Raw genomic sequence first — 57,671 nt, 5'->3', positions numbered from 1 at the left:
TTCCGCTTCCGGTCGATGCGCCGGCCGATGGGGAGATTCATCGCCATCGCCTTCCCGGCCCCGACGGTCAGCGACTGGTTGCAATCGAGCGCCGCGTCACCTTGCCCGGCTATCCGCAAGTTGTTCGAGCCGCCGTCGCCGCGGACGTTGTCAGTCTCGAAGACTCCATCGATTCGATTTCCTATATTTTGATCGCAACATTCGCCGTGTTGGCGATTGGCCTTTCCTTCATCGTCGCCGGCCAGGTCTGGATGGTGTTCCGCCCGCTCGCCAGACTCCGCGCCCAAGTGATGGCGATTCGCAGCGGCAAGAGCGGACGAATCGACGGCGCGTTCCCATCCGAAGTCACTCCACTGGTCGAGGATTTGAACGCAGTGCTCGCGCATAGTCGGGAAGTCGTCACGCGCGGACGCGTGCAGGCGGGCAACCTCGCGCATGGATTGAAAACGCCCTTGGCGATCCTCGCGAACGCCGTCGCTGCGCTTGACGCCGGCGAAGCCTCCGAAATGATCCGAGCGCAGGCTGTGGCGATCCGGCGCCAATTGGATCATGCCTTGTCGCGCACACGGGCCGCGGCCGCTGCGGGCGTTCCAGGCGTTCGATGCGACGTCGCGGACCGCGTCTCGAACGTGGTGCGCGCGATGGAAACCCTTTATCGCGAGCGCAATCTCGATTTCGATGTGACGCTCGTCACCCCTGTCGAGGTTGCGATCGAGATCCAGGATCTCGATGAAATGCTAGGTAATCTCCTCGACAACGCATGCCGCTTTGCCAATACGCGGGTCGCGGTCACGGCCACGCTGGATGAACCTGGCTGCAAAATCACGGTCGAGGATGATGGACGCGGCATTGCGCCGGCTATGGCGCAGGAGATTGTCGAGGGCGGCCTCCCCCTCGACCGAAGCAGCGGCGGAGCGGGTCTCGGCCTTGGCATCGTCCGTGACCTCGCACGAGCCTACAAAGGCGAGTTGCGCCTCGGCCACTCAGGATTGGGAGGATTGGCGGCGACGCTGGTTCTTCCCATTGCATCAAGGGCGGTCGGCGCCCCTGAGGACCTGGCCACGGTGATGCGATGCCTATAATCACGATGGCGAGACGCAGCTTCGCGCGGGAAGCCGCGGTACCGGCGCCGCGCGCAGATACGCGGCTGCGAATTCGTCCGAAGCGCCGTTGCTTGAATGGCTCGCCATCACGGCCGCCTGCGCCGCGAACGCCAAAGCCTTCAGCGCCGAATGGAATGCTGCCGGAGCCGTCACGCGCGTGTCAGTCGAAACAATGAATATGCTTGCTCGAACGCCAATCCCGGCCTTGCCTGACGAAGAGAAGCGGATGCGATTGGCGCAGCCGGCGCCAAACGAAGTTGAATTGAGGGCCTGCACAAGATGAGATATTTCAGATGAAGCGCATTTTCGCGATCGTGGCCGCCCTCGCCATAGAGGCGCCGCTTGGGGGCTTGGCGTCGCAAGCGTCCCCCGCGGCCCGGACTCTCTTTGCCTGGGTTCCCCTGTCTCGTTTGGAAACTTCAACACAGGCCGAGCCGGTAGTGGTGAAGGATGCGCCAACCCCTGCCGACAGCAAGGGTGTGGCTGACGCCCCGCCGGAAGGCGTGATCAACATTTCCTCCGAGCAGATTGAGGCGCAGGAGATCAAGCTTGCTCTTGTTGAGAAGGGCGTTATCGCGCGCCGGTTGAGCGTGCCGGGCACCATCGCTCTTGATATGGATCTGGTCGCCCGGGTGCCTGGCAGGGTGGTCGGCACGGTCACTCAGATGCGCAAACGGCTGGGAGATCCCGTCAGCCAGGGTGAAGTGGTGGCCGTTCTCGACAGCCGCGAAGTCGCCGACGCCAAAAGCGAATATCTGACCGCAGCGGTGGCCTTCGATCTGCGCAAGACAATGTTCGAACGCGCGGAGATTTTATGGGGCAAAAAGATCTCCGCCGAACAGCAATATCTCCAGGCGCGCGCGACATATCTGGAGGCGGAGCTGAGGCTCGACCTTGCTCGCCAGAAGCTCTCCGCGCTCAAACTGGACCCGGCCGAAGTGGAGAAGGCTGCAAAACAGGAAAGCAACCTCAAATCCGGCGTTTCAAGCCTGCGCGAATATGAAATCCGATCTCTGATCTCCGGGCGCGTCATTGAGCGCAAGGTGGACGTCGGAACCCTGATCGGAAGCCAGGGCGATCCTCCAGATCTCTATACCGTCGCTGATCTCTCTATGGTTTGGGTCGAGATTGCTTTGGCTACAACAGATCTCGATGTGATCGCGGAAGGCCAGACGGTCGTCATCACCAGTGGAAGAAATAGTGGCGCGCGAGGGGTCGGACAAATCATTTTCATTAGTCCGCTTGTCGATCCCGATACGCGCTCGGCCCGAGTGATCGCTCAAATCGACAATAAAGAGTCGATCTGGCGGCCAGGCTCGACCGTGACGGCCAGCATTGTGATCAAGGAAGAGCCTGTGGAAGTCCTCGTCCCGCGCGCCGCGCTCCAGACGATAGGCGGCGAACAGGTGGTGTTTGTGCGAACGCCCAACGGCTTTCAAAGACGCGTCGTCACGACCGGCAGGTCGGACGAGCAAAATGTCGAAATCACCTCGGGCCTTTCCGCAGGCGAACAGATCGCGGTCAAGAACACCTTTCTGCTCAAAGCCGAACTCGGCAAGGGCGAATAGAACCAGAAATCGATATCATGATCGCACGTATTCTTTCTTTTTCAGTTCATCAGCGCTGGCTCGTCGCGCTGCTGACCCTCGTGGCCGCGGCGTTCGGCGCCTGGTCGCTGACCAAATTGCCGATCGACGCTGTTCCAGACATCACGAACAACCAGGTGCAGATCAACACCATTGCGCCGGCGCTCTCACCGAACGACATCGAAAAGCAGGTCACCTATCCGATCGAGACCGCGCTCGCCGGCACTCCGGGGCTGCTATATACGCGATCGCTTTCGCGCAACGGCTTCTCGCAGATCACTGCTGTGTTCGGCGACGACGTCGACATCTATTTCGCCCGTCAACAGGTCAATGAGCGCATGAACGAGGCCAGGGCAATCCTGCCGCCTGGCGCCGAGCCGCGCATGGGACCTCTCGCCACCGGACTTGGCGAGATCTACATGTGGACGGTCCGTTATAAGCCTCGGGGCGACGGCGCGAGCGTCGAGGATGGCAAACCAGGCTGGCAGAGCGACGGGAGCTACCTCACCCCTGAGGGCAGGAAGCTCACCACCGATTTCGAGCGCGCGGCCTACCTGCGCACCGTTCAGGATTGGATCATTCGTCCGCAGCTGAAGACGGTGCCCGGGGTCGCCGGCGTCGACTCCATCGGCGGCTTCCAGAAGCAGTATCAGGTCCAGCCAGACCCAGCCAAACTCGTTGGCCTTGGCCTCTCCTTCGCCGACATGGCCATGGCGATCGAGAGCAATAATCTGAGCCGGGGAGCCGGTTACGTTGAAGATAATGGCGAAGCCTATGTTGTCCGCTCAGCCGGACGCTTGGAAAGCATGGAGGACATCGGCAACGTCGTCGTGACGACCCGGGGCGGCGTCCCCATTCGGGTGAAGGATATCGCGGAGGTGAAGATCGGCCGGGAGTTGCGGACCGGAAGCGCCAGCGTGGACGGCCAGGAGGCGGTTATCGGCACGGCGTTGATGCTGATCGGGGGCAACAGCCGCACCGTGTCCGCGTTGGTCGACGCCAGGATGAAGGAGATTAACGGGGCGCTTCCGGCGGGCATTGAAGCCAGGACGATCCTCAACCGCACGGTCCTCGTCGACGCCACCGTCAAGACAGTCAGCAAGAATCTGATGGAAGGCGCCTTCCTTGTCATCTTCGTGCTGTTTCTGTTGCTCGGCAATTTCCGTGCGGCGCTCATCACGGCGCTCGTCATCCCGATCGCTATGCTGCTTACCATGGCGGGCATGGTCCAGGGCAGAATCAGCGCGAACCTGATGAGCTTGGGCGCTCTCGATTTTGGCCTCATCGTCGACGGCGCCGTCATCATCGCGGAGAACAGCTTGAGACATCTGGCCGAGCGCCAGCACAAATTTGGGCGCCGCCTGACCCAGCCAGAGCGTCTCACGACGGTGATCGAGGCCGCCGAAGAGATGATCAAGCCCTCCGTCTACGGCCAGGCAATCATCATTCTGGTTTACGTGCCGCTGCTAACCTTCACCGGCATAGAAGGCAAGATGTTCCAGCCGATGGCGCTCACCGTCATCATCGCTCTCGCCGCCGCCTTTGTCCTGTCGTTGACTTTCGTGCCCGCAATGATCGCGATATTGATCACCGGGCGCGTCCAGGAAAAAGAAAATCACTTTGTTCGCGGCATAAAGGCGCTCTATGAGCCTGCGTTACGGCGCGCCATCCGAAGGCCCCTCATCTTTATCGCGAGCGCCGTGGTCCTGCTGGTCGGGGCGGGGCTTCTTTTCACCAAGCTTGGGCAGGAATTCATTCCGACGCTGGATGAAAAAAACATCGCTATGAGCGCCTTGCGCATTCCGAGCACGTCTTTGTCCCAGTCTCAAGCCATGCAGCTTTCGGTGGAGAAGGCGATCAAGAAATTTCCGCAGGTCGCAACGGTGTTTTCAAAGACAGGCACGGCGGAGGCGGCCACGGATCCGATGCCGCCCAACACGTCTGACACTTTCATCATGTTGAAGCCGACAGAGGAGTGGCCGTCTCCGGCTTTGACGAAAGAGGAGCTGCAGCAGCAGATCGAGGATGCCGTAGGCGCGCTGGTAGGCAATTCCTACGAATTCTCGCAGCCGATCCAGTGGCGCTTCAATGAATTGATCGCTGGCGTGCGCGGCGATCTCGCCATCAAAGTCTTCGGTGAAGAATTCGAACCGATGTTGCAGGTGGCAAACCAGATCGCCGCCATTTTGCGCGGGACCAAGGGCGCCGAGGACGTCAAGGTCGAGCAGGTGGGAGGCCTGCCCTTCCTTGAGATCAAGATCGACAAAGCCGAAATTGCCCGTCTCGGCCTCAGCGTCTCGGCGGTGCAGGACGTCATCGGCGCGGCGATCGGCGGGCGCGACGCAGGCGTTGTTTTTGAAGGCGATCGGCGTTTTGCGATCATCGTTCGCCTCAACGACGAACTGCGCGAGAATATGGAGGCGCTTAAGACTCTGCCTGTTCCGCTGCCTGTTGTGACAAAGACCGGCCGGCCGCCGACCGTCATGCTCAAGCAGGTTGCGTTGTTTGAACTGTCGGAGGGGCCCAATCAGATATCACGTGAAAATGGCAAGCGGCGTGTTGTCGTCACGGCGAATGCGCGTGGCCGCGACATCGCCTCGCTGGTGTCCGAGGTTCAACAGAAAGTCGCTCAGCAGGTGCAACTTCCAGGAGGATATTGGCTTACCTGGGGCGGCCAGTTCGAGAACCTCGCCGCCGCGAGGCAGCGCTTGATGGTCGTCGTGCCCGGCTGCTTTTTCCTTATGTTTTTGCTGCTCTATACTGCTCTGGGCAGCCCGCGCGATGCGCTCCTCGTGTTTAGCGCTGTTCCGCTCGCGCTGACCGGCGGCGTCGCTGCATTGTGGCTGCGTGGCATGCCATTTTCCGTTTCGGCCGCGGTCGGGTTTATCGCGCTGTCCGGCGTGGCCGTGCTGAACGGTCTGGTGATGCTGAGCTACATCAAGCAGCTTGTCGATAAGGGCTTCCCGTTCCAGGCGGCTATCTATGAAGGCGCCGTCACCCGTTTACGGCCCGTGGCGATGACGGCTCTCGTCGCCTCGCTCGGTTTCGTGCCGATGGCGTTGGCCACTGGAACCGGAGCCGAGGTCCAAAAGCCTCTCGCGACGGTTGTCATCGGCGGCCTGATCAGCGCGACGCTGCTGACGCTGCTGGTGTTGCCGGCGCTCTACGCCCGCTTCGGCAAGAGCAAGGTCGCAGCCGATATTATCGGACTGCCAGAGCAAAAGGCGCATGAGGGCGTCGTGATCAAATAGCGTTTGCTTGCCGCCACCCCGACTGGACCTCATAAGCGAAAAAGCCAGTTCGTAGTGATTGCGGCAGGTCGACGATGATCGGCGGCGGCGCGTCAGCGAGGCGCCGCCAATTTTTCTGGTATCCTTATCGCGGATCATGCGCCATCTGTTGCATGAACGGCGGACGGCGCGTTGGAGCCTCCCATCCGCTTCACGCCGTGGACGCCCAAGGAGCTCTCTGATTGTCCGGACAAAGCCACCAGATCGTCAACCCGGCGGGCGTCGCGCTCGCGCTTCTCTCCGCGGCTCTGTTCGGCGCCAGCACGCCGATCGCCAAGCTTTTGCTCGGAACGATTGATCCGTGGCTCCTCGCAGGCATTCTCTATCTCGCCTCGGGGATCGGTCTTGGCGCCGTCATTATGTTGCAACGCCTGCGCGGCGTGACTCGGACCGAGGCGCGCCTAACCGGCTCCGATCTGCCTTGGCTCGCGGGCGCCGTGCTTGCCGGCGGCGTGGTTGGTCCTGTGCTGTTGATGTTTGGGCTTGCCAGCACGCAAGCCTCGACGGCGGCTTTGCTGCTCAATCTCGAAGGCCTCGCCACGATGGTGATCGCCTGGACCGTTTTTCGCGAGAACGTCGACCGGCGTCTTCTGATCGGCGCGGCGGCGATTCTTGCCGGCGCCCTATTGGTCTCATGGCGAGGCGGGCCGGCCGGTGTTGGCCCGGGCGCGCTTGCGATCGCGGGGGCGTGTCTCGCATGGGGCGTCGACAACAACCTGACCCGCAAGCTGAGCGCCGCCGATCCCGTGCAGATCGCCGCCATCAAGGGCCTTGTCGCGGGACCAATCAATCTCGTGCTTGCGTTCTGGCAGGGCGCCGCGGCGCCGGGGGCGGCGCTGCTTGCGGGCGCAGCCGTGGTCGGATTTGTCGGCTACGGGATCAGCCTGGCGCTATTCGTTCTGGCCCTGCGCCACCTCGGCGCGGCGCGGACGGGGGCGTATTTCTCGATCGCGCCCTTCGTTGGAGCGGTCCTCGGCGTCGCCATTCTCCACGATCCGGTCACCTTGCAGCTTGCGGCGGCGGCCATCCTGATGGGAATCGGCGTCTGGCTCCACATCACGGAAGCGCACGAGCACGAGCACCTCCATGAGGTGATGGCGCACGATCACGCCCATGTGCATGACGAGCATCATCGACACCCACACGGCCAGAACGATCCGGCTGGCGAGCCGCATTCGCACTGGCACGGGCACGCGCGCATGGTTCACCGGCACCCCCATTATCCCGATCTGCATCACCGGCATTCCCACTGATTGGAACGCCGGGAATCGGGGGCGCGTGGCGTGACCGGTCTTATCCGCGACCTCGTATCGCGGCGCGCGGCCGAAGAAGCAGGCCTGCGCGGGTTCGCCACTTTCTGTCAGCGCATGATCGCCGATCCGAGATCCGCAGGTGACCGGCGCGCATCCGATTCGACTGCGCCCACGACCGGTCTTAAAAGCGATCGCGTCCGCGTAAGCGCGAGAATCGACCAACTCCAGCAGAGGCGCTCGCTCCGCGGCGTTGCGCCCTCTTTGCGCGAAGTTTTTTGCCCGCTGTCATGATATTGCAACAAATGATCCCCAACCCGTACAATATTGGACCCCTATAAGTGTTCTTCCGCGGATGCGAAGGGTCCGGTAAAATGAGGCGCAGCGACGTGCGAACCACAATCCCTTTTGCCCTGTTCGCAGGGCTGCTCGCGCTTTCTGGCAGCCCGGCTTACGCGCAAGAGGCGACTACAGTTGCGCAGTCAGAGAAATCCCAGAACGCGGCGCCCGCGACGTCAGCCCCGTCGGAAGGATCGCCGGCGGCGCCAGCGAGCGAACAGCCCTCGATTTCCTCAAGCGTTCCGGCATTAAGGGACTTCAAGCAGGCCCTGCTCGATCGTGGCTTCAATTTGCAGCTCAATTATACGGGCGAAGTCTTCGGCAACCCCACGGGCGGGGTGCGCCAGAGCGGAATTTACGAGAATCTTCTCGAATTCGCGATTGACGGCGATCTGCAGAGGATTGCCGGTCTCACGGGCGCCTCCTTCCACGTCAATTCCTATCAAGTCATTGGCTCAGGCCTGTCGACCTGCTGCGTATTCAATCAATTGACGATCAGCAGTATTGAGGCGCGCGCAAGCACCTGGCTGTTCGAAGCCTGGTTTGAGCAAAAGCTTTTTGCCGATATGGTATCCATCCGCATTGGCCAATTGGCTGCGGATTCTGAATTTCTCATCAGCGATCTCGATTCTTTTTTTCTCAACGCGACATTCGGCTGGCCGAATATATTGGCGGCGGACCTGCCGAGCAGCGGACCGAACTATCCTTTGGCGACGCCCGGCGTTCGCCTGAAAATAACCCCGAATGATCAGACCACTCTTCTCGCCGCCATTTTCAATGGCGACCCATCCGGGGCAGGTTTTACGGGCTTACAGGAAGTACTGGATCCATCGGGAGTGAATTTCCGCCTCCGGGATCCGCCGCTGCTAATTGGCGAGGTGCAGTATAAATATAATCAGGACAAGAACTCGGCTGGCCTCGCAGGCACGGCCAAGCTCGGCGCATGGTATCATTTTGGCAAGTTCAACGATCAATTCTATAGTACGAATGGCGTTTCTCTCGCCAATCCGTCGAGCAGCGGCGTTCCTCTGACCCATGCCGGCGATTACGGCGTCTACGGCATCATCAACCAGATGCTTTGGCGTCTGCCCGGAGACGATCCGAGAAAAGGGGTCGGCGTTTTTGCGTTCGTCTCGGCGGCCCCTTCTGATCGCAATGCCGCGGATTTTTATGCCCACGGGGCGATCAATTTCATGGGCCTCTGGGACAAGCGGCCGGATGACATGTTCGGGGTGGCGGCTGCCTATTCACCCGTTTCGCCCGCGGTCAGCGCTCTCGATGCGCAGAGCGCTTACTTTGCCGGGGCGGCTCTACCCATTCGCAACTATGAGATGGCGCTCGAAGTCAGCTATCAGGCTCCGATCCTTCCTGGATGGCTGATCCAGCCAGATTTTCAGTATATTTTCCATCCCCGTTATGGCGCGATTGACCCAATAAACCCCGCTGTGGGCCGCATCCGCGACGCGGCGGTGTTCGGGCTGCACACAGCGATCAAATTTTAGGGTTGGTTCCACGGCGCTCCGATCAGGCGGACGCTCCCGGCGCCGGAAGCGCCTGTGGATGCGTGCGCACGGGCGCGTAGGATGTCGAAATACAATATAACTGTCGCAAAATCTTCACAAACTCACGCGAAGTGTTGCTTCTATACAACTCAATTTAGCCTTGTAAGTTGTAACGAGGCGATTCTCTTTGACAGCTTTTTTTGCTGCTAATACAGACAACAATACGCAGACTTCGCGCTCTAGGGGGGCGTGATGTTTGCACTTGTTGGGGAAAGGCGCGAAATTCATGAAACGATACCGAAGCAAGCCAGCCCTTGTGGCTATGACACTGGGCGCTCTTGTGAGCTACCAGAGCGCTGCGCGCGCCGATGACACGGCCGACGAAATTCGCGCTCTGAGAGCGCAGCTGAAGCGCTTGGAATCCAAGGTCAATGATCAGGCGCGCAAGCAAAAGGAAACGCAGGTCCAGATCCACGATGTGGCGCGCCGGGCGCCCCCGGCGGCCGCAGGATCAATGCCGAGCGGCGTTGCTCTCGGTTCCCTCGGCGGCGTCGCCCCGACCGGCCTCACGGCCGTCGAATCCTCTATCCGCGGCCTGCCGGTAGCGGGGGCGCCGAGCCTCTACATCAACGGCGTCAGCATCACGCCCGGCGGCTTCCTCGCACTCGAAGGTGTTTTCCGCGACCGCTTCATCGGCGCCGACATCGGCACGCCATATCAAAACATTCCTTACGGAAACGTCCGCACGGGCTACGCCAACGAATTCCGTATGAGCGCGCGCCAGAGCCGCGCCTCGCTTCTGGCCCAGGGGGACGTCAATCCGACGACGCATCTTGCCGGCTATATGGAGCTCGACTTCCTCGGCGCCGCCCAGACCGCCAATTCGAACGAGAGCAACTCGTTCAACCCCCGCATCCGGCATCTTTACGCGACCGTAGACCAGGATGATTTCGGCGCGCATCTTCTCGCCGGTCAAACCTGGTCGCTCGTCACGATGAGCACGAAGGGCATCGTTCCCCGCCAGGAGAATATTCCGCTCTCGATCGACGCACAGTACGTGCCGGGCTTTGTCTGGACCCGGACTCCTGAGATCCGCGTCGTCAAGGATTTCGACAAGACTTTCTGGGCGGCCCTGTCGATCGAAAACCCGCAGACGACATTTGGCGGCTACACGACGGTGGGCACGACCGCGGCGACGCTTCCAAGCACGCTCGTCTTCAACCAGGCTCCTCCGGGCGGGTCCTTGTTCAACTCGCTGAACGCCGTCTCTCTCAACCACATGCCTGACATCGTCGGCAAGGTCGCCTGGGATCCGACCTTTGATGGCCACAATGTTCACATGGAAGCCTTCGGTCTCTTCCGCGACTTCTACAGCCAGGTGAACAACAGCAATCACGACGTCGCTGGCGGCGGCTTCGGCGGCTCTGTCCTTGTTTCTCTGCTTCCGAAACAACTTGAGGTGCAATTCTCCGGCATGACCGGACGCGGCATCGGACGTTACGGCTCCGCGCAGCTCCCCGATGTCGCTTTCAACTGGAATGGCACGATCTCGCCGCTTCAGGAGACCATGCTTCTAACCGGGCTGACCTGGCACGCGACGCCTGATCTCGACCTCTACGCCTACGCTGGCGAAGAATATCAGAATGCGAGTTACTCGGACATCGTGACCGGAGGCGCCGTCAACGCCTTCGGCCTCGGCAACCCCCAGTTCTCGAACGCCGGATGCTCAATCCCGGGCTCCACAATCTGTAACGGCAATATCCACTTGATTCGCCAGATTACCGGCGGAGTATGGGATAAGATCTACAAGGGTTCGTTCGGCCAGCTGCGCGCCGGCTTCCAATATTCCTTCACCCAGAAGTATTCCTTCCAGGGCATTGGCGGCGGAGCGAAAGCTCAGGAAAATATGGGCTTGTTCAGCCTTCGCTATTATCCTTTCTAGTCTGACGGCGATCGTCGATCGCCGATTTGGCTGAAAGGTTGCGGGAAAGGTTGCTGGAGATCAGATCAGCGCGCGGACAGAAGCCCGTAACGCTTGTCGAAAATGAGCCCGACATGGGCTCGGACGTCGGCGGCAGATTGGACAGACGCGGCCAAAGCGTGGCATCTTTCACGCCGCAGGCCGCGTCCTTCGGGTTCGCGCGTTCGGTCGATCCAAGCCTTCCAATCGTCGGCCGGGCGCTTGCGAGCGCCCGCCCGACGATCGGGGCGTTGCGATACGAAGGGATCAGGGCTAAGTGGACCCATCTCGTCGACGTTCGCGTCGGCCAGCCGCGTCCCGAGGCGGGCGCTGTGGTAGGGCCGTTACCTATCCGAAACGGTCGTCGAGGCGGCGGCGGCGCTCATGTGGATATTTGATCTTTTCAAGACCGCCACGTTTCGGCTGGCTGTCCTTTTCGCGCTCGCGGTCACAGCCTCCACCTCCGTCGTGTTCGTGTTTATCTATTGGCAGGTCGCGACTTTTGACGTCCGGCGCGTCGAGGCGAGATTGTCGGAGGAGGTCTTAAGAGCCGTCAACGAACCAGAGGACCAGCTCAGACGCCAGCTAGAGAGACGGCTCGCGAGCGATCTGCGCAGGCTCGACTACGTCGGTCTTTTCAATAAGGATGGAAAGCCGGTCTATGGCAATATCGCGGCGCTGCCGGGCTCGCTCGCCATTGACGGCCTCCCGCATACCGTCGAAGTGCTGCCGCTCAAGCGAATTGATTCCGGAACTGAACCGGCCATGATGGTCGCAAGGCGCCGCCCGAGCGGCGGCGTCGTGCTTCTCGGTCGCAGTCTTTATGAAGTTTACGCCTTGCGGCAGCTCGTCTTCGCGGCTCTGACTATCGGCATCGCGCCGGCTGTCGCGCTGGCGCTCATCGTCGGGCTAATCTTCAGTCTGCGCGGAGCCCGGCGTCTCAAGACCATCAACCAGACGATCGTGCGGATCATGCGGGGAGATCTCCACGAGCGGCTGCCGATCCGCGCAAGGCCGGATGACATCGATCATATCGCAAGCGCCGTCAATCTCATGCTCGACGAGATGGTCCGCCTCCTCGATCAGATCAAAAGCGTCGGCGACAATATCGCCCACGATCTGCGCACGCCGCTCGCGGTCATGCGCATCAGTCTCGAACGCGGTCTCGCCGCCCCATCGGAACAGGGTCTGCGCTCGGCCGCGCAGCGAGCGTTGACGGAACTCGACCATGCGCTCACCACGGTAACGGCGCTCCAGCGAATTTCCGAGATCGAGCTTGGACGCCGGCGTGGCGAATTCAGGCGGATCGATCTCGCCGAGGTTTGCGCCAACGCGTTCAACCTTTACGAGCCGCTGGCGGAAGCCAAGTCGATCACCTTCACTCTCGACGCGCCAGCGCCGGCGCCCTGCCTCGGCGACTTCGAGCTTATGACCGAGGCGGTCGCAAACCTTATCGACAACGCCATCAAGTTCACGCCCGAACAGGGGGCCGTTCAGGTCGTTGCAAAAATGAATTCAGGCCGCCCCGTCATTCGCGTGTCCGACACCGGACCCGGCGTAACGCCGGAAGAACGAGGCGAGATTTTCAAGCGGTTCTACCGCTCCGAATCGTCCCGCCATATTCCCGGCACGGGGCTCGGCTTGAACATGGCGGCGACGATTTGTAATCTGCACGGGTTCGATCTGCGCGTCGATGACAATCAACCGGGGGCTATCTTCGAGGTCACTCCTCACAATCTGGACTCCGAAGAGAGCGATAGCGTGACGTCACCCGTCTTGGCGACGGCTTCGCCACATTGAGCCGATCCAACAAGGGCTAGAAGCTCAGCTGGCGCGTCCCAGCCACGGGCGCCTTTTCTCTCCCGCGGCCGCCTAATCTGTTTCCGGCCGCAGAGTTTTGCGCGGCGGAGGCAAAGGTTCGACATGACTTTCACGCTCGTTGCCACTGTTCCCTTTCAGCTTGTATAAAGATATATTTATATTCTCGCGATGAGCCATATCAGCGCCTTGACGGTTGAACGGACTGACCAACAGTGCAAAGACATGAGCTAACCTTTAATGATGGGATTGTGCGATCGGGCCGGCCATCGAGCGCAACAGGGCTGAAGGGCGTCTGCTGGCTGAATGCTCGCTGGCTCGCCACGGTTTTTTTGCCGAGATCCGAACTCCAGGCTGGAGCACGGCTGAGCATTGCACGGGTCCAGGAAAGAGTTTCTAATGACCGTAAAATCGACGAGCGCGCGAAATCGAACGTTGCGATGGCCGTGCGGACCAACGTCGCCGGCTCGCGGTCAAAGGCGTCCTAGATGAAATTAGTCGCGTTTGTTCTCAAAAAGCCCTACACCGTCGCCGCAAGTCTAATGCTCATCTGTATCCTGGGCGCCGGCGCGGCGCTCCGCATGCCGATCGACATTTTCCCCGAAATCGATATTCCCGTGGTCAGCGTCGTCTGGTCCTATAATGGGATGAGCGCCGAGGATATCCAGAACCGCATTCTCACCCTGCACGAACGGCAGCTCGCCTCGCTCGTCGATGATATCAGCCGCATTGAAGCTACGAGCTATTATGGCGTCGGCGTCATCAAGGTCTTCCTCCATCAAGGAGCTGACGTAACGCGCGCCGTGTCGCAATTGGCGAGCAGCGCGCTTGTCGTGTTGAAATATATGCCTCCGAACATCACGCCGCCGCTGGTCTTGCGATATGGCGCGACGGACGTGCCGATCATTCAGCTCAGCCTATCGAGCGACTCCCTGCCCGACACCAAGCTGAATGATCTTGGCCAGAATACGATTCGTCCCGCTCTCGCGGTCGTCCATGGCGCGGAGGTCCCCTATCCCTATGGCGGCAAGCCGCGCGTCATCATGGTCGATCTCGACCAGCAGGCCTTGCAATCGCGCGGATTGACGCCTTCGGACGTCGCCCGCGCGATCCAACAGCAAAACGTCATATTGCCGTCCGGCGACGTCAAGATCGGCAGCAAGGACTATATGCTGGCGATGAACAATAGCCCGGACGCGATCGCCTCGATCAACCAGTTTCCTGTGGGCGAGGTGGACGGACGCACGATATTTATGCGCGATGTGGCGCATGTCCATGACGGCTACCAGGTTCAAACCAACTCCGTCGCCGTCGATGGAAAGCCAGGCGCGCTCATGATGGTGCGCAAGACGGGCGGCGTCTCGACTTTGGATGTCATCGAGGGCGTCAAAAACGCCTTGCCCTACATCAGGAAATTGCTGCCGGAAGGCGTTGAGGTCAAAGCGATCTTTGATCAATCCGTTTTCGTCAAGGCCGCGCTCAGCAGCGTGCTCATGGGCGGGTTGCTGGCGGCGGGGCTCACCGCGCTCATGATCCTGCTGTTCCTGGGCAATTGGCGTCTCACGCTCATTATTCTTGCGGCGATTCCGCTGTCGATCATCACGGCCGTTCTCGTGCTCTATATCTCCGGCCAGACCTTGAACACCATGACGCTTGGCGGCTTCGCCCTTGCCGTCGGCATTCTCGTCGATAATGGAACGGTCGTCATTGAAAACATCGAGCGCCATCTGCAGTCGGGCGAACCACTGACGGTGGCGATCGTGGACGGCTGCGGCGAGGTTGGCATTCCGACCATGCTTTCGACCCTCTCCATCTGCATTGTGTTCGTGCCCGTGTTCCTGCTTCAGGGGACAGCCAAATATCTCTTCTCGCCGATGTCTCTTTCGGTCATCGTGTCGCTGCTGGCGAGCCTCGCTCTTTCCTTCACGATGATTCCGGTATTGTTCGAATTCCTTATGCGTTCTTCAGTCGAAGCCCATGCGTCCGAACCGGACGCCGGTGCGTCCCGCCGCCGGGGTTTCAATATCTTCAGCGCCATTCATCATGGCTTTGAATCGGGCTTCAGCCGGTTCCGCGAAGCCTATCGCGACAGCGTCGCCTTCTCGGTCAAGCGCGCAGGCGTCACGAGCGCCTTCTTCATTCTTTTGATCGCATTTTCGCTGCCGCTTTTTCCGCAGCTTGGCAGGGATTTTTTTCCGCGCGTCGACGCCGGCCAGATGCGGCTTCATGTGCGCGCGCCTCCCGCCACGAGAATCGAGGAGACGCAGCGCTATTTTGCCGAAGTCGAAAGCGTCGTCCGCAAGATTGTCGGCGAGGATCAGATAGACATCATCCTCGACAATATCGGGCTGCCCTATAGCGGCATCAATATCGCCCTGAGCGATTCCGCGACGATCGGACCGATGGACGGCGAGATCCTCATATCTCTCAAGGAGAAACACACGCCGACGGCGGATCATGTCGCCAATTTGCGGCGTGAGTTGCCAAAGCGATTTCCTGAGTTGCAGTTTTTCTTCCAGCCGGCCGACATCGTTGATCAGGTCCTGAACTTCGGCCAGCCGGCGCCGATCGACGTCAGGGTGTCCGGGCCAAACAGCGACGAGTCTTACGCGGTCGCGGCAAAGATCGCGCGCAGTCTCGCCAACATTCCGGGCGTGGTGGACTCGCATGTGTCCCAGGTGCCGGACGCGCCCGCCCTCGCGATCGACGTCGATCGCACCCTCGCGCGGCAGCTTGGCATCAGCGAGGACGAGGTCATCAAAAATGTGCTCGTCAGCACGAATTCGAGCGCCCAGACCCTCCCCAATTTCTGGGTCGATCCCAAAAATAACGTGAGCTATCCGCTAGTGGTTCAAATGCCGACCTATCACATCAAGTCGGCGCAGGATCTGTGGACCATACCGGTGACGGCAAAAACCGGCTCGGATCAGCACGAGATGCTCATGAACATCGCGACGTTTGGGCGCGTCAAAGCTCCGATCGTCTCGTCGCAATACAACATCACGCCTGTTTTCGACGTCAATGCCGATGTCGAGGGGCGCGATCTCGCCTCCGTCGGCGCGGACATAGATAAGATTCTCGCCGCCAACAGATCCGACTCCGCCGTCAAAATAACCCTTAGCGGGCAAGTCGAAACCATGATCGAAAGCTATGGCGGCCTCTTCTCCGGAATGGCGCTCGCGGTGGTGCTCGTCTACCTTCTTCTCGTCATCAATTTCCAAAGCTGGGTCGACCCGCTGATCGTCCTTATGGCTCTGCCTTTCGCCCTGGCTGGCGTCATGTGGATGCTGTTTCTCACCGGGACCCACCTCAGCGTGCCGGCGCTGATGGGCGGTTTGATGTGCCTTGGGCTTGCGACCGCAAACAGCATTCTCGTCGTCTCCTTCGCCAATCAACGCGTCGCGGCCGGCGACGACAAAGCGACCGCGGCGGTTCTTGCGGGCTACACGCGGCTTCGACCGGTGTTGATGACGGCCGGAGCAATGATATTGGGCATGATCCCCATGGCTCTTGGCGTTGGCGAGGGCGGCGAGCAGAACGCGCCGCTCGCCCGCGCCGTGATTGGCGGACTTCTCTTCGCCACATTCGCAACCTTGATTTTCGTGCCGGTCATGTACCGGCTCCTTCGGCGCGAACCCAGGTTGGAACTCTTCCCGGCGTCTCATGATCACGCCTCATAAAACAGCAGAGATCGTTATGACACCCAGCGATGTTTCGGACCGCAATTCCAGCGAGCGCGAGGACGGCGCCGGCGGGCCGACGAATGTTTCGCCCGGCGCAGGGCGCAGAATGCTCAGTTTAGCCGCCGCGGTGGCGATTGCGCTCGCCGCCGGGTTCTGGTTCGTTCACCACAACCAAATTGAGTCGGAGGCGCGCCTCGCCGATCAAACCAAACGAGACGCCGCCGAGCCTCCTCTCGTCGACGTTGTGATCGCCGAAGCCGCCCCGGCGCAACAGACCCTTACGCTGCCAGGCAGCACGGCGGCCTGGAACGAAAGCATCATCTATGCGCGGGTCAGCGGTTATGTCGCCAATTGGCTCGTCGACATCGGAGATCGCGTGAAGAGCGGACAGACGCTCGCATTGATCGAAACGCCGGAACTCGACGCTGAGCTGGTCGCGGCGAAAGCGAAGCTTAACGCAAGCCAGGCCGGCGTAGAAGTCAAGCAAGCGCGAGCGGATTTCGCGAGGACCACCTATGAACGCTGGCGCAATTCCCCAAAAGGCGTCGTCTCGGACCAGGAGCGCGAGTCCAAGAAGGCGGGCAGCGCCGAAGCCATCGCGGAGCTTGACGCCGCGCGCGCCCAGGTCCTGCTCGATCAGGCTCAGGTCGACCGCCTCACGGCGCTCACGAATTTCAAGCGCGTCCAGGCGCCATTCGATGGCATCATCACGGAGCGCCAGATTGATTTGGGCAATCTGGTGACGGCCGGAAGCACCGCGAGTACGTCGCCGCTTTACAGGCTCGCCAAGGATGATCCGATCCGGGTCTTTGTCCATGCGCCCCAAAGCGCCGCGGCGCAGCTGATGAAAGTCGGCACGCCCGCCGTGATAAGGCGAAGCGATCAGCCAAATCAGCGTTTGGAGGGCGAGGTCACGCGCTCCGCGAAGGCGATCAATCCGAAGTCCCGAACGCTGCGTGTGGAGATCGATCTTCCGAACCCGGATCTCGCGCTTGTTCCCGGCTTATATGTCGAGGTGAGCTTCAAGCTCAAAAACGAAGGGCTGATCCAGGCGCCGGCGGCGGCGCTCCTTTTTCGAGCCAGCGGCCCGCAGGTCGCCGTCATCGACGAAAATGGCGTCGTTCAAATCAAAGATGTGACCATCGCCCGCGACGACGGTAATTTCGTGCAGATCGCATCTGGTCTTGCGATTGGCGACAAGGTCGCGCTCAATCTCAGCAGTCAGATCATGGCCGGCGAAAAGGTCAAAATCAGTCAAGCCAATAAAGGGAAGTCAAAGAACCTCGCGGAAACGACGCCGTAACCCGTGCTTCCCTCTTTTTGCGGGTCAGGCATTCGCAGTCTGAGTGTTTGTGCGTCAGGACGGCGGCGTCCGCGCCGAACGGTAATGTCCCGGCTGAAACGGCGTGATCTCGTCCCTGGCGCCATTGCGCTGCCGTGATCCCAATTTTGCAGCCCGCCCTCGGCCCGTTCAATGGTTCTCCGCGGGAGGCGTCAAAAGACGGCGCGCAGCCGCGATGACAGCGGGCTGCGGCTGGGCGATCGGCGGTATGAATTGATGAAGCTCCCATCCGCCGCCGAGGGCTTTGTACAGAGTGATGAGCTGCTGGGCCGCCGCCTGCTGAGCGGCGACATATTGCTCCTCGATATCGAATTGCTGGCGCTCGGCGTCGATGACGTTCAAAAAATCCGTCAGGCCGCGATCGTATCGATCCGTCGCAAGCTTTGTGGCGTCGCGAGCGGCGCTGAGAGCGCGATCGAGGTTCTTTAGGCGATCCTGCTGGGCCGCGTAGGAGGCGATCGCATCGTCGACCTGCTGCACGGCGATCAGTATCGTCTGCCTGTAATTGAGCAACAGTTCATGAGCGGCGAGATCGGCGATATCGACTCTCGCGTCGAGCGTGCCGAAATCGAGCACCGGCCAGTATATCGCCGGGCCAGCCGCTCCGATCAAAGTAATCGGCACGGCGGACGACGCATGTGATCCGCCCTGCGCGCCGAGTCCGCCGCTCAGCATCACGCGCGGAAAGAGATCGGCGGTCGCGACGCCGATGCGCGCGGTGGCGGCGGCCAGTTGATGTTCGGCCGCGCGGATATCCGGGCGCCGGCGCAATAACTCGACCGGCAGACCGGGCGGTATGCGCGCGGGAAGCGCCGGAAGCGCGCCCGGCTTCGCCAGCTCCTTGGCGAGATCCTCCGGAAACTGCCCGAGAAGAACCGCTATCACATGTTGATTTGCGGCGATCTGCGCCTCGTAGGGCGCCATGGACGCCTGTAAAGTCGCCAGCTGCCGCTGCGCCAGGGCGACGTCCATTTCATTGGTGAGCCCTTGTTTGAAGCGCGTCTGCGCAAGATTCAGCCCGCCTTTGGCTACCTCGATGTTCTTTTGCAGAACGACGAGCGCCCTCTGAAGCGCCCGCATATCGAGATAAGCGCGGGCGACATCTGCCGCGACCGTCACCATTGTCCAGTTGCGCGCGTCGGCGAGCGCTTCGGCGTCGTAAGTCACCGCTTCGAGCTCACGCTGGAACTTGCCGAACAGGTCCAATTCCCACGTTGCGTCGAAGCCGCCGGCTTCGCTAAGTTTCTTATAGTTCGTTCTGTTTTCGGCCGACCTAAAGGCGGACGAGGTCCGGCCGCGCGTGAGATCCGTTCCCGTGCCGATCCCGCCGCCGCCCGTCGCTCCCGCCGCGGGAAGGGATGCGCCGATGACCACGAACTCCGCCGTGCGCGCCGCCTGAAGCCGGGTCAGGGCGATTTGGAGATCGATATTGGATTCGATAGCGCGGCTGACCAGCGAATCGAGTTCCGCATCGCGCAGGGATCGCCACCATTCCGTAAGATCCGCGCCGGACTTTGGCGCGCGTTGTCGTGCAGCCTCCGTCGGCGGCCGCATGAAGGCTTCCGGCGCCGTTGTATCCGGCGGCCGAAAATCGGGACCGACGGCACAGCCGACCAGGCCGGCGGCAAGCCCCAGAACGCCTAGACGAGCGCCTCGATTCACGCCTGAAATCCCGATTCGCTTGAATACTGGCAGAGCCGGCCCAGGGGCTTGAGGCGCGACGTCCTGCGTCGTCCCATTATCGATCTCATAGACTTCGACCCTCCTCTCTGCGGACAGCGACGCGTCTTGAAGTAGCCGACGATCATCGCCGAACAGCCCCGGCGAAGGCGCACTTTCGAAAATCGGGCCAAAAGGCGCCGAGCCACTCTGTACGCGTCATGCGGCGAAAACAGGATTGCGAGTTCGATAGTCAGACAGATCTTTGCCCATCGATGAATGAGTTCGGCGCCGCCTATCATCTGTGCGGCCTCCATCCAATGCTCGGAGACGCGCATATAGTCAAGCCGGAGCCGATCCATCGGCGATCATGCTTGTGCAGACAAATTCTCGATAGCGGCGCGACTTGCCCGCCGCGCTCCCGGGCGATCCAGGCGAGAAATATGCTCGACCGCCCCGGTTCAATCGCCGCCGCGAACGAACCACCGCCTCAGAGGTTCACGTCACCACCCGGAGAGGCTGCTGTTTCCGGTCTTAGACTTCATCGCTTCGCCCGCTGCGCACGCGCCTTTCCACAGAAATCCGGCGGCGCGGCAATCCTTAGCGGCTCGTCGTGGTTGACTGAGCTGTCTCTTCCGGTCGCTCAAAGCGCTACGAAAATGACCATGACGCATCTCCTGCAATGGCGTCGGATGCGGCAAGAGCGCATCGCCGCTCTACTATATTATTTTGGATTATACTACGTCGTGCTTGCTCCACAGTTTCGCCCGTCATGACCACCTGAACCAATATAGTCGTGTTCCGTCGAGAACCATTTCATGGACTTTTTTTTATGAAATCTTTTTCAGATTTCCATATTGTGCGTCCGATCGATCGGGTAAGAGGCGCGGCGCTCCGACCTCAGCGGATAAATGCGCTTAGAGCGTTAAAGAGCGGTCGGGAGATCTTGGATGGCGGATCTGGAAAAAGTGCCCGAAGTCCGCGGGCGTGAACAGCGGCCTCTGCTTCTCGTCGAAGATGAACCCGCGATGGCGTTGGAAATCGAAAGCGAGCTGGCGAACCTCGGCTATTTCGTGATGGCCGTGGCGACGCAGGCGGAGGCCCTTGAGATTGTGCATTCAGCCGATCCCGCTCTTTTGATCGTCGACCGGCTGCTCTCTGGCGCCGACTGTCTGTCGATGATCAGAACGCTGCGCGCCGAAGGCAACAAGACGCCTGTTCTTTTTCTGAGCGCCCTCGCGAGCGTCGATGAGCGCATTCGTGGACTGAAGGCGGGCGGCGACGATTATCTGACAAAGCCTTTCGCGATGGAGGAACTCGTCGCCCGCGTCGAAGCCTTGTTGCGTCGATCGACCGAAGCGGCGGCGACAACTGTCCGGCTAGGCCCGTTGCAGATTGATCTTGTGACGCGTGCGGCGTGGCGGGGAGAGAGGCCGCTCGAACTCCTGCCGACCGAGTTCAAGCTGCTTGAATATTTCATGCGCCGCCCCCGCCAGACCGTCACCCGAGCCATGCTGCTCGAGGACATCTGGCGCTACCGCTTCATGCCTGAAACCAATGTTGTCGATGTCCATGTTGGCAAGCTGCGACGCAAAATGGACTGCGCGGGAGAGCCGCCGCTGATCCGCAGCGTTCGCGGGGCAGGGTTCATCCTCGATGTGCAATGCTGATTTTGCAGAAACCGCGACTTTCCGCGCCCTATATTGTCCGCCATCAAGTTTTCGGAAGAAAACTTCATAAAGAACCTTTTATGCGAGCCTGATGTACAACACGGCGGATTGCTCCTATGTAATAGTCTAGGTATTGATGCCATCAAGTAACAAATATTGGCTCGCCAGGTAAGGAACATGCGCATTTCCGCCAGCCAACGCCCGGCGCGCCACGGGACCCGCGCTACCCGCCCCGCCACGATGAAGGATCTGCGCGCTGTGAATCAACCGGTCGAGGCCGATCAATATAACAGCTTCCGTTAAGGAGGTCGGCAGTCGCGGCTGCATCACGCCCATTTCGATCATTCTGGCGCAAGGGGCCGCGAAAGTGTTGGGATGAGCCTTTCAATATCGAAGGTCGGGCAAGGTCGCCGACTGAGAGTTTAGGCCGGCGCGCGAAGGTTAGCAGCTAAAGACCGCGGCGAGCCTGATACAGAACGCTTGCATCGTAGGCCCCCCTTGCGAGCGTTCTTTGACGTCCCGGGCGCGCTCCCGTTCCCCCGATCGGGAAACGCCCGGGACCGATCTGCCGGATCTCGCGCTTGACGCCAGGAAAGGCGACGTCGAAGCAAGACCGCCTGCATTGCGCCCAAGCAACGCTCCGTCAGCGCCGGATTACCGCTGTCCCCGCTCCGGGCCGGCTTCCTCAGCCAACCTGGATAAACAGGGGTTTTTTACTGGGCGAGCGCGCGAAGGCTGAGGCCCAAAGCGACGATCGCGCCGCCTCTGAGGATCAGATCGATGCCGATGAAAAGGCCAATCGCCCAGAGGCCCGTGACGGGCCAGCCGGTCAGAAGAAGCGCTGCGAGCGCCACGCTGACCAGGCCGTCCAGCACGTAAAGCCATTCGCCCTGAATGTGGGACGATAAAGCGAAACCAATGGCGACGACGCCTGTAACGAGAAAATAGAACGCGATGACGAGGGTTATGGCTTCGGCGCTGATCGTCGGCCGCGTCACCAGTATAAAGCCGGTGATCGCCAGCAGAATGGCCCACAGCACATGAATGAAAAATCCGGTCCAGTAGCCGGTGAGCGAAAATGCCAGAAAGAGCACCGCAAAGGCGGCGGCGAGAAGCATTACGCCGAGAACCACGACATAGATCAGCGTCGCGGTTCTCGCGCGCCAGATCGCAAGGACGCCAAGAACGGCAAGACCCAGCCCGAGCGCCACCAGCCAGCCCCAATGAATCGCAAGCGCGCCCGGTGCCTGAGCGATGAAAATGTCAAATTGCCGTTGCATGGATCCCCCTCCCTAAGCCGGCCTGCGCCCCGAGACGGCGATAGCCGCCGGTTCCTAAGGCGCGACTCAGCGACTGTGATCATAGCTCATTTCGATTGAGCTGCATCGGAGTTCCGCACGATAAACGCGAAGGCGGCGTTGGCGCTTGTCACGTCCAATCGGACGGCTCGCACTCAAGGTCTCGACGGGTCTTTTGAGCAATCATCCGAATCTGTATGGCCCAAGAAACAGATCGCCAAGGGCCTTGCGCATGCGAAGCGTAAGCCAGCGCCGGCGGCGATGCTCGTCCCCGTCATGCAGCATGTGGCAACGCTGGCAGAACGCCTTCAGGTTGCGCAAACGATTATTTGCCGGGTCATGGTCGAGATGCGCGGTCGCCAAATAGACGCGCGTCGAGCGGATCTCGCCAAACCGTATGGACTGTCCGCCTCGCCGCTGGATGCGGCCGCCGCCATCGCGCCACGCCTCTCGTTCCGCGTCCAACCAGCGCCCGTCGCCAAGGTGAAGCACGATCCGACCGTGCGGGCGGCCGCAATTTTCGCAGCGGCCATTCGCCCGCCGAAAACGGATCATCGTCGAAAGCTCCCGCCAATCGATCGGATAGAGCCAGCGGTATTGCGGGCGAATGGGCATCGCTACGGACTCTCAGGCGCGGACAGCGGTCGCGGACTCGGCGTCGCCGGACCTCGAATGATAGGTGGAACGATCATCTGCGTTCGTGATCGACTCCCTATGTTCACGGTCTGATCCTTGGAGCCGTATATGTTGAATTACTCCTTGTCCAACTCCGATGCGCTGCGCTTCGCCGAGACCTCGCGAGAGGGGCGGCTTGTCATTCACGCCATTGGAGGAGCAACAACATAGAGAATCAACACAGAAGTCCGCGCTATTGGCGTCACTTCACTCTCCGCTTGCCCGACGATCTGACAGCCCGGGCTGAGCATGATGACAGCTCGAGCTTCGCGACCGATCTCCCGCATCGCTTAGCGGCGCCTTCCGGCCGTCTTGCCGGCGGGAGCAAATCAGATACCCTGCCGCGGGCGGCGCGCTGGGCCTCGCGCCCCGGCTTGTCGCCGTACTTCAACTCACACAGCATGATGGCCGGTATGTGCAACCTGAGGCAAGCTTAGAATGGTGCTGGAAAGCTCCAGGAAGCCGCCGCATTCGGCGGCTGTGGCGCACAGCGGTCACCGTGCTCCATGAGCTTCCTTGCGCAGCCTCGCCTCGTTAACGAGCCCTTCTCCGATCCGGGGCTCTTCATCGATTTCCGCTTCGGCCGCCGCGCCATGCTCTTCGACCTTGGCGATCTGGCGCCATTGTCGTCACGCGAGTTGCTGCGCGTCAGCGACGTTTTTGTCAGCCATCTGCATATGGATCACTTCATCGGATTCGATCGGCTGTTGCGCACCCATCTCTCCCGGCCGGGTCTCCTGCGGATCGTCGGTCCGGCGGGCCTTATCGGCGGCGTCACGGCCAAGCTCGCAGCATATAGCTGGAATCTGCTCGATGAAGCTTCGATGGATTTCGTGATTGTCGCCGCAGAATTCGAGAATGACGCGCTTCGCGTCTCAACAATGTTTCGCGCGCGCGATGCGTTTCATCCGCAACCGCTCGCCAGCAACAGCCTGCCCGCTTATTGCGTCATGCAGGACCGGGGCTTCCGGATCGAAGCCCGCACGCTCGACCACGGCATCCCGTGTCTGGCCTTCGCGCTACAGGAATCGATGCGCGTGAATGTATGGGCCGATGGGCTGAAGCGGCTTGGTCTTGAGGTCGGTCCCTGGCTCAACGCCGCGAAGAATGCGGTTCGATGCCGCGCGAATGATGCGACGCCGGTGGCGGTCGGAGCCGGCCGATCGCTGCCGCTCGGCGTCCTGAAAGAGACTGTATTGAAAACTGGGCCAGGTCAGCGCATCGTCTACGTGACCGACGTTGCGTTCACGCCGGCAAACATCGACCGCATTCTTGAACTCGCCGCAGATGCCGATCACCTCTTTATCGAGGCCGCTTTCGCCGCGGAGGACACCGAAATCGCAGCTGCGCGGCGGCATCTCACCGCCGCCCAGGCGGGCGAACTGGCGCGCCGGGCGAGGGTGGCGCGCGTCACGACCTTCCACCACTCCGCGCGTTACCTTGAAACGCCGGACCGCCTGCGCCGCGAAGCCGAGCAGGCATTTCGAAGCGATGAGGCTATCGCCGTGCCGTCCATGCGTTCGGGCAATTGATCGCCGAGCAGGCTGCGAAACGCCGAAGAATTTCACAGGCCCGCAGGGCGCGCATCGCTTTTTACGCGGCCTTTTCTACCTCAGGCGCGCCAGCGTCCGGAGACGTCCGGGAACGGCGAGAGCGCGCTTTCGGCGCCGCCCACTTGCCATCCGTGTTTTTGGCGAGGCCACGCTTTTTCAAGGCCTGCAGCGCGAAGGACACTGTTCGATTATTGATGTCCCGGCCCGTGGCCTTGACGTGTTCGGCGATCTCGGCGGCGAGGAGTGGGCCATGCTGGTCAAGGACATCGGCGATCGCCGCGCCGATGGTCTGGCGCGCCGCGTCCGGCTCGCTCGCCTTCTTGCCCTTGAGCTTCGGTCGAGGGCTCGCCTTTGGTCCCGGCTTCTGTTTTCGCTTTGGCGCTGACGCCACTGGCGCCTGTCGCGCGGAACTCTCGTCGAGAGCCAGGAGCTCTCGTTCAGCGATGCGAAGATCCGCGATCTTCGTCTCCAGTTCAGTGATCTTTGCGTGGATGCGTTCGATTGATGTATCCATGACGCCTTCGCTCATGTTGATCGGTTGACGGAACGGATCGCAGCCGGGTGTGGCCCAGATAGCCGATCCTCGAATTTTAAAATAAAGCGCGCCTCCCCGATTCAACTGGTCGATTCGCGCCTATCATATAGAAACCTTACCAGTGATTCGCTCATTCGCACAACTTCGGCGCCGAATCTACAGCGCGCGCAAGTCGGCGGCGATTTTTTTCAACAGCAATCAAAAGATGTGAAGCTAGAGCTGCGTGACCGGCAACTCGGCGCCCTCTCTACAAAATGCAGTAGAATGTTTACGCCGGCAGACCGAAAACCCCACCGGGACGGGGTCGCCGCAGCGATCCAACGACGCCCGCGTTCCGCGACGGTCTGAAGCTGTGGAGATCGGAGGATGGATGGCGTTGGGCGACTACATGTTCGGGTAGTTCGGGCCGCCGCCGCCTTCGGGGACAGTCCAGGCGATGTTCTGGTTCGGGTCCTTGATGTCGCAGGTCTTGCAGTGCACGCAGTTCTGCGCATTGATGACGAAGCGGTCTTTCTCCGAGCCGCCGGCGCCTTCGGTCAGCCATTCATAGACGCCGGCCGGGCAATAGCGCTGGCTCGGCCCGGCATAGACGCCAAGCTCCGAGCGGCGCGCCAGCTCCATGTCCCTGACCTTCAGATGCGCAGGCTGGCCTTCCTCGTGATTGGTGTTGGACAGGAACACCGATGAGAGCCGGTCGAACGTCAGTTTGCCGTCCGGTTTCGGATAGGCGATCGGCCGATGCTGGTTTGCCGGCTCCGTCGCTTTATGATCCGGCTTGCCATGCTTCAGCGTGCCGAAGAAGGATGCTCCGAAAAGTTCGTTGGTCCACATGTCGATTCCGCCGAGCGCGATGCCGACAAGGGTTCCGAACTTCGACCAGAGCGGCTTGACGTTGCGGACTTTCCAGAGATCGCGTCCGACCTCGCCCGATCGCAGCGCCTTATCATAGGCTGAAAGGTCGGCGCCTACGGCGCCCTTTTGCAAGGCGCCCGCCACATGCTCGGCCGCGAGCATGCCGGAAAGGATCGCATTATGGCTGCCCTTGATGCGCGGCACGTTCACGAAGCCGCCGGAATCGCCGATGAGCACGCCGCCTGGAAACGACAGCTTGGGGATCGATTGGAAGCCGCCTTCGGAGATCGCTCGCGCGCCATAGGAGATCCGCCGTCCGCCGGCGAAGGTAGGAGCGATCAGCGGATGCGTCTTGAACCGCTGAAACTCCTCAAACGGCGATAGGTAAGGGTTCTTATAATTCAAATGGACGACGAAGCCGACGACAACCTGATTGTCTTCGAGGTGATAGAGGAAAGAGCCGCCGCCGGTCTTGGCGTCGAGCGGCCAGCCGAATGAATGCTGCGCAAGCCCCGGCCGGTGCAGCGAAGGATCAACGCTCCAGAGCTCCTTGAGGCCGATGCCATATTTCGGCGCGTCCTTGCCTGATTGCAGATCGTAGCGGGCGATGATCCCACCCGCGAGGGAGCCGCGCACCCCCTCCGCGATCATGGTATATTTGCCGCGAAGCTCGACTCCGCGCTGGTAATTGGGACCGGGTTCGCCGGATTTCATCAGGCCCATATCGCCGGTGGCGACGCCAATCACGGAGGCAGCTTCATTATAGAGCGTCTCAGCGGCGGCGAAGCCGGGGAATATTTCAACGCCCAGCGCCTCCGCCTTGCTCGCCAGCCAGCGGCAGACATTGCCGAGCGAGACGATATAATTGCCATGATTGGACATCAGCCTCGGCATGGCGAAATTGGGCAGCCGCACGCCTCCTTTTGCGGTCAGGAAGTAAAAGCGGTCCTCGGTCACAGGCGTCAGGACCGGCGTCTCTTCGCCGCGCCAGCCGGGCAGCAGCTTGTCGAGACCGACAGGATCGATCACGGCGCCGGACAGAATATGGGCTCCGACCTCGGAGCCTTTCTCCACCACCACGACCGCAAAGTCAGGGTTCAACTGTTTGAGGCGGATCGCCGCGGCGAGACCGGCCGGCCCGGCGCCGACGATCACGACGTCAAACTCCATCGTCTCGCGCTCAGGCAGTCTCGTCTCGGAGGTCATAAGCTTGTTTCCCTTGAAACGCGCGGCGGCCCGCGCCCGCGCCGCTTAGCCGCTTATACGAGGAGGAATGATCAGTCGACCTCCCCCGGCCGCGCCTGTTCCAGTTCGATCAATGAGCCATTGAAATCCTTGGGATGAAGGAACAGCACGGGCAGCCCATGCGCGCCTATCTTTGGCTCGCCGTCTCCGAGCACGCGCACGCCGGAGGCGATCAGCCGATCGCGCGCCGCGATGAGGTCGTCAACTTCATAGCAGAGATGATGAACGCCGCCCCCGGGGTTTCGCGCCAAAAATCCGGCGATGGGGGACTCAGCCCCCAATGGCGTCAACAGCTCAATTTTGCTGTTCGGCAGATTGACGAACACGACCGTGACGCCGTGCTCCGGCAATGGCGCGGGAGCGGAAACCTCGGCGCCGAGAACATCCCTGTAGCGGCGCGCCGCCCCGGCAAGGTCCGGCGTCACAATCGCCACGTGGTTCAGTCGTCCGATCATTGTCTTTCCACTGCGTTCAAAAATAGGCCGCCGGCTCTTTTTGACGGTAGCCGAGATGGGTGTTGAGATGTTCAAGGACCGTCAGCGCCGCTTCCGTAATCGGCGTGCCGGGTGGAAAGATGGCCGCCGCGCCGGCTTCAAAGAGCGCGTCATAATCCTGCGGCGGGATCACGCCGCCGACGACGATCAAGATGTCTGGGCGGCCGAACCGCTCCAGCTCCGCCTTGAGGGCCGGCACGAGCGTCAGATGCCCCGCGGCCAGCGAGGACACGCCAATGACATGCGCCTTGCCCTCGATCGCCTGCCGGGCCGCCTCCTCGGGCGTTGCGAACAATGCGCCGATGGCGACGTCGAAGCCGAGATCGGCGAAACCCGCTGCGATCACCTTCTGCCCGCGGTCATGTCCGTCCTGCCCCATCTTCGCAACCAGAATGCGCGGCGCGCTCCCCTCCTCCGCCGCGAAATCCTTGACGAGTCTGTCGACCCACACCAGACGGTCGTCGGTTTCGCCGAAGGACGTTTTGTAGACGCCGGAATTGATCCGGATTTCCGCCTTGTGCCGTCCCCAGGCGGTCTCGAGCGCGGCCGAAATTTCGCCTACGGTCGCCTTGGCGCGAGCGGCGTCCACCGCGAGCGCCAGAAGGTTGCCGTCGCCGCTCGCCGCGGCGTGGGTCAAGGCCGCGAGAGTGACTGAGATCCTGCCGGGGTCCCGCTCGGCTCTCAGGCGTTCGAGCTTTTCGATCTGCCGTGCACGCACCACGGAATTATCGACCTTCAGAACGTCGATTTGCGGTTCGTCTTCGACCCGGTATTTATTGACGCCGACGAGCACCTGTTGACCGGCGTCGATGCGCGCTTGCGTCTTGGCGGCGGCTTCCTCGATTTTGAGCTTCGGGATGCCGGCTTCGATCGCCTTCGTCATGCCGCCGAGCTTTTCCACCTCGGCGATATGGCTCCAGGCTTTTTCGGCGAGATCGGCGGTCAGCCGCTCGACATAATAAGAGCCGCCCCAGGGATCGATGATGCGCGTCGTGCCTGATTCTTGTTGCAGGAACAGCTGGGTGTTGCGCGCGATGCGGGCGGAAAAATCCGTCGGCAGGGCGAGCGCCTCGTCGAAGGCGTTGGTGTGGAGAGACTGCGCGTGGCCCTGGGTCGCGGCCATGGCCTCGACGCAGGTGCGGGTGACATTGTTGAACACGTCCTGCGCCGTCAACGACCAGCCGGAAGTCTGGCAATGGGTGCGCAGCGCGGAGGATTTCTCGTTCTTCGGCGCGAACTGCCGCATCAGCCGCGACCAAAGCATCCGCCCCGCGCGCATCTTTGCGACTTCCATGAAAAAATTCATGCCGATCGCCCAGAAGAACGACAGGCGCGGCGCGAAGGCGTCGATATCGAGCCCGGCGGCGAGCCCGGCGCGGACATATTCGACGCCGTCGGCAAGCGTATAGGCGAGTTCGAGATCAGCCGACGCGCCAGCCTCCTGCATGTGGTAGCCGGAGATCGAGATCGAATTGAACTTCGGCATATGCGCAGAGGTATAGGCGAAGATGTCGGAGACGATCCGCATCGAGGGCGCAGGCGGATAGATATAGGTGTTGCGCACCATGAATTCTTTGAGAATGTCGTTCTGGATCGTGCCCGCGAGCTGATCCGGCCGCACGCCCTGTTCTTCGGCGGCCACGATAAAAAGGGCGAGGATCGGCAGCACGGCGCCGTTCATCGTCATCGACACGCTCATCTGATCGAGCGGAATGCCTGAAAACAGCGTGCGCATATCGTAGATGGAATCGATTGCGACCCCCGCCATGCCGACATCGCCCGCGACGCGCGGATGATCGCTGTCATAGCCCCGGTGCGTTGCAAGATCGAAAGCGACGGAAAGGCCTTTCTGGCCAGCCGCCAGATTGCGCCGGTAGAAGGCGTTGGAATCTTCGGCTGTGGAAAATCCCGCATATTGGCGGATCGTCCAGGGCTGGTTGACATACATGGTCGGATAGGGACCGCGCACGAATGGCGCCAGCCCCGGATAGCTGTCAACAAAATCAAGGCCGTCGCGGTCATCCGGCCCATAAATCGGCTTGACCGGGATCTCCTCGGCGGTCAGCCAGGGTTCGCCAAACGCCGGGAGCCGCCCCGCGGGCGCCGCTTTCGCGATGTCGAGCCGCCGCGTTGAAAAATCGGGAATGCGGGTCATGGCGTCAGTCCCTTTCGATCGGCAGTCCCATGCGGGCATGAGCGTCGTTCAAAAACGCGACGAGGTCGAGGCCAGCGTAGATGAAAGCGTCGACTCCCGCCTCACGATAAGCCGCCTCGCGATCGCCCGGCCGGCCCGCCAGCGTCAGGAATACGCAGCCGGTGTTCTTTAACGCCCGCGCGGCCTGCTCCGCCAGCGTATCGCCGACATGGGTCGCGTCGCCAGCGGGCAAGGCATAGGTTTCGTCCGACGAGCAGAGGCAGGCGGATTTAGCGCCGGATGCGCGGAACGCGGCCGCCAGGGCTTGCGGCGAGTTGATCGCCTCCCCGGCTACAGCGCGCACGCCGCCAGCTTCGAACAGGCCGCGCGCAAAACCCTCGCGCGCCGTGAACGCCGGAGGCTCGCCAAGCGTCGCAAGAAAGATCGCGACCGGATGTTGCGTCGCTTTCTCAAAGTTCTCGGCGCGATCGCGCAGGCGCTCCACCGGCTCCGCGAGCCTAAAAGATCCGAGCGGCGGAAAGTCCGGCTCCGCCGCGCTCTCAGGAATGGCGGGAGCCGGCATCAGCGGCTCGACGGGCTGCTCGGCCAAATTGGGGAACTCGGTTGTTCCGGTGAGCGGCAGCTTGCGCCGTGAGATCAATTGGGCGCGCTCCTTGCGCTTTTCCGCGATCGCCGCCTGCCACGCCCCGCTCTCGAGCATCGGAGGAAGCCCCCCCGCGCGCTCGATCGTCTGCAACAGGCTCCAGGCCTGCTCCACAAGAGCGTTCGTCAGCGCCTCAAAGCCGCCGGCTCCCGCGGCCGGATCGGCGACGCGCCAAAGATTGCTCTCTTCCGAGAGCACGATCTGCGTATTGCGCGCCATGCGCCGCGCGAATGCGTCGGCGAGGCCGAGCGGCGCCGTGAAAGGCAATACGGTTATCGCGTCGGCTCCCCCGATCGCGGCGGAAAAAGCTGCGGTCGTAGCACGCAGAAGATTAACCCAAGGATCGCGGCGGGTCGTCATCCGCCAGGCGGTTTCCGCCGCGATCTGGATTGGAGACGCTCCAAGCCCGCAGGCCGCCTCCACCTCGCGCCACAGACGGCGCAAGGCCCTGAACTTGGCGACCGTCATGAATTCGTCGGCGTCGGCGACGAGAAGAAAGCTGATTGCGCCGCGGGCGTCTTCGAGGGAAAACCCCGCCGCCTCGAGCCAGCGCAGATAGGAGAGCGCGCTCGCCAGCACGCCCGCCAGTTCCTGCGCATCCGAGCTGCCAGCCTCATGATGGATGCGCCCGTCCGCGCGGAAGACCGGCGAGGCGAAGCCGCGGCCGCGCAGCTGGCGCAGGAACTCGCCGAGCGCCGGACCGATAGGCGCATCGGCAGGCTTCGTCCCCGTCCGCGCCATGTCGCCGATCGGATCGACGCCGCAATCAATCAAGAGCCGCCCGATATCATATCCTCGGCGCGTGGCGAGATCGCTCAACGCCTCGATGGCGCCCTCATAGGCGAAAGGCGGATGCTCCAGGGACAACGAAACAACGTCGAAAGCAACGCCTTCGAGAACGTCGCCCAGCCGATCGGCCGCGACGCCGAAGCCGCGCGCGCCGGCCGAGCCGGCGAACGCCAGCGTCAGCGCGGATGCTCCCCCTTCAAGATCTGCTTTCGCCAGGGCGTTGGCGCTCGCCGCGTCGGGATGATCCACACGCTGCGTCACGGTCCAGCGTCCAAGCTGGGCCCGGACCGCGCGCGCCGCGCCAATCGCCTTGGAATAAAGCGGAAGGATGTCGACGCCTTCGACCGTTCTGGAGACGAGGGCGCGGTCAAAATCCGCGCCCTTCAACACCTTGTCGACGCGGGCGAGCCAAGCCGCTGCGCTCATCTCGTCATTGCCGGTCATCGCGCATCTTCCTTGTCCCGAAAGGCGCAAGCCGCAGTCAGGGGTTGTTCCCGCGCCAGATCGACCGCTGAAAGGCTCTTCCCCAACATGGCGACGGTCCTTCCAAATTTCATCTCAAACGAATTCGAGGATGACGGCGTCGACGGGCAGGCTGTCGCCCTCCTTGGCGAGCACCCTCGAGATGACGCCATCACGCTCGGCCCGCAGCAGGTTTTCCATCTTCATCGCCTCAACGATGACCAACGGCTCGCCGGCCTTGACTTCCTGGCCTGGCGTAGCGGCGAGCATTTTGACGAGCCCCGGCATCGGGCAGAGCAATTGCTTCGAGGTGTCGGCCGCGGCTTTCTCTGGAATCAGCGCATAGAGCTCCGATTCCCGGCGGGTGAAGACGCGGGCGGCGACCGACGCTCCGGCATGGGTCAGGACGGCCCCGTTCAAAATCGAGCGGATGTTGACCGAGACCTTGCGCCCGTCGATCGTCCCATGCCAGACCGGCTCGCCGGGACGCCATTCGCTTTTGATCCGGACCGTGCGCTTTTCCGCGACAACGACGTCCACCGCGCCGTCCGGCGCCGTCTCGCCAACCTTAACGGGCAAAGCGCGCTTGCCCAGCATGACCACGCGGTCCCGCTCGAAACGCACCGGAGCGGGCGTCGGCAGCTGACCGGAAATTCGCCGCTTGCGCTCATTCATCGTATGATCGATCGACACGGCGACGGCGGCGATGATGATGGCCGTCTCGCCTTCCGGCGCCGCGGGCTGGAAGCCCTCGGGGAATTCCTCGGCGATAAAGGCGGTCGAGAGCCGGCCCTCCTTCCAGCGCGGATGCGCCATGAGCGCTGCGAGGAAGGAAAGGTTGTGGCGGATGCCGTCGATGGCGAAAGCGTCGATCGCCTGCGCCTGCGCTTCGATTGCCGCAGCGCGCGTCGGCGCGTGCGTGACCAGCTTGGCGATCATCGGATCATAGTGGATCGAGATCTCGCCGCCCTCGAAAACGCCGGTGTCGTTGCGCACGGTGACGCCTCCGGCCGTACCTTCCGCTGGTGGCCGATAGACCGTGAGCCGCCCCGTCGAAGGCAGGAAATTGCGCGTTGGGTCTTCCGCGTAGACGCGGCTTTCCACGGCCCAGCCGTCGAGCTTGACGTCAGCCTGGCTGAAGCTGAGCTTCTCGCCCGCGGCGACGCGGATCATCTGCTCGACGAGATCAAGCCCGGTGATGAGCTCGGTCACCGGATGCTCGACCTGCAGGCGGGTGTTCATTTCGAGAAAAAAGAATGAGCGGTCCTGCCCGGCAACAAACTCCACCGTGCCGGCCGAGTCATAGCCGACGGCTTTGGCGAGCGCGACGGCCTGCTCGCCCATCTTGCGGCGCGTCTCTTCGTCGAGCAGCGGAGAGGGCGCCTCCTCGATGACCTTCTGGTTGCGGCGCTGGATCGAGCATTCGCGCTCGCCGAGATAGACGACATTGCCGTGCTTGTCCCCTAGCACCTGAATCTCGATATGGCGCGGATCGGTGATGAATTTCTCGACGAACACGCGATCATCGCCGAAAGAGGAGGCGGCCTCTGATTGCGAACGGGCGAAGCCCTCGCGCGCCTCCTCGGCGGAATAGGCGATGCGCATGCCTTTGCCGCCGCCGCCTGCGGAGGCCTTGATCATGACCGGATAACCAATCTCCCCGGCGATCTTGACTGCGTGATCGGCGTCCTCGATGACGCCGAGGAAGCCCGGCACTGTCGACACGCCGGCGCGGTTGGCGGCTCTCTTCGATTCGATCTTGTCGCCCATCGCCTCGATGGCGCCGACATTGGGACCGATGAAGACGATGCCGGCAGCCTGCAGCGCCTGCGCAAAGGCTGCCCGCTCGGAAAGGAAGCCGTAACCGGGATGGACCGCTTCGGCGCCGGTTTCCCGGCACGCCGCGATGACCTTTTCGATGGAGAGATAGGATTGCGCCGCGGGCGCGGGCCCGATCGCCACGGCCTCGTCGGCCATCTCAACGTGCAACGCGCCCCGGTCGGCGTCGGAATAAACCGCGACCGTGAGGATTCCCATTCGCCGCGCCGTGCGGATGACGCGGCAGGCGATCTCGCCGCGGTTCGCGATCAGAATTTTTGAGAACACAGGACGTTTGCCTCGTTCACAGAGGGATGTTGTCGTGCTTGCGCCAGGGCCTCTCGGTCCTCTTGACGCGCAGCATGGCGAGACCGCGGGCGATGCGGCGGCGGGTGGCGTTAGGCATGATCACCTCGTCGATATAGCCGCGTTCAGCGGCGATAAACGGCGACATGAAATGATCTTCATATTCCTTGGTGCGCGCGGCGATCAGAGCGGGGTCGCCAAGATCCTGGCGGAAGATGATCTCGACGGCGCCCTTGGCGCCCATCACCGCGATTTGCGCCGTCGGCCATGCATAATTGAGATCGGCGCCGACGTGTTTTGAGGCCATCACGTCATAGGCGCCGCCGAACGCCTTGCGGGTGATCACGGTGAGAAGCGGCACGGTCGCTTCGGAATAGGCGTAAAGCAGCTTCGCGCCATGCTTGATGAGGCCGCCATATTCCTGCGCCGTCCCCGGCAGAAAGCCCGGCACGTCGACGAAGGTCACGATCGGGATCTCGAAGCAATCGCAGAAACGGACGAAACGGGCGGCTTTGCGCGACGCATCCGCATCGAGCACCCCCGCGAGCACCATTGGCTGGTTCGCTACAATGCCGACGGGCCTCCCGTCGATGCGCACGAAGCCGGTCAGAATGTTCTTGGCGAAGGATTCCTGCAGTTCGAAGAAATCGCCGTCATCGGCGACCTTCCGCACCAGCTCCTTCATATCGTAGGGCTGGTTGGCGCTCTCGGGCGCCAGCGTGTCGAGCGAGTAATCGAGACGATCCATGTCGTCGGTGCACGGCCATTCGGGAACGCCGCTCGTGTTGCTGGCCGGAAGAAAATCGATCAGGCGCCGCACCTGAAGGAGAGCCTCGACGTCGTTTTCCCAAGCGCCGTCCGCGATCGACGATTTGGTCGTGTGGATGCGCGCGCCGCCGAGATCCTCGGCCGTGACCGTCTCGTTCGTGACCGTCTTCACCACGTCCGGGCCGGTGACGAACATATAGCTGGTGTCGCGCACCATGAAGATGAAATCGGTCATCGCGGGCGAATAGACGTCGCCGCCGGCGCAGGGACCCATGATGAGGGAAATCTGGGGAATGACGCCCGAGGCCAGGACATTGCGCTTGAACACTTCGCCGTAGCCGCCGAGCGCCGCGACGCCCTCCTGGATGCGCGCGCCGCCGGCGTCGAAGATGCCGACGATCGGAGCGCGCATCTTCACGGCCATATCCTGGACCTTGATGATCTTCTGGGCGTGGGCCTCCGACAGCGAGCCGCCGAAGACCGTGAAATCCTTCGAGAACACGAAAACCGTGCGGCCGTTCACCGTGCCCCAGCCGGTGACGACGCCATCGCCAGGGATTTTCTGCGCGTCCATGCCGAAATCGGTCGAGCGATGTTCGACGAACATGTCGAACTCTTCGAACGAGCCGTGGTCCAGAAGGAGTTCGATGCGCTCACGCGCCGTCAGCTTGCCGCGCGCGTGCTGGGCCGCCATGCGCTTTTCGCCGCCGGCCAACCGCGCCTTTTCGCGACGCCTCTCCAATTTTTCCAGCATTTCCCGCATCGAAAGGCGTCTCTTGTTTCATTCGAGCAATCAGTCTTATCAGTTTGATCATTGAAGGGTACTGCAAACACAATGATTTTCGTGCAAACTAGCAAAAGAGTTAAATTGGCGAGTTTACATGAAGCGAAAACTTTTTGCAGGGGACATGATCCGCGTATTGCGGGAGGCGCGCGGATGGACGCAGCTCGAGCTCGCCAAACGTATGGGCGTCTCCTCCAGCTATTTGAGCCAGATCGAGGCCAACCAGCGCAGCCTCTCCGGCACCATTGTGGTCGAGTTGGCGCGCGTCCTGAGGGTCAGCGTCGCCGTTTTCTCCGATGACGATAGCGATCGCCTGGTCGCGACGCTGCGGGAGCTGCTCGGCGATCCCGTGATCGCCAACGCCGACGTCACGCTGCGCGAATTGAAGGCTGTTTCGCTTCATGCTCCGCGAGTGGCGCGCGCGCTCGTCGACCTGCACGCGCTCTACAAGCGGCTTGAGGAGAAATACCGCAATCTCGACGAAGCTCTGCAGGCCGCAGGAGGATCGGCGGGGACCGCCGTGCAGCAATCGTCGTTCGACGAAGTGCGGGATTTCTTCCACTTCATCGGAAACTACGTCGATGGTTTGGACCATGCGGCGGAAGACCTCGCCGCCAAATGGGGAGGCCGTCCGGAGAAGGTCGAAACGCAGCTTCCGCACCATATCGAGAGCAGATATGGCATTTCAGTAATTCGCGAGGCGCCGCCAGCCGGTTCGTATTTCGTGAGCCGGCTGGAGCCGGAGCGCAAGCGGCTCGTGCTGAACGACGCCTTGCCGCTCTCCACGCAGTGCTTCGCGCTGGCGCGTCATCTCGCCTTTCTCGCCCATTCCGATAAGATCGACGCCCTCACCGCAGGCGCCGCGTTCCGCGGGCCAGACGCGGCCGAGGTTTGCGCCGCGGCCCTCGCCAATTATTTCGCGGGCGCCCTGCTCATGCCTTACGGCCCTTTCCAGGAAGAGGCCCGCCGGGTCCGGCATGATGTTGAGCGTCTCGCAACCAGCTTCAACGTCAGCATGGAACAGGTCTGCCACCGCTTGTCGACGCTGCAGCGTCCGGGTCACGAGGGCGTGCCAATATATTTTCTGCGCGTCGACCGGGCGGGCAACATCACCAAGAGGCACAGCGCGACGCGGTTTCAATTCGCCCGTTACGGAGGCGCCTGCCCTATCTGGAACATTCACGAGGCTTTTGAGGCAGCGGATCGATTTCTGGTTCAGGCGGCGGAGATGCCGGACGGCGTGCGTTATCTCTCGATCGCAAGAGCCATCTCCAAGGGAGAGGCGCGCTTTGATGCGCTCCGCCTCCATTATGCGATCGGCTTCGGCTGCGAACTGGCTTACGCCAGCGATTTCGTCTACTCGGACGCGATCGACCTTCGAAACCCTTCGCCGCTCGTAAAGATCGGCGTCAGCTGCCGACTGTGCGACCGCGCCGACTGCCACCAGCGCGCCATGCCTCCGATCGACCGGCGCATCTCCGTTGATCCCAACCGGCGCGGCATTATCCCCTATCAGGTCGAATAACGCCGAGCCTTGCTGGTTGCGGCAGGAAAACAGTCGCCTGCGCGAAATTGTCAGGCGCATGGCATTGGTCTAGAACTCCGCTCCACGAATGCAGAACAGCCGACTATTTCCAGGCGGCGGATCGCCAAAAATATCGAAATCGCAGTAGCCGCCCGCTGACAATGGGAGGGAGCTGGAACCGCAGATTTTGCCGATACAGGAGAGGCCAGTGACGTTCAGGGATGTTCTATTTGCGCTCACCACGGACCCGGAGCCGACGCCTGTCGCTGTTGTCGAGGACGGCGTCGCCCTCGCGGCGGCGCTTGGAGCTCGCATTTCGGGCCTCGCTTACGCCGTTACAGTGCCGGCTTCCGGAAATATATTGGCTGACCTGCTGCTGGATATTCCGGCCCTCATTGCGGAAGAGGCCAAGAAGAGCCTCGCGAAGGCTGAAACTGTTCTGGCCACATTCCAGGACATCGCGGACAAGGCCGGGATATTTCAGGAGCGGATTTTGGAGCGATTTCCAAAATCGGAAATCTCCGATGTGTCAGTCGAATACGCCCGCCTTCGAGACCTCACCATCGTGTCCTTGGGAGAAGGCGACTATTCCGAGCAATTGCACGCCGAGGCGATCATCTTCGGTTCCGGCCGTCCGACGATCGTCCTGCCGCGCGAGCGTAAAGGCGCTGGCCCTCTTGCGCTCGATACGGTGGCCGTTGCGTGGGACTTCAGCCGGCCCGCGACGCGAGCGATCGCGGACGCATTGCCGATTTTGAAAAGAGCAAAACGCGTGTTCATTGTGACGGTCATGAATGAGAAAGCTATCGAGACCCAGCGGTCCGGAGTCGAACTCGCAAAGCACTTGGCTCGTCATGGCATAGACGTCGTTCTCGACACGGCCGACGCCGCGGGGCGACCCATTGGGGATGCGCTTGAATCCTACGTCGCGTCCTGCCATGCTGATTTACTCGTTATGGGCGCCTATGGACACTCTCGTATTCGAGAGTTCGTCCTCGGCGGAGCCACCAGAAGCATGCTTGAACGCCCCCCCGCGCCGCTCTTTCTTTCGCACTGAGAGCGTTCAAGCTTTTGCGATGCGTTGCATGATGCGGCCCGGCGGAGACACGGCTCCGTGGGCGCGCCGAAACGCTGAGGCTCGACGCGGCAAGTGACGCGGGTTTGATACGAAATCTCCCCTTGGACAGAGCTTCCTTTCCGGCAATGAGGTAAGATGGCTTTTGAGGCCAAATGGCGCCGGCCAATGGCGAATCGGATCGGAAATGCCCATGTCCGTCGGCTCTTCCGCCGAAAGCACAGCGTCCCCGCGGTCGGCTGGCGCCGTCGATGGCGGCTCGCGAGGCGGCCTCACCAGCGATGAGGCCAGCCGCCGGCTGAAGACGTTCGGTCCAAACGCGACGCCTGACACGACGGCGCATCCGTTGGTTAGCGCGCTGGGCAAGTTCTGGGCGCCGGTTCCCTGGATGCTCGAGGCTGCGATCGTGCTCCAGATTTCGCTTGGCGACTACGCCGAGGCCGCGATCATCGCGGGCCTCCTCGTGTTCAACGCGACGCTCGGGCTTATTCAGGAGGGGCGCGCGCAGGCGACCCTTGCCGCGCTGAAGTCACGGCTCGCGCTCACCGCGTCGGCACGGCGCGACGGCGGCTGGACGTCAATTCCCGCCGCCGCGCTGGTGCCGGGCGATGTGGTGAAGCTTTCTCTCGGCGGCGTCGTCGCGGCGGATGTTCGCCTCACCGAAGGAGACCTCCTGCTCGATCAATCCATGCTCACCGGGGAGTCGGCGCCCATCGAAGCTGGCCCGGGCGCGCAAGCCTACGCCGGAGCGCTGGTCCGGCGCGGCGAGGCGGTGGCCGAAGTCATGGCGACCGGAACGCGGACCAAGTTCGGCCGCACCGCGGAGCTCGTCCGCACCGCTTACGTCGTAAGCTCCCAGCAGAAGGCGGTCCTGCGCGTGGTGCGCAATCTCGCTGCGTTCAATGGCGTTGTCATCATTATGCTGGCGGCCTACGCCCATTTCCTCGCGATGCCGCTCGCCGAGATAGTCCCTCTCATTCTCACAGCGGTCCTCGCCTCGATACCGGTTGCGCTGCCTGCCACTTTCACCCTTGCGGCGGCGCTGGGCGCGCGCGCTCTGGTCAAGCGCGGCGTATTGCCGACACGGCTCTCCGCGGTAGATGAAGCGGCGACGATGGATGTCTTGTGCGCCGACAAGACAGGCACGCTGACGCGCAATGAACTGTCGGTGGCGATCGTTCGCCCTATGCCTCACTCGGACCCCGCGCACGTTCTGGCGCTGGCCGCGCTCGCCAGTTCAGACGGCGGTCTTGATCCGGTCGACGCCGCCATCCGCGCGGCCTCCGTCGGCAAAGACATTGCCGACGCCCCGGAACTGGTCAAGTTCGTGCCGTTTGATCCGGCGACAAAAATGTCCGAGGCGACGGTCAGCCTGAATGGGGAGACGCGACGTGTCGTGAAGGGCGCTTTCGCCGTGGTCAACGCGCTTGCCCAGCCATCGCCGACGGCGTCAGCTGTGGCGAACGAGCTTGAGGGACAGGGTTTCAGAGTGCTGGCCGTCGCCGCCGGCCCGCCGGCGATGATGAAGCTCGTAGGACTTATCGCGCTGAGTGATCCGCCACGCACGGACTCCGCGGCGCTCATCGCCGAATTACGCGACTTGGGCGTGCGCACTGTGATGGTGACGGGCGATGCGCCTGCGACGGCGGCCATCGTGGCCCGCGCCGTGGGGCTCGATGGCGGCGCCTGCCCGCCTGGTCCAATACCGGATGACGTCAGCCCCGAGGCGTTCGCGATCTTTGCCGGCGTTCTTCCCGAGGACAAGTATAAACTCGTGAAAGTATTCCAGAACGGCGGTCACTCGGTCGGCATGTGCGGCGATGGCGTTAATGACGCGCCGGCGTTGCGCCAGGCGCAGATCGGAATCGCTGTCGCGACCGCGACCGACGTCGCCAAATCCGCGGCCGGCATGGTGCTGACCGAACCCGGACTCGATGGCGTCGTCGCGGCCGTCAAGGAAGGCCGGGTGACGTTCCAGCGCATCCTGACCTATACGCTGAACATGATCATCAAGAAGATCGTCACGGTGCTCTTTCTGATCTTCGGCTTGCTCATGACTGGACACGCGATCCTGACCCCATTGCTGATGGTCATTGTCATGATCACCGGCGACTTCCTCACCATGGCGTTGACCGCGGACAACGTACGGCCCTCGACGATACCGAATGCCTGGCGCATCGGCGATTTGACAGTCGCGGGCGTCCTTATGGGCGTCTTCCTGTTGGCCTTCTGCACCGGCGCGCTGGCGCTCGGCAAGTTTGAACTGAATCTTGGCATCGAGGCGCTCCGAACCCTGGCCTTTGTTGTCCTCGTGTTCGGCAGCCAAGCAGCGCTTTACGCCATTCGGGAACGCCGGCATTTGTGGGGCTCTTTTCCAAGCCGATGGCTCGCCGTATCGTCCGTAGCCGATATCTCGATCGCTTCGACGCTGGCCATCGGCGGAATCGCAATGGCGCCGCTACCGCCCCTCGTAGTCGCGGGCGCGCTTGGCGCAGCTGCGTGCTTCAACCTCGTACTGAATGTAGTGAAGCTTCCGATATTCGCACGCCTCAGGATGACGTAGACAGACCGGGACACAAGCAACCGCCGCAACCTCTGGGAGCATCTTCGATGTCCAGTTACAACAGGCCCATTATCGCCGTCGCGCTTGCCCTCGCGCTATTGCCCAGCACGCCGGCGCTGCCGCAAGACATGATGAATCAGGTCGATCTTTCGAGCCCCAAGTACACAACCGCGGAAGCGACGCGCGCGGATGTCGAAGCGGCGCTGCAAGGCGCTAAAGGCCATCCCGCCGACTTTTCGGACAAGAGCCTCAATGGCCTCGACCTTTCAAACCTTGATCTTTCCGGCGTCGATTTCCGCGCCGCGCGTTTGAACAAGACGAATTTCTCCGGCAGCAAACTGGACGGCGCCACACTCGATCAGGTTTTCGCGTTGCAGGCGGATTTTTCCGGCGCGAGCCTCAAGAACGCTCATCTTTTTGCAAGCCAGATGCGCGGGGCGAATTTCGACGGCGCGGATCTTTCGGGCGCGCGCATCACTGCTGATTTATCCGGCGCGAGCATGCGCAAAACGAAATTCAAGGGAGCCGATCTGTCCGCGGATATGAAAAACCAGTCGATGGGCCTCATTCGCGCGATCTTGAAATCAGCTGACTTGACCGGCGCCGATTTCGAGGAAGCCAACCTCGCGCGCGACGATCTGCAGTTCGCGAAGTTCACGGACTCCAATTTGAGCCGCGCCTCACTCAGTCGCGCCGACGCCAGCGGCGCGGATTTCCGGGGCGCCATTCTCGATCATACCAATTTCAGCGACACCGACATCAGTTCAGCGCGGATTGATAAAGCGCAAGAAAAAGCTTTCGCCGGCGCCAAGAATTCTGCGCGCGCTTTGAAAGAGTAATGGCTTTGCGGCTCCCCCGGGGCTGACTGCCTGCCGCGCGAGCTCCGGGCATCTTGTTGGAGCAAGGCCTGGTCCGCCAAGACGCAGCACCAGACGTCCGCCTCGTGCGACAATCCCTGCGCTTCAGCAGACGCTATTTGCGTGCGACAAAGTCGATCAGTGCGGACATGCCCTTATGGCCGGTTCCCTCGCTGATCTCAGAGCTGGCTCGGGGAATCTGGACGGATCGATAAGTAGCTTTTCCGCCTGACAGCGGCGATGATCGTCGCGCATCAGGAGAGATTATGACCAAACGACCGCGCCGGAACCACACGCCAGGTTTCAAGGCCAAAGTGGCTCTAGCCGCCCTGAAGGGCGAGAAGACGCTGACTGAGCTAGCGCAGGACTTTGAGGTTCATCCGAACCAGATCAGGGACTGGAAGTCGCAATTGCTTGAAGGGGCGGCCGGGGTTTTCGGCGCCGACGCCACGAACGTCCAAGCCGCGCCGGTGGATTTGAAGGCGCTTCACGCCAAAATCGGCGAGTTGGCATTGGAAAACGATTTTTTGGAAGGCGCGCTCATCAAGGCCGGCATGCTGAGCGCAAAGCGATGATCGACCGCAATCACGATCTTCCTATCTCCCGTCAGGCCAAGATCCTAAATATCAGTCGCGGCAGCGTCTATTACAAACCTCGCCCGGTATCGGCCGAAGACCTCGCGCTGATGCGCCGCATCGACGAATTGCATCTGGAATTCCCGTTCGCGGGCAGCCGGATGTTGCGGGATTTTCTGAACCGCGAGGGCGTCGCCGCGGGCCGCCGCCATGTCGCCACGCTGATGAAGCGCATGGGCATCGAGGCGATTTATCGCCGGCCAAACACGTCAAAACCCGCGCCAGGTCACAAGATTTACCCGTATTTGCTGCGCGGATTGAAGGTCGATCGCCCGAACCAGGCGTGGGCGATGGACATCACCTACATCTCGATGGCGCGCGGCTTCGTCTATCTCGCCGCGGTCGTCGACTGGTTCAGCCGTCGCGTGCTCAGCCACCGCGTGTCAATCACAATAGAGGCCGATTTCTGCGTCGAAGCGGTGGAGGAGGCGTTGGCGAAGTATGGCAAGCCGGGGATTTTCAATACGGATCAGGGAAGCCAGTTCACCAGCGAGGCGTTCACCAGCGTGCTGATCGCCAACAAGATCGCAATCAGCATGGATGGCAAGGGCGCCTGGCGCGACAATGTTTTCGTCGAGCGCATCTGGAAGTCGGTCAAGTACGAAGAGGTTTATCTGCACGCCTATGACAGCGTCGGCGTGGCGCGCACTTCGATTGCCCGATATCTAAACTTTTACAATCGGCGGCGCCCGCATTCGAGCCTTGACCGACGCACGCCGGACGAGGCTTATTTCGAACCGACGCCCATCTTGGCGGCGGCCTGAATTTTCCGCCGCCGGGTGCTGGATGCGACTGCGGCCGGGCTTCGCCCTCCCTGCGTCACACCCAACACCCGGCGCCCTCTAACGAAAGCAACCCGGCGGAACGCCACTTATCTTTCGCGGAAAACTGTTTAGACAACCCGAGCCAGCTCTCTCCGCGTCATATTCCGCGATCTTGAGGATCGTCATGTCGCCGAACGCTTCGCGCAGCATCGCGGCCGTATAGAGATTCTCTCGTTGTGGGGGACCGCCCGTCTTGTAGCCGAGCTGTTCCGGCCGATAGCCTTGTAGCAGCAGCAGGCCGCCAGGCTTCAGAACGTCGTTGATGCGATGGAAGATGATTTCGCGGAATGGCGGCGCCGCAAACTGGATGAAGATTGCGGCCACGAGATCAAACCGCGGCGCGCCCCAATTCCACGCTGCGAGATCGCAACATTCGGTCTGTAACGTCACGCCGGCTTCGGCTGCGAGTTTACGGGCCTTCGCCAGAGCTGCTTCTGAAAAGTCGATCGACAAAACATCAAGCCCCTGGCGCGCAAGCCAGACGCCATTGCGCCCCTCCCCGTCCGCGACTGCGAGAGCTCGCTGGCCCGGCTTCAGTAGGTCGCGTTGTGAAACGAGAAACGCGTTCGGCGCAGTCCCAAACACGTAATCCTCGGACGCGTATCGTGCATTCCAACGCTCAATCTCTTGATTGTCACTCATGCAATAGCCTTTCGAATGCGATCAAGCTCCCATTGCCCGCCCTGAGAACAGGGCGAAGAATTCTTAAGGTCCGCCACCGAGGCCCCGGCTTCAAGCGGCGCCTGATTACGGGTGGCCGATGGTTTCGTCGATCCGGTCGAACAGGCGGCGGAAGGCGCCGTCGCGCTCGGACAGCTCGTCGAAGCGGCCGCGCTCGACGATACGGCCGGCTTCGATGACGATGATCTCGTCCATGCGCTCGATGGCGGAGAATCGATGGGTGAGGAGAATGAGCGTGCGGCCAACATTTCGGGCAAGGAGCGCGTCGAAGAGATCGTTCTCGGTTTCTGCGTCGAGACCTTCGCTCGGCTCGTCCAGCACGAGGATCGGGCTCGCGGCGAGAAGAGCGCGGGCGATGGCGAGACGGCGCGCTTCGCCGCCGGAAAGGCGCGCGCCGGCGATGCCAACCGGGGTGTCAAACCCCTGCGGCAGCGCTTCGATCGACGAAAGCAGGCAGGCCGCGGCGGCGGCGTCGCGCAGCTCCGCGTCGCTGGCGCCGGGGCGGGCGAGGCGCAGATTGTCTGCGATCGTCGCCGTGAAGAGATGAGCGTTCTGTGGGACGACAGCGATCCGTTCGCGCACGGCCTCGCCCGAGAGCTGGTCGATTGGCGCGCCGCCCAGACGGATCTGTCCTGAGGTCGGGTTGCGGAAGCGGACGAGGAGATCGACGAGGCTTGATTTGCCGGCGCCGCTCGATCCGACGATCGCGACGCGCGCGCCTTCCGGAATGCAAAGATCAATGTCGGCAAGGGCCGGCCGGGAGGCCCCCGGATAGGTCAGGCCGACCCGCGTGAATTCCAGATCGAACCGGGCCGGCGGATTCTGCGGCTTCGCTGGATCGACGACGATGGGCTGGCGATCGACGAGAGCGAAGATCCGGCGGGCGGATGCAAGCGTGCCGGCAAGACCCGTGAAGGCGGCGGGAACACCGTTGAAGGCCTCGAAGGCGGCAAGCGCCAGAAGCGTCGCCATGGTGAGGTCCGGTCCGCTCATGCGGCCGCTCGAAACAAGCGGAATGCCAATCAAGAGGGCGGCTCCAGCGGCAAGATCGCCTGCGAGCGCGACGCCGCTCTGTCCGAAGCCGGTCGATCGGGCGAGCCGCGCCTCCTCTGCGATGAGATCGCCGTAGCGTCGATCGAGAGCGTCGAACCGTCGGCGGTCCGCGCCGGTCAGCTGCAACAGCGCGAGCCCATCGAGATCGTCGACGATGGACGTGCGGATCTCAGCCGAAATCTCGGCGGTTCGGCGACCGGCGCCGCGTCCGGCGAAGGCGGCGACGAAGGGAAGGATGAGCCCGGCGACGAGCAAGGCGGCGCCGACGGCGGCGGCCAGACGCCCGTCGTGGCGAGCCAGCGTCAGGATGACCACAATCGAGGAGAGCGCCGCCACAGCGAGCGGCGCGAGAAGCCGCAAAAACACCAGTTCGAGCCGATCGACGTCTCCCTTCAGCCGGGCCATAAGATCGCCCGAGCGGAAGTCGGAGAGCGCGCCCGGCGCCAGCGGTTCAAGATGGGCGAAGAGCCAGCCGCGGGACGTCGCCAGCAGGCGGAAGGTCGCCTCATGACTAATGAGCCGATCGAGATAACGCCCGCCGGTTCGCAGGATCGCAAAGGCCCGGATGACCGCAGCCGGCGTGAAGTAATTGAAGCTCTGCGCGACGACGCCTGCGAGCGCCATCGCCGTGATGAACCAGCCGGAGGCCGCCATCAGTCCGATATTGGCGAGCGTCGCCGCCAGGGACGCCGCGATCGACAAGGCAATCCAGCCCGCGTAGGGGCGATAGAGGCGAAGAAGGCGGATCAGATCGTTCACGCCGCGCACCTGCCGTCGCGAGGGGCCGATGATTTCATTGCGCCCCGCGCTCTTTGGGTCATGCGCGCGTAAAGGCCTCCCGCCGCCGCGAGTTCGTCGTGGCGGCCGTCCTCGACGATTCGGCCATCGGCGAGCACCAGGATACGGTCGGCGCGGCGCACGGTCGCAAGCCGGTGAGCGATCGAGATCATCGTGCGCCCCCTGGCCAGATCGGCGATGGCCTCGTTGACGAGACGTTCGGTCGGGGGATCGAGATGGGCCGTCGGTTCATCGAAGAGGACGAGCGGCGCCGGCCGGAAGAAGGCGCGGGCGAGCGCGATGCGCTGCGCTTCGCCGCCGGAAAGTCCCTCGCCGCGTTCGCCGAGCCGGGTCTGGCGCCCGTCCGGCAGCCGGGCGATGAAATCATCGGCGCGCGCGGCGGTGAGCGCGGCGGCGATTGCGGCGTCGAACTCGCCGTTGGCGGCGGCGCGTCCCATCGTTATGTTGTCGTCGAGCGTGCCGTCGAAGAGGTGCGGCCGCTGCGGCACATAGGCGATGAGGCTTCGCCAGGCCGCGAGGTCGAGTTCGCCGATCGGCGCGCCTTCGACGAGAACGCGGCCGGACCTCGCCTCGACGAAACCGAGAAGGAGCGCCAAAAGCGTGCTCTTGCCCGCCCCGCTCGGGCCGACGATGGCGATGTGTTCGCCGCTCGCGATGTCGAGGTTGACGTCTTTCAGAGCATGATGGCCGTCAGCATAAGCGACATGCACGTCCTCGAAACGCAGGGCGACGGCTGGCCGCGGTGCCAGCTGGCGATTGCCGGGCGCTGCGGCCGGCCTTGGCCGGTCGAGCAAATCGACAAGCCGCTCGGCCGCGGCGATCGCCTCCATGCGAGCGTGACGCTGGGCGCCCATCGTGCGCAGCGGCGCATAGAATTCTGGCGCCAGCAGAAGGATGAAGAAGCCCGCGCGGAAATCCATCTCGCCCCACATCAGGCGAAATCCGATCAACACCGCAACGAGCGCGATCGACACCGTCGCGAAGAATTCAAGCACAAGGGCCGACAGGAAGGCGAGGCGCAGCACAGACATAGTATCGCGCCGATAGCCGTCAGCCATGCGCGCGACTATGCCGATCTCGCGCTTCGAGGCCCTGAGCAGCTTCAGATCGGCGAGCCCCTGGACGGCGTCAAGGAGATGGCCGCCAAGTCGGGCCAGATTTCTCCATTGGCGTTGATTGGCCTGCTCCGCGCCCTTGCCGACAAGCGCCATGAAGACGACGATGAGCGGCGCCGTGGCGATGAGGATAACGCCCGAAAGCCAGTCGAGGGGCGCGACGATGAGCAGGATCGCCAGCGGCATGATTGCTGTTGTCGCCATGGCGGGGATCCAGCGCCGCCAATATGGTTCAATGGCCGTCACCGCATCGGTCAGCGTCGTCACAAGGTCTCCGGTCGGCGTCCCCGCAAGCCGCACCGGTCCCAATATTCCGATCTCTGCGAGCAGGCGGCCGAAGAGATGGCGGCGCACCCGGGCGGCGGCGTGGAAGCCTGCCTGATCAGCGACGAAGGCGACGGCGGCGCGGACGAAATAGAGAATGAAGAGGAACGCGATGCGCCCGGATACAGCGGCAAGGTCAGCCGAGTGAAAGACCACCGCATCGATGACGCCGGAAATAATCCACGCGACCACGACGGCGAGGAGGCCGTGCGCGACGCCTGACGCGAGGCAGAGCGGCAGCGCGCCCGCAGCTATAGCACGGGTCGATTTCAGAAGCCCGGCAGCGTCCGTCATGTCTTACCCGCTCCCGTCAATCGCGGCGGCGCCGGGCTAGGAAATGCGCCAATCATTCATTCCACGGGAGCCCGCTCCGGCTCCGCGGCGGCGCCGTTTCCATCGAGATTATCCTGGAATTCATACCACATCACGTTGATAACCCCGATTGCGATCGCGGCGGTAACGCCGAGGATCCAGGTGAAATACCACATTCTGCGTCTCCTCTTTCAGTAGGCGGAGTGGGAGCGGCTTTCGATCTCGGCGGCCGTCACTTTGCCCCACATGCGGGCGTAGCACCACACGGTGTAGGCGAGAACCATAGGCAGGAGGATCACGACGGCCCAGAACATCACGGTCAGGGTCAAATGACTCGAGGCTGCGTCCCAGATCGTAAGGCTCGACTTCAGATCTATGCTCGACGGCATCACAAAAGGGAACATCGACAGACCTGCCGAACCGATGACGCCAACCATGCCAAGCGCGCTGGTGACGAAGGCGAGACCGGGGCGGCCGGCTTTCGCGAGGAGCGCCGTAGCAAGCGGTCCGCAAAGACCAAGAGCCGGCGCGATCAGAGCGACAGGCATGCGGCGATAAATGTCGAACCAGGCATGGGCGTCGCGCACCACCTGCTTTGCGAGCGGGTTCGGAAAGGCGCCGTGCGGCGGCGCCGAGACGATGCGATATCCGTCGACGCCGAACCACAGCCAGACGCCGGCCGCGGCGAAGGCGATGGTGACGAGAGGCGCAAGGCCCATGGCGATCCCCCGCGCCCGCGCGGCCACCGGATCGGCGGTGCGCAGTTGCAGCCACACGGCGCCATGCACCACGAGCATGGTCAGGCTGATGACCCCGGCGAGCAAGGCGAAAGGGTTGAGGAGCGGCAGCAAGGCAGTCAGGAGCGAACCCTGATAATGCGAGCGCAACAGGTCGTCGAGGTAGAACGGCACGCCCTGCAGGAGATTGCCGAAGGCGACGCCGAAGATCAGCGCGGGAATGGCGCCGCCGGCGAAGAGCCCCCAGTCCCAGATGTTTCTCCAGGTAGGATTCTCGATTTTGGACCGGTAGTCAAAGCCGACAGGCCTGAAGAACAGGGCGAATAGCACCAGCAGCATCGCCATGTAGAAGCCGGAAAAGGCAGCGGCGTAGACCGCCGGCCAGGCGGCGAAAAGGGCGCCGCCCGCGGTGATGAACCAGACCTGATTGCCGTCCCAATGCGGGCCGATGGTGTTGATGGCGATGCGCCGTTCGGTGTCGGTCCTGGCGACGAAGGGCAACAGGCTGCCGACCCCCATATCCATGCCGTCCGTGATGGCGAAGCCCATCAGCAGCGCGCCGACAAGCATCCACCAGATGAATCTCAGCGTTTCATAGTCGAACATGATCCTGCCCTCACATCGTTCATTCGGCCGGAAGAGCGCTGGGGCGATGCTTGCGCTCAAAGTGATAGCGCCCTAGCCCGAGCGAACTCGGTCCGAGCCTCACGAACTTCACCATCAAAAAGACCTCGATCGCCAACAGCACCGTGTAGAAGCCGATGAAACCGGCCAGCGAGAAGATCAGATCGCCGGAGGTGAGGCTCGATGTGCCGAGGAAGGTCGGCAACACCTCACCGATGGCCCAGGGCTGGCGGCCGAATTCGGCGACGAACCAGCCAGATTCATTGGCTATCCAGGGCGCCGGAATAGCGATGACCGCAAGCCAGAGACACCAGCGGTTCTGCTCGAGGCGCTTGCGGGCGTTGAGCCAGAACCCGGCGGCGAAGATGAAGAGCATGCTGAAGCCGAGGCCAACCATGACTCTGAAAGCCCAGAACAGCGGCCAGACGGTCGGAATGGTGCTCTCGGCCGCGGCGCGGACGTCCGCCTCAGTCGCATTCGCAGGATCATCCGTGAATTGCTTTAGCAGCAGGCCGTAGCCGACATCCTTTGCATGCGCGTCGAAGGTTGCGCGGGTCTGCGGACTGGCGTCGCCGGCGCGAATCTTCTGCAATGCGCCATAGGCGATCTGTCCCGACCGGATGCGCGCCTCGTGCTGGACTTTCAGATCGAGAAGCCCTGTCACCTCGGTGTCGGTGGAGTGCGTCGCGATAAGGCCCAGCGCCCACGGGATCTGAACTTTGAACTTCGTTTCCTTGGCGTCCTGGCTGGGGAAGCCGAAGAGCGTGAAGGCGGCGGGCGCGGGCTCGGTATGCCATTCGGCCTCGATCGCTGCGAGCTTCACCTTCTGGACGTCGCCGAGTTCATAGCCGCTCGCGTCGCCGAGAACGAGGACCGACAGCGAGGAAGCGAGGCCAAAGCCGACAGCGACGGCGAAGGAGCGCCGCGCGAAAGGCAGATCCCGGCCCTTGAGGATGTACCATGAGGAGATGCCGAGGACGAACATCGAGCCCGTGACATAGCCGGCGGCGACGGCGTGGACAAACTTCACCTGGGCGACCGGGTTGAAGAACACCTCCGAGAAGCTTTGCATCTCCATGCGCATCGTTTCGGGCCGGAACACCGAGCCTACCGGGTTCTGCATCCAGCCGTTGGCGACGAGAATCCACAACGCTGAGAGGTTGGAGCCGAACGCCATGAAAAAGGTCACCGCCAGATGCTGGCGCCTCGATAGCTTGTCCCACCCGAGGAAGAACAGGCCGATGAAGGTCGACTCGAGGAAGAAGGCCATCAGGCCTTCAATCGCCAGCGGCGCTCCGAACACGTCGCCGACATAGTGTGAATAGTAGGACCAGTTGGTGCCGAACTGGAACTCCATCGTAAGGCCCGTCGCGACGCCAAGTGCGAAGTTGATGCCAAACAACTTGCCCCAGAACTGGGTCATGTCCCTGTAGATCACTTTGCCGGTCATCACATAGACCGTCTCCATGATGACCAGAAGCCACGAGAGCCCGAGGGTCAAAGGCACGAAGAGAAAGTGATAAAGCGCCGTCGCGGCGAACTGCCATCGCGACAACTCCACGAACGTCTGATCGATCATGATGGCTGACATCCTCTCGATGGGCCGAAGCCCCGGGCTAAAGATCCGGGGCGCCTGGAGGCGCCCTGAACCTCAAACATATTTTTCTAATATACGAGCAAACATCTATTTCATATCGAAGATACGAGTCATTGATGCGGACCGGCCAATGGCGCCGGCGTGGAACGCTCGAACGGCCTGGCTCTGACATCGGCAGCACACACAAGCCTTTGTTTAAATTTATAAAGTGACCGCGACATAAGCCCACCGAGATCGCGGGCGCATAGCGGGATCACGCCCAAGGCGGCGATTCGCCGCACCAAACCAATTATACCATACGCACAACGGGCGGGCGCGCTACATCCTTGTTGAGACACGCCCCTTTGGTCCGCTCGTTTTTGTTCAGGGGAACATGACGGCAAAGACATATTTCATACACAAATGAAAGGCGCGCTTGCGGTGTGAGGAAGAGGAATAAGTCCGGGCGCTTGCGCGCGCAAAAGCAGCCAGTCGCGCGGCGTCGGAGCGGCCCGCGCGTTGAACGCGCGTGGCGGCGGACATGGGAATTCTAGAGGCGTAGGAATTGTAGGAAGGAAAAAGGAATATGCGTCGTCACCGCGAAACGATTCCCGCCGGCGCGCGACGACGCCGCTGCGTCAGCCTCGCGCGGCGCACCGCTGGAACGCCGGCAGGTGGCGGTCGCGCGATGCTTGCATCAGGCGATTGAAGACGCTTTCGATCGCCTGGTAGCCGGCGACGCGCGGAAGAAGCTTATCCTCATAGAGGCTGACATTCTCGATTTCAGCCTGCGCCGCGATTTCGCAGGCGCAGGCGAGCGCGGCCGGAACCGACCGCCGGATCTCCTCACTGCCCGCATGCCGGTCGGACGGGACCGGAACGGCGTAGGCCGCGAGGACGCGCTCCAGCGCAGCCGCGTGACGGCTCTCCGCCTCAACGATATGGCTGAACGGCTTCGCGCCGGGAAAGCGCTCGAGAATAGCCCGGTAGAAGGCGCGCGCGTGATACTCATCCTCCAGCGCCTCAATGACCGCGCTTCGGGCCGCCGGCGACAACGGGCTCGCAATATCGTGGGGAGCTGTGACGCTGGCGCAGCCTTGCGCGCGACGACCGCCGCGGCCATTGCCGCCGCAACTCGATTCGATGTGATGTTGCATGTTGGATTCTCCCATGCAGAATGGAAAAGCCAGTCCACAGGCCGGGCGAAGGCTTCATCGTGAGCCGGACATATGTGGCGTTGTGACGACAGCCGCGACCGCGATCATCGGCGACCGGCGAACTCTCTTGTAATCACACAAAGTTATATCGTCAATATATCTTTGGAGATCCGGCCGGTGCAAATGAACTCTGCGACGAATGGGCGCTGCGCGATCTCATGACGTGCGGCGGCGACAGATCTGTCCTTTTATGCTGCAAATCGCGCGGATTCTCGGGCTGGACGGATCGCCCCGGACGGCGCCGATTGCGCGCCGGCTACAAGGTCGCCTATGCGAGCATTCGGGTGGAGCCGGCGTCGCTCATCTTGGCTGAGCTGGCGCTGGGCGAACGGTTGGCCCGACGACGCCCGGGACCCGCCCCGAGGCGGGCGGGAGCTGCAAGTCAAGCACAGTGAGGAGATCGTTGCCGTTGGTGGTGATATCGGCCAATGTGATGCCGTCGAGAACTGCGAGGAAGGCCTCCAGCGCCCGTCGCAAAGCGATGCTCAGCTTGCACTTCTCGATGAGCGGACAAGTGTTGGTGTCCGCGTCGAAGCACTCAACGAGTTCGAATCCCTCTTCCGTGCGCCGGATCACTTCACCGAGCCGGATGGCGTTGGCCGGCCGCGCCAGGCGAAAGCCGCCCTTGTTGCCACGCACGGTCTCCAAATACCCCCAGGTTCCAAGCTGGTGCGCGCACTTGACCAGATGCGCCTTCGAGACGCCAAATCCGATGGCGACGTCCTGGATCGTCGTCAGATCGGGCGACCGGGCCGCGGCGACCATGAGCACGCGCAAGCAGTAGTTGGAGTAGCTCGTCAGTTTCATAGATGTCGCCGCTTAAACAGTTGATGCGTTTTTCTCGGAATGGATCGTGCTCGCCGCTCACGCCGAAGGGCCGGACCGGGACGTCTTCGCGTTTTGTTCCGTCAAGGTCGCTGCGATCCTTCGCCGTTCGTTAGGCCGGCTCGAATTGGTAGCAGGATGATTGGCTGGGTGTCACGGCGCATTTTTGCGCAAGACAACCGATGCAGTCATGTCGGTGGTTGCGTGTCTGAGCTTTGGATCAGCTTCGCCAGAAACGCAGCGTGACGGAAACGCGCCCAAGGCGCCTCAACGCGGCGTACTTCAAGATAAGGCCGTCGGACCGCCGCGGCAAGACGGCCGGGGCATCCATGGCGCGGTCGACCTCAAGGGGCAGACATTATGATGGCCTGTTCCGCGCAATGCGGGATTTCGCAGCCGCCAAGGGCTTTCCGCAGGGGTCCACGACCGCGGAGCCCGCGCAAATTTCCTCGCTGAGCAGCGGCGCGAAACAAGGCGCCGGAACACGCTCGCCGGCGCCGAGGCTCATTCCTTGCGGACGAGCTTTCGTTACTTCTTCACGACTTCTCCGCCACGCGCATGCCAACCAAGAGTGCCGCCGGGGTAATGGCAGACATCCTGACGACCGCTCGCGAGAGCTTGCCGCAAAGCGGTCGACGAACGCCCGCCGGATTTGCACACGAGCACGACGGGCTTTCCGGACGGCAGATGCTTGGCGTCAAAGCGCGACAAAGGATGGTTGACGGCGCCAGGGATGTGGCCCGCGGAATACTCATGGGGCTCGCGAACGTCGACGAGGACGCAGGCGCCGCCTTTTAGCGCCTCCTTGAGGGCCTCGTGCTCTATGGTTGTCGCATCGGGGCCCGTCGGGCGCTTGGCAAATAAACCTGAGAACATCAAAATACTCCTTTGAGCGGGGTCAGGCAGACTATGATTTCGCGTCCGCCGCCTTTGTCCGGTGCAGGTCACGACAGCGAGGCGACGCACATGATCGAGGTCTCATCCTTGGCGCCCCGGCGCGCAGAACAGGTCGTAAAGCAGCGCGATGACCTCGTTGGCCTCCTTGCTCGCCAGCGAATAATAGATCATCTGGGACTCGCGCCGCGTCGTGACGAGCTCGTCCTCGCGCAGCCGGGCAAGATGCTGCGACAAAGCGGACTGGCTGAGGCCGATCGCTCCATGCAGCACGCCAACCGACTGCTCGCCTTTGTGCAGCTCGCAAAGGATCATAAGCCGATGGCGATTGGCGAGCGCCTTGAGGAAGATCTCGGCGTTGCCGGCCCGCGATGCAAGTTCATCTAAATTCATTGTTGCTAAATTAGATTTATCTGTTTTATGTGTCAAGCGTTCTCTTTCGCGAGTTCCTCTCATGCGTTTTGCCTTTGTCCTGCTCTCCGCCGCCGTTCTCGCCTCTCAGGCGTCAGCGGATGAGTTTACAGTTCATTCACGCGAAGTCGACGATCGCAAGGCGGTGATCGCGACTGTCGAGCCTGTCCACTTGCTGGCGGCGCGCGCGCGCATCGGCGGCACGATCGTCCGCCTCACAGTGAAAGAAGGGGACCGGATCGCGGACGGAGCCGAGGTGGCGACGGTCGTCGATGAGAAGCTCGCGCTGCAGATGCAGGCGCTCGATTCGCGCATCAAATCGCAGCAGGCGCAGCGCGATCAGGCGCAGATCGATTTCGACAGGGCGCTGGAGCTGAAGCGTCGCGGCGTCGGCACGCAGATGCAGCTCGATCAGGCGCGCACCGCGCTCGATGTCGCCGAGCGCACCGGCGCCGCCATGCATTCGGATCGCGATGTCATTATGCAGCAGACCGCCGAAGGCGTCGTCCACGCGCCTGGCGCCGGACGCGTATTGACTGTTCCCGTGTCGGAAGGGCGCGTCGTTCTGCCGGGTGAGACGATCGCGACGCTCGCCGAAGACAATTACATCCTGCGGCTTTCCTTGCCGGAAAGGCACGCCCGCTTCATGCGCGCCGGCGACAAGGTGCTGATTGGCGCGCGCGGCGATCAAAACGAATCCAAAGAGACGATGCGGCATGGAAAAGTGCGCCTCGTCTATCCCGAGATCCAGGGCGGGCGAGTCATCGCCGACGTCGATGTCGACGAACTCGGAAACTATTTCGTCGGCGAGCGGACGCGAGTCTATGTAACGACCGGCAAGCGCGACACGTTCATCGTACCCGCCGGTTATGTCTACCGGCGCGCCGGCGTGAACTTCGTCCGCCTCAAGAACAGCGCCGAAATTGTTGTCCAACCCGGCGAGACGACGCCCGAAGGCGTCGAGATTCTCTCTGGCCTTGTCGATGGCGACGTGGTGACGCACCCATGAAATTAGGCATATCCGGCGCGCTTGCGCGCGCTTTCATCACATCGCCGCTGACGCCGCTCCTGCTTCTCGCCGCGCTGATGGTCGGCGGCCTGGCGCTCGTCTCGTTGCCGCGGGAGGAAGATCCGCAGATCAGCGTTCCGATGGTCGACATTCTCATCGAGGCGAACGGCTATAAGGCCGACGAGGCGGTCGAACTCATCACCCGGCCGCTGGAGGACATCATCAAGGGCGTCAACGGCGTCGAGCATGTCTATTCGCAGACAGAGGACGACAGGGTCGTCGTCACCGCGCGTTTCTTCGTCGGCACGGACGAGGATACGGCGGCGCTTCGCATCCATGAAAAAATCCGCGCCAACATCGGAGAGTTGCCAAAAGGCATTCCAGAGCCGCTGATTATCGGTCGCGGCATCGACGACGTGGCCACCGTCGTCCTCTCGCTCGCCGCCAAGCCGGAGCATGCAGATCGCTGGACCGACAATGGTCTCTATCAGATCGCCGATGAATTGCGGCACGAACTGGCGAAGGTCGAGAATGTCCGCTTCAGCTATATTGTCGGCGGCAGCCCTAATCAGATCCGGGTGGAGCCGGACCCGGAGCGGCTTTCCCTTTACGGAATAACCCTCGCGCAGCTCACGCAAAAGCTGACCAACGCCAACCGCGCCTTCCTCGCCGGCAATTTGCGGGAGAAGGACCGCGCTCTCCCCGCTGTCGCCGGACAGACGCTGCAAGGCGTCCCCGACATCGGCCTCCTGCTGCTCACCTCGCGCGCTGGCCGTCCTGTCTACGTCAAGGACGTCGCCGATGTCCGCGTCGGCGCGGCCGAACTCGACCGCAGCGCATGGACCATGACGCGCGCCGCAAACGGCGAGCTCGACAAAAGGCCGACGGTCAGCATCGCCATTTCGAAGCGCAAGGGCGCTAACGCGGTCGTCGTCGCGCGCGACATTCTCGCCCGCATGGACATCGTAAAGGGGCGGATCGTCCCGGAGGACATCGACGTTACGGTGAGCCGGAACTACGGCGAGACGGCAAGCGAGAAGGCGGACGAACTTCTCTTCCATCTCGGGCTCGCCACCGTCTCGATCGTGGCGCTCATTACGCTTACAATCGGCTGGCGCGAGGGCGTCGTCGTTTTCGTCATCATCCCGACGACAATCCTGCTGACGCTCTTTGCCTCATGGCTGATGGGCTACACAATCAACCGCGTCAGCCTCTTCGCGCTCATCTTTTCGATTGGCATTCTCGTCGACGACGCGATCGTGGTGGTCGAGAATATTGTCCGGCACTGGCATATGCGCGGCGAGCGCAGCCTGGTCGACACGGCGATCGAAGCGATTTCGGAAGTCGGCAACCCGACCATCATCGCAACTCTGACGATCGTCGCCGCGCTGCTGCCGATGATGTTCGTCAGCGGCCTGATGGGCCCCTACATGAGCCCCATTCCGGCGAACGCCTCAATGGCGATGCTGTTCTCCTATTTCGTCGCCATGACCATCACGCCGTGGCTGCTTTTGAAGATTGCGCGCAGGCGCTTTGAAACCGTGCGCGGCGGGGACGCCGGACATCACGACGTCGGAGCGATGGGCCGCTTCTACGCGCGCGTCGCGCGGCCATTGCTCACCGGCCGTATCCGCTCGAAGCTCTTTCTTTTGACGATCGGCGTCGCGACGCTCGGTTCGCTCGCGCTTTTCGCCACGAAAGCCGTGCGCGTCAAATTGCTGCCCTTCGATAACAAATCGGAGATTCAGGTCGTCGTCGATCTCGCGCGCGGCGCCTCGCTGGAGACGACGGACCGCACGCTCACAGCCATTGCCGATCGCCTGAAGGACTTGCCCGAGCTGACCTCGATGCAGGCCTATGTCGGAACGGCCGCCCCCTTTAATTTCAACGGTCTCGTGCGTCATTACTATCTGCGCAGAAAGCCGGAGCAGGGCGAGCTCTCCGTCAATCTCGTTCCCAAGGGCGAGCGGGCGCGCGCGAGCCACGCGATCGCGCTCGACATTCGCAAGCGTGTCGAAGGCGTGCCGCTGCCGCCGCACTCTTCGATCAAGGTGGTCGAGGTTCCCCCCGGGCCGCCGGTGTTGTCGACCCTTCTCGCCGAGGTCTATGGACCGGACGCGCCCGCGCGGCGCGAACTCGCCGCGAAGATCCGCAAGGCGTTCGAGACGGTCGATTTCGTCGTCGATGTTGACGACAGCTTTGGCGTTCGCAACGAACGCGTACGCTTTTCGATCGATCAGGAGGCGCTCGAATATCATGGCGTCGAGGAGCAGGCCGTGTATGACACGCTCGGCGCGATCCTCGGCGGGGTAAAGATCGGCTATTCGCAGCGCGGCAGCGGACTGAAGCCGATCGACATCACTGTGGCTTTGCCGCGATCCTCTCTGGCGCTGAATGAACGCCTGCTTTCGACGCCCCTGCCCGCTGGCGGGACGCCGCGCCAGGGCGCCAATGTGGAGCTCGGCGACGTGGTGCGCGTGACCCGCGAGCCGGCCTCCTACCCGATCTTCCGGCACAACGGACGTTTCGCAGAAATGGTGACCGCTGACGTCGCGGGCCGCTTCGAGGCGCCAGTCTATGGCATGCTCGCTGTCGAGGACGCGCTGAAGCAAATCGACTGGGGCGCCGCCGGGCCGCCGACGATCAAATATCACGGCCAACCGGTCGACGATACGAAGCCGACGCTGCTTTGGGACGGGGAATGGGAAGTCACTTACGTGACCTTCCGCGACATGGGCGCCGCTTTCATGGTGGCGATACTCGGCATTTATTTGCTCGTCGTCGCGCAGTTCGGCTCGTTCAAGCTGCCGCTCGTCATCCTTATCCCGGTGCCGCTGACGTTGATCGGCATCGTCCTCGGGCATTGGATGCTGAACGCGGCGTTCACGGCGACCTCCCTCATCGGCTTCATCGCGCTTGCCGGCATCATCGTGCGCAACTCGATCCTGCTGGTTGATTTCATCCGTCACCAGCGCGCCACTGGCGTGACGCTGCGCCGCGCGCTGATCGACGCGGGCGCGATCCGCTTCAAGCCAAT

The 57,671-nt window shown here is 62.2% G+C and carries 39 protein-coding genes (2 of these 39 cut by a window edge); 18 read left to right on the top strand and 21 right to left on the bottom strand.

Translation table 11 applies throughout. The features are described 5' to 3' along the window. The 9 genes from SIN04_RS01445 to SIN04_RS01405 form a co-directional block, all read left to right on the top strand. A protein-coding gene (locus SIN04_RS01445; protein WP_166796050.1) for an ATP-binding protein crosses the window boundary here: on the top strand, window positions 1-1,082 show its 3' portion. The gene continues 304 nt to the left of window position 1, outside the view; 1,082 of the gene's 1,386 nt are visible here — the last part of the coding sequence; its start codon lies off the left edge, out of view; its stop codon occupies window positions 1,080-1,082. Window positions 1,083-1,396: 314 nt separating this feature from the next. After that, window positions 1,397-2,671, top strand: a complete 1,275-nt coding sequence (locus tag SIN04_RS01440; RefSeq protein ID WP_134492774.1) for an efflux RND transporter periplasmic adaptor subunit — start codon at window positions 1,397-1,399, stop codon at window positions 2,669-2,671. Between the two features lie 17 nt (window positions 2,672-2,688). After that, window positions 2,689-5,940, top strand: coding sequence for a CusA/CzcA family heavy metal efflux RND transporter (locus SIN04_RS01435; protein ID WP_322847435.1), 3,252 nt, complete (start codon window positions 2,689-2,691; stop codon window positions 5,938-5,940). Between the two features lie 221 nt (window positions 5,941-6,161). After that, window positions 6,162-7,232: a DMT family transporter gene (locus SIN04_RS01430; RefSeq protein ID WP_244606021.1), complete on the top strand. Its 1,071-nt coding sequence runs from the start codon at window positions 6,162-6,164 to the stop codon at window positions 7,230-7,232. A gap of 371 nt (window positions 7,233-7,603) precedes the next feature. Beyond that, complete coding sequence (locus tag SIN04_RS01425; RefSeq protein WP_322847434.1) at window positions 7,604-9,070, top strand: carbohydrate porin; 1,467 nt, start codon at window positions 7,604-7,606, stop codon at window positions 9,068-9,070. 286 nt (window positions 9,071-9,356) lie between these two features. Then, complete coding sequence (locus SIN04_RS01420) at window positions 9,357-11,012, top strand: hypothetical protein (protein ID WP_341263912.1); 1,656 nt, start codon at window positions 9,357-9,359, stop codon at window positions 11,010-11,012. Between the two features lie 402 nt (window positions 11,013-11,414). Beyond that, window positions 11,415-12,830: a sensor histidine kinase gene (locus tag SIN04_RS01415; protein ID WP_134492766.1), complete on the top strand. Its 1,416-nt coding sequence runs from the start codon at window positions 11,415-11,417 to the stop codon at window positions 12,828-12,830. A 506-nt stretch (window positions 12,831-13,336) separates the two neighbouring features. Continuing rightward, entirely contained in the window at window positions 13,337-16,528 is a 3,192-nt protein-coding gene (locus SIN04_RS01410) for an efflux RND transporter permease subunit (protein WP_134492764.1), read from the top strand. Window positions 16,529-16,544: 16 nt separating this feature from the next. Continuing rightward, complete coding sequence (locus tag SIN04_RS01405) at window positions 16,545-17,834, top strand: efflux RND transporter periplasmic adaptor subunit (RefSeq protein ID WP_134492762.1); 1,290 nt, start codon at window positions 16,545-16,547, stop codon at window positions 17,832-17,834. A 168-nt stretch (window positions 17,835-18,002) separates the two neighbouring features. Here SIN04_RS01405 and SIN04_RS01400 read toward each other — a convergent pair whose 3' ends face one another. Then, window positions 18,003-19,535: an efflux transporter outer membrane subunit gene (locus tag SIN04_RS01400; protein WP_166796048.1), complete on the bottom strand. Its 1,533-nt coding sequence runs from the start codon at window positions 19,533-19,535 to the stop codon at window positions 18,003-18,005. A 947-nt stretch (window positions 19,536-20,482) separates the two neighbouring features. Here SIN04_RS01400 and SIN04_RS01395 point away from each other — a divergent pair. After that, on the top strand, window positions 20,483-21,202 hold the full coding sequence (locus SIN04_RS01395; RefSeq protein WP_134492758.1) for a response regulator transcription factor: 720 nt from the start codon (window positions 20,483-20,485) through the stop codon (window positions 21,200-21,202). Between the two features lie 126 nt (window positions 21,203-21,328). Here SIN04_RS01395 and SIN04_RS01390 read toward each other — a convergent pair whose 3' ends face one another. The 3 genes from SIN04_RS01390 to SIN04_RS01380 form a co-directional block, all read right to left on the bottom strand. Next, entirely contained in the window at window positions 21,329-21,547 is a 219-nt protein-coding gene (locus SIN04_RS01390) for a hypothetical protein (protein WP_134492756.1), read from the bottom strand. Window positions 21,548-21,915: 368 nt separating this feature from the next. Next, window positions 21,916-22,482 (bottom strand): HdeD family acid-resistance protein, encoded by a 567-nt coding sequence (locus tag SIN04_RS01385; RefSeq protein ID WP_134492754.1) that lies wholly within the window; start codon window positions 22,480-22,482, stop codon window positions 21,916-21,918. Between the two features lie 201 nt (window positions 22,483-22,683). Next, window positions 22,684-23,115, bottom strand: coding sequence for a hypothetical protein (locus tag SIN04_RS01380; RefSeq protein WP_134492752.1), 432 nt, complete (start codon window positions 23,113-23,115; stop codon window positions 22,684-22,686). Window positions 23,116-23,681: 566 nt separating this feature from the next. Between SIN04_RS01380 and SIN04_RS01375 the strand changes: the two genes are divergently transcribed. Then, window positions 23,682-24,707, top strand: coding sequence for a ribonuclease Z (locus tag SIN04_RS01375; RefSeq protein WP_134492750.1), 1,026 nt, complete (start codon window positions 23,682-23,684; stop codon window positions 24,705-24,707). 61 nt (window positions 24,708-24,768) lie between these two features. On the opposite strand, the gene SIN04_RS01370 is transcribed toward SIN04_RS01375, so the two are convergent. From SIN04_RS01370 to SIN04_RS01340, 7 genes are all read right to left on the bottom strand, one after another. Then, entirely contained in the window at window positions 24,769-25,257 is a 489-nt protein-coding gene (locus SIN04_RS01370; RefSeq protein ID WP_134492748.1) for a hypothetical protein, read from the bottom strand. Window positions 25,258-25,647: 390 nt separating this feature from the next. After that, window positions 25,648-27,321, bottom strand: a complete 1,674-nt coding sequence (locus SIN04_RS01365) for an electron transfer flavoprotein-ubiquinone oxidoreductase (protein WP_322847431.1) — start codon at window positions 27,319-27,321, stop codon at window positions 25,648-25,650. A 71-nt stretch (window positions 27,322-27,392) separates the two neighbouring features. Further along, the gene (gene mce / locus SIN04_RS01360; protein ID WP_134492746.1) at window positions 27,393-27,815 is read right to left on the bottom strand and encodes a methylmalonyl-CoA epimerase; all 423 of its coding nucleotides are present in this window, start codon (window positions 27,813-27,815) and stop codon (window positions 27,393-27,395) included. A 16-nt stretch (window positions 27,816-27,831) separates the two neighbouring features. Beyond that, window positions 27,832-30,009 carry a methylmalonyl-CoA mutase gene (gene scpA / locus SIN04_RS01355; protein WP_322847430.1) on the bottom strand — a complete coding sequence of 726 codons (2,178 nt, stop codon included), beginning with the start codon at window positions 30,007-30,009 and terminating at the stop codon, window positions 27,832-27,834. 4 nt (window positions 30,010-30,013) lie between these two features. Continuing rightward, on the bottom strand, window positions 30,014-31,885 hold the full coding sequence (locus tag SIN04_RS01350) for a methylmalonyl-CoA mutase subunit beta (protein WP_322847429.1): 1,872 nt from the start codon (window positions 31,883-31,885) through the stop codon (window positions 30,014-30,016). Between the two features lie 114 nt (window positions 31,886-31,999). After that, complete coding sequence (locus SIN04_RS01345) at window positions 32,000-34,009, bottom strand: acetyl-CoA carboxylase biotin carboxylase subunit (RefSeq protein ID WP_134492744.1); 2,010 nt, start codon at window positions 34,007-34,009, stop codon at window positions 32,000-32,002. A 16-nt stretch (window positions 34,010-34,025) separates the two neighbouring features. Then, on the bottom strand, window positions 34,026-35,558 hold the full coding sequence (locus tag SIN04_RS01340) for an acyl-CoA carboxylase subunit beta (protein WP_134492742.1): 1,533 nt from the start codon (window positions 35,556-35,558) through the stop codon (window positions 34,026-34,028). A gap of 118 nt (window positions 35,559-35,676) precedes the next feature. On the opposite strand from SIN04_RS01340, the gene SIN04_RS01335 reads away from it, so the two are divergent. From SIN04_RS01335 to SIN04_RS01315, 5 genes are all read left to right on the top strand, one after another. After that, window positions 35,677-37,104: a helix-turn-helix domain-containing protein gene (locus tag SIN04_RS01335; protein ID WP_322847428.1), complete on the top strand. Its 1,428-nt coding sequence runs from the start codon at window positions 35,677-35,679 to the stop codon at window positions 37,102-37,104. A 208-nt stretch (window positions 37,105-37,312) separates the two neighbouring features. Then, window positions 37,313-38,161 (top strand): universal stress protein, encoded by an 849-nt coding sequence (locus SIN04_RS01330; RefSeq protein WP_134492736.1) that lies wholly within the window; start codon window positions 37,313-37,315, stop codon window positions 38,159-38,161. A gap of 205 nt (window positions 38,162-38,366) precedes the next feature. Further along, complete coding sequence (locus tag SIN04_RS01325) at window positions 38,367-40,742, top strand: HAD-IC family P-type ATPase (RefSeq protein WP_341263911.1); 2,376 nt, start codon at window positions 38,367-38,369, stop codon at window positions 40,740-40,742. A gap of 47 nt (window positions 40,743-40,789) precedes the next feature. After that, window positions 40,790-41,581, top strand: coding sequence for a pentapeptide repeat-containing protein (locus tag SIN04_RS01320; RefSeq protein WP_134493179.1), 792 nt, complete (start codon window positions 40,790-40,792; stop codon window positions 41,579-41,581). 284 nt (window positions 41,582-41,865) lie between these two features. After that, window positions 41,866-42,998, top strand: a protein-coding gene (locus SIN04_RS01315) for an IS3 family transposase (RefSeq protein WP_322847426.1) whose coding sequence is annotated in 2 segments (ribosomal slippage) — window positions 41,866-42,130 and window positions 42,130-42,998 — 1,134 coding nt in all. Because the reading frame shifts where the segments join, the coding sequence is not laid out codon by codon here. A 78-nt stretch (window positions 42,999-43,076) separates the two neighbouring features. Here SIN04_RS01315 and SIN04_RS01310 read toward each other — a convergent pair. The 10 genes from SIN04_RS01310 to SIN04_RS01265 form a co-directional block, all read right to left on the bottom strand. Continuing rightward, window positions 43,077-43,700, bottom strand: coding sequence for an SAM-dependent methyltransferase (locus SIN04_RS01310; RefSeq protein ID WP_244606046.1), 624 nt, complete (start codon window positions 43,698-43,700; stop codon window positions 43,077-43,079). Between the two features lie 105 nt (window positions 43,701-43,805). After that, on the bottom strand, window positions 43,806-45,551 hold the full coding sequence (gene cydC / locus SIN04_RS01305; protein WP_322847425.1) for a thiol reductant ABC exporter subunit CydC: 1,746 nt from the start codon (window positions 45,549-45,551) through the stop codon (window positions 43,806-43,808). After that, window positions 45,548-47,323: a thiol reductant ABC exporter subunit CydD gene (gene cydD, locus SIN04_RS01300; RefSeq protein ID WP_134493173.1), complete on the bottom strand. Its 1,776-nt coding sequence runs from the start codon at window positions 47,321-47,323 to the stop codon at window positions 45,548-45,550. The genes cydC and cydD overlap by 4 nt, the downstream gene beginning before the upstream one ends. 56 nt (window positions 47,324-47,379) lie before the next feature. Then, window positions 47,380-47,517, bottom strand: a complete 138-nt coding sequence (cydX, locus tag SIN04_RS01295) for a cytochrome bd-I oxidase subunit CydX (RefSeq protein WP_134493171.1) — start codon at window positions 47,515-47,517, stop codon at window positions 47,380-47,382. A gap of 15 nt (window positions 47,518-47,532) precedes the next feature. Beyond that, window positions 47,533-48,684, bottom strand: coding sequence for a cytochrome d ubiquinol oxidase subunit II (gene cydB / locus SIN04_RS01290; RefSeq protein WP_134493169.1), 1,152 nt, complete (start codon window positions 48,682-48,684; stop codon window positions 47,533-47,535). 19 nt (window positions 48,685-48,703) lie between these two features. Continuing rightward, window positions 48,704-50,281, bottom strand: coding sequence for a cytochrome ubiquinol oxidase subunit I (locus tag SIN04_RS01285; RefSeq protein ID WP_322847424.1), 1,578 nt, complete (start codon window positions 50,279-50,281; stop codon window positions 48,704-48,706). A gap of 635 nt (window positions 50,282-50,916) precedes the next feature. After that, window positions 50,917-51,435: a ferritin-like domain-containing protein gene (locus SIN04_RS01280; protein ID WP_244606045.1), complete on the bottom strand. Its 519-nt coding sequence runs from the start codon at window positions 51,433-51,435 to the stop codon at window positions 50,917-50,919. Window positions 51,436-51,795: 360 nt separating this feature from the next. Further along, window positions 51,796-52,302: an Rrf2 family transcriptional regulator gene (locus SIN04_RS01275; RefSeq protein WP_322847423.1), complete on the bottom strand. Its 507-nt coding sequence runs from the start codon at window positions 52,300-52,302 to the stop codon at window positions 51,796-51,798. Between the two features lie 546 nt (window positions 52,303-52,848). After that, window positions 52,849-53,196 (bottom strand): rhodanese-like domain-containing protein, encoded by a 348-nt coding sequence (locus SIN04_RS01270; RefSeq protein WP_134493167.1) that lies wholly within the window; start codon window positions 53,194-53,196, stop codon window positions 52,849-52,851. A gap of 102 nt (window positions 53,197-53,298) precedes the next feature. Next, window positions 53,299-53,607, bottom strand: a complete 309-nt coding sequence (locus SIN04_RS01265) for an ArsR/SmtB family transcription factor (protein WP_134493165.1) — start codon at window positions 53,605-53,607, stop codon at window positions 53,299-53,301. A 61-nt stretch (window positions 53,608-53,668) separates the two neighbouring features. Between SIN04_RS01265 and SIN04_RS01260 the strand changes: the two genes are divergently transcribed. Beyond that, window positions 53,669-54,634 carry an efflux RND transporter periplasmic adaptor subunit gene (locus SIN04_RS01260; protein ID WP_134493163.1) on the top strand — a complete coding sequence of 322 codons (966 nt, stop codon included), beginning with the start codon at window positions 53,669-53,671 and terminating at the stop codon, window positions 54,632-54,634. Continuing rightward, window positions 54,631-57,671, top strand: the 5' portion of a protein-coding gene (locus tag SIN04_RS01255; protein WP_322847422.1) for an efflux RND transporter permease subunit. 223 nt of this gene lie beyond the right edge of the window; the window shows 3,041 of its 3,264 coding nt (coding positions 1-3,041); the start codon lies at window positions 54,631-54,633; the stop codon falls past the right edge of the window. The genes SIN04_RS01260 and SIN04_RS01255 overlap by 4 nt, the downstream gene beginning before the upstream one ends.

The sequence above is a fragment of the Methylocella tundrae genome, assembly GCF_038024855.1.
GTDB lineage: Bacteria > Pseudomonadota > Alphaproteobacteria > Rhizobiales > Beijerinckiaceae > Methylocapsa > Methylocapsa tundrae.
Note: the sequence above shows the minus strand (reverse complement) of the source record. Positions and strands in the feature narration are given on the sequence as shown.

Bases quoted from the DNA above. Each gene is read 5' to 3' on its own strand.
- SIN04_RS01440 (WP_134492774.1), top strand. From the start codon at position 1,397: ATGAAGCGCATTTTCGCGATCGTGGCCGCCCTCGCCATAGAGGCGCCG.
- SIN04_RS01435 (WP_322847435.1), top strand. From the start codon at position 2,689: ATGATCGCACGTATTCTTTCTTTTTCAGTTCATCAGCGCTGGCTCGTC.
- SIN04_RS01425 (WP_322847434.1), top strand. From the start codon at position 7,604: ATGAGGCGCAGCGACGTGCGAACCACAATCCCTTTTGCCCTGTTCGCA.
- SIN04_RS01420 (WP_341263912.1), top strand. From the start codon at position 9,357: ATGAAACGATACCGAAGCAAGCCAGCCCTTGTGGCTATGACACTGGGC.
- SIN04_RS01415 (WP_134492766.1), top strand. From the start codon at position 11,415: ATGTGGATATTTGATCTTTTCAAGACCGCCACGTTTCGGCTGGCTGTC.
- SIN04_RS01410 (WP_134492764.1), top strand. From the start codon at position 13,337: ATGAAATTAGTCGCGTTTGTTCTCAAAAAGCCCTACACCGTCGCCGCA.
- SIN04_RS01405 (WP_134492762.1), top strand. From the start codon at position 16,545: ATGACACCCAGCGATGTTTCGGACCGCAATTCCAGCGAGCGCGAGGAC.
- SIN04_RS01395 (WP_134492758.1), top strand. From the start codon at position 20,483: ATGGCGGATCTGGAAAAAGTGCCCGAAGTCCGCGGGCGTGAACAGCGG.
- SIN04_RS01390 (WP_134492756.1), bottom strand. From the start codon at position 21,547: ATGATCGAAATGGGCGTGATGCAGCCGCGACTGCCGACCTCCTTAACG.
- SIN04_RS01385 (WP_134492754.1), bottom strand. From the start codon at position 22,482: ATGCAACGGCAATTTGACATTTTCATCGCTCAGGCACCGGGCGCGCTT.
- SIN04_RS01380 (WP_134492752.1), bottom strand. From the start codon at position 23,115: ATGCCCATTCGCCCGCAATACCGCTGGCTCTATCCGATCGATTGGCGG.
- SIN04_RS01375 (WP_134492750.1), top strand. From the start codon at position 23,682: ATGAGCTTCCTTGCGCAGCCTCGCCTCGTTAACGAGCCCTTCTCCGAT.
- SIN04_RS01370 (WP_134492748.1), bottom strand. From the start codon at position 25,257: ATGAGCGAAGGCGTCATGGATACATCAATCGAACGCATCCACGCAAAG.
- SIN04_RS01365 (WP_322847431.1), bottom strand. From the start codon at position 27,321: ATGACCTCCGAGACGAGACTGCCTGAGCGCGAGACGATGGAGTTTGAC.
- mce (WP_134492746.1), bottom strand. From the start codon at position 27,815: ATGATCGGACGACTGAACCACGTGGCGATTGTGACGCCGGACCTTGCC.
- scpA (WP_322847430.1), bottom strand. From the start codon at position 30,009: ATGACCCGCATTCCCGATTTTTCAACGCGGCGGCTCGACATCGCGAAA.
- SIN04_RS01350 (WP_322847429.1), bottom strand. From the start codon at position 31,885: ATGACCGGCAATGACGAGATGAGCGCAGCGGCTTGGCTCGCCCGCGTC.
- SIN04_RS01340 (WP_134492742.1), bottom strand. From the start codon at position 35,558: ATGCGGGAAATGCTGGAAAAATTGGAGAGGCGTCGCGAAAAGGCGCGG.
- SIN04_RS01335 (WP_322847428.1), top strand. From the start codon at position 35,677: ATGAAGCGAAAACTTTTTGCAGGGGACATGATCCGCGTATTGCGGGAG.
- SIN04_RS01325 (WP_341263911.1), top strand. From the start codon at position 38,367: ATGCCCATGTCCGTCGGCTCTTCCGCCGAAAGCACAGCGTCCCCGCGG.
- SIN04_RS01320 (WP_134493179.1), top strand. From the start codon at position 40,790: ATGTCCAGTTACAACAGGCCCATTATCGCCGTCGCGCTTGCCCTCGCG.
- SIN04_RS01310 (WP_244606046.1), bottom strand. From the start codon at position 43,700: ATGAGTGACAATCAAGAGATTGAGCGTTGGAATGCACGATACGCGTCC.
- cydD (WP_134493173.1), bottom strand. From the start codon at position 47,323: ATGACGGACGCTGCCGGGCTTCTGAAATCGACCCGTGCTATAGCTGCG.
- cydX (WP_134493171.1), bottom strand. From the start codon at position 47,517: ATGTGGTATTTCACCTGGATCCTCGGCGTTACCGCCGCGATCGCAATC.
- cydB (WP_134493169.1), bottom strand. From the start codon at position 48,684: ATGTTCGACTATGAAACGCTGAGATTCATCTGGTGGATGCTTGTCGGC.
- SIN04_RS01285 (WP_322847424.1), bottom strand. From the start codon at position 50,281: ATGATCGATCAGACGTTCGTGGAGTTGTCGCGATGGCAGTTCGCCGCG.
- SIN04_RS01280 (WP_244606045.1), bottom strand. From the start codon at position 51,435: ATGCAACATCACATCGAATCGAGTTGCGGCGGCAATGGCCGCGGCGGT.
- SIN04_RS01275 (WP_322847423.1), bottom strand. From the start codon at position 52,302: ATGAAACTGACGAGCTACTCCAACTACTGCTTGCGCGTGCTCATGGTC.
- SIN04_RS01270 (WP_134493167.1), bottom strand. From the start codon at position 53,196: ATGTTCTCAGGTTTATTTGCCAAGCGCCCGACGGGCCCCGATGCGACA.
- SIN04_RS01265 (WP_134493165.1), bottom strand. From the start codon at position 53,607: ATGAATTTAGATGAACTTGCATCGCGGGCCGGCAACGCCGAGATCTTC.
- SIN04_RS01260 (WP_134493163.1), top strand. From the start codon at position 53,669: ATGCGTTTTGCCTTTGTCCTGCTCTCCGCCGCCGTTCTCGCCTCTCAG.